Annotated in this window: 53 protein-coding genes and 1 tRNA gene (2 of these 54 running past the window's edge); 31 read left to right on the top strand and 23 right to left on the bottom strand. The window is 66.3% G+C overall.

Annotated elements, in window-relative coordinates; translation table 11 throughout:
* Together G3545_RS08450 and G3545_RS08445 are read right to left on the bottom strand one after the other, a co-directional pair.
* On the bottom strand, positions 1-200 hold the 5' portion of the coding sequence (locus G3545_RS08450) for a DUF4291 family protein (RefSeq protein ID WP_206151403.1). It extends 214 nt beyond the left edge of the window; only the first 200 of its 414 coding nucleotides appear in the window; the start codon lies at positions 198-200; the stop codon falls past the left edge of the window.
* Positions 201-305: 105 nt separating this feature from the next.
* A complete protein-coding gene (locus G3545_RS08445) occupies positions 306-1118 on the bottom strand; it encodes a class I SAM-dependent methyltransferase (RefSeq protein WP_170011586.1) in 813 nt (270 codons plus the stop codon).
* Between the two features lie 217 nt (positions 1119-1335).
* On the opposite strand from G3545_RS08445, the gene G3545_RS08440 reads away from it, so the two are divergent.
* From G3545_RS08440 to G3545_RS08410, 7 genes are all read left to right on the top strand, one after another.
* The gene (locus G3545_RS08440; protein ID WP_170011584.1) at positions 1336-2325 is read left to right on the top strand and encodes a hypothetical protein; all 990 of its coding nucleotides are present in this window, start codon (positions 1336-1338) and stop codon (positions 2323-2325) included.
* A gap of 8 nt (positions 2326-2333) precedes the next feature.
* Positions 2334-2690: a hypothetical protein gene (locus G3545_RS08435; protein WP_170011582.1), complete on the top strand. Its 357-nt coding sequence runs from the start codon at positions 2334-2336 to the stop codon at positions 2688-2690.
* Positions 2687-3994 carry a hypothetical protein gene (locus tag G3545_RS08430; RefSeq protein ID WP_170008849.1) on the top strand — a complete coding sequence of 436 codons (1308 nt, stop codon included), beginning with the start codon at positions 2687-2689 and terminating at the stop codon, positions 3992-3994. The genes G3545_RS08435 and G3545_RS08430 overlap by 4 nt, the downstream gene beginning before the upstream one ends.
* A complete protein-coding gene (locus G3545_RS08425; protein ID WP_170011581.1) occupies positions 3994-4662 on the top strand; it encodes a hypothetical protein in 669 nt (222 codons plus the stop codon). The genes G3545_RS08430 and G3545_RS08425 overlap by 1 nt, the downstream gene beginning before the upstream one ends.
* 293 nt (positions 4663-4955) lie before the next feature.
* Positions 4956-5657 (top strand): hypothetical protein, encoded by a 702-nt coding sequence (locus G3545_RS08420; RefSeq protein WP_170011580.1) that lies wholly within the window; start codon positions 4956-4958, stop codon positions 5655-5657.
* A 28-nt stretch (positions 5658-5685) separates the two neighbouring features.
* Entirely contained in the window at positions 5686-6024 is a 339-nt protein-coding gene (locus tag G3545_RS08415) for a hypothetical protein (protein WP_170011579.1), read from the top strand.
* A 92-nt stretch (positions 6025-6116) separates the two neighbouring features.
* Entirely contained in the window at positions 6117-8588 is a 2472-nt protein-coding gene (locus G3545_RS08410) for a hypothetical protein (RefSeq protein WP_170011578.1), read from the top strand.
* 86 nt (positions 8589-8674) lie between these two features.
* Here G3545_RS08410 and G3545_RS08405 read toward each other — a convergent pair whose 3' ends face one another.
* Both G3545_RS08405 and G3545_RS08400 read right to left on the bottom strand, forming a co-directional pair.
* Positions 8675-8884, bottom strand: a complete 210-nt coding sequence (locus G3545_RS08405; RefSeq protein WP_170011577.1) for a hypothetical protein — start codon at positions 8882-8884, stop codon at positions 8675-8677.
* 174 nt (positions 8885-9058) lie between these two features.
* Positions 9059-9241 carry a hypothetical protein gene (locus G3545_RS08400; RefSeq protein ID WP_170011576.1) on the bottom strand — a complete coding sequence of 61 codons (183 nt, stop codon included), beginning with the start codon at positions 9239-9241 and terminating at the stop codon, positions 9059-9061.
* A 315-nt stretch (positions 9242-9556) separates the two neighbouring features.
* Between G3545_RS08400 and G3545_RS08395 the strand changes: the two genes are divergently transcribed.
* The 3 genes from G3545_RS08395 (at position 9557) to G3545_RS08385 (ending at position 11273) form a co-directional block, all read left to right on the top strand.
* Complete coding sequence (locus G3545_RS08395) at positions 9557-10504, top strand: peptidoglycan-binding protein (protein ID WP_170011575.1); 948 nt, start codon at positions 9557-9559, stop codon at positions 10502-10504.
* Entirely contained in the window at positions 10501-10830 is a 330-nt protein-coding gene (locus tag G3545_RS08390) for a hypothetical protein (RefSeq protein WP_170011574.1), read from the top strand. Before G3545_RS08395 ends, G3545_RS08390 begins: the two co-directional genes overlap by 4 nt.
* Positions 10831-10946: 116 nt before the next feature.
* Positions 10947-11273 (top strand): hypothetical protein, encoded by a 327-nt coding sequence (locus G3545_RS08385; RefSeq protein WP_170011572.1) that lies wholly within the window; start codon positions 10947-10949, stop codon positions 11271-11273.
* Here the strand turns inward: G3545_RS08385 and G3545_RS08380 are convergent.
* Positions 11270-11728 (bottom strand): hypothetical protein, encoded by a 459-nt coding sequence (locus G3545_RS08380; RefSeq protein ID WP_170011570.1) that lies wholly within the window; start codon positions 11726-11728, stop codon positions 11270-11272. The two genes, G3545_RS08385 and G3545_RS08380, sit on opposite strands and share 4 nt — an antisense overlap.
* 128 nt (positions 11729-11856) lie before the next feature.
* Here G3545_RS08380 and G3545_RS08375 point away from each other — a divergent pair, with 128 nt between their 5' ends.
* Positions 11857-12522 (top strand): hypothetical protein, encoded by a 666-nt coding sequence (locus tag G3545_RS08375; protein WP_206151401.1) that lies wholly within the window; start codon positions 11857-11859, stop codon positions 12520-12522.
* 667 nt (positions 12523-13189) lie between these two features.
* On the opposite strand, the gene ppk2 is transcribed toward G3545_RS08375, so the two are convergent.
* Together ppk2 and G3545_RS08365 are read right to left on the bottom strand one after the other, a co-directional pair.
* Positions 13190-14104, bottom strand: coding sequence for a polyphosphate kinase 2 (gene ppk2, locus G3545_RS08370; protein ID WP_170011568.1), 915 nt, complete (start codon positions 14102-14104; stop codon positions 13190-13192).
* Positions 14105-14237: 133 nt separating this feature from the next.
* Complete coding sequence (locus G3545_RS08365) at positions 14238-15632, bottom strand: FAD-binding oxidoreductase (RefSeq protein ID WP_170011566.1); 1395 nt, start codon at positions 15630-15632, stop codon at positions 14238-14240.
* Between the two features lie 174 nt (positions 15633-15806).
* Here G3545_RS08365 and G3545_RS08360 point away from each other — a divergent pair, with 174 nt between their 5' ends.
* Entirely contained in the window at positions 15807-16259 is a 453-nt protein-coding gene (locus G3545_RS08360) for a hypothetical protein (protein WP_170011564.1), read from the top strand.
* A gap of 137 nt (positions 16260-16396) precedes the next feature.
* Here the strand turns inward: G3545_RS08360 and G3545_RS08355 are convergent, their stop codons facing one another.
* Together G3545_RS08355 and G3545_RS08350 are read right to left on the bottom strand one after the other, a co-directional pair.
* Complete coding sequence (locus G3545_RS08355; RefSeq protein WP_170017968.1) at positions 16397-18607, bottom strand: amylo-alpha-1,6-glucosidase; 2211 nt, start codon at positions 18605-18607, stop codon at positions 16397-16399.
* A 77-nt stretch (positions 18608-18684) separates the two neighbouring features.
* Entirely contained in the window at positions 18685-19779 is a 1095-nt protein-coding gene (locus G3545_RS08350; RefSeq protein ID WP_170011562.1) for a glycosyltransferase family 4 protein, read from the bottom strand.
* A gap of 769 nt (positions 19780-20548) precedes the next feature.
* Between G3545_RS08350 and G3545_RS08345 the strand changes: the two genes are divergently transcribed.
* Both G3545_RS08345 and G3545_RS08340 read left to right on the top strand, forming a co-directional pair.
* Positions 20549-21598 carry a DUF2278 family protein gene (locus tag G3545_RS08345; RefSeq protein ID WP_170011560.1) on the top strand — a complete coding sequence of 350 codons (1050 nt, stop codon included), beginning with the start codon at positions 20549-20551 and terminating at the stop codon, positions 21596-21598.
* A 646-nt stretch (positions 21599-22244) separates the two neighbouring features.
* Positions 22245-23795, top strand: coding sequence for an arylsulfatase (locus G3545_RS08340; protein ID WP_246702874.1), 1551 nt, complete (start codon positions 22245-22247; stop codon positions 23793-23795).
* Between the two features lie 85 nt (positions 23796-23880).
* Here G3545_RS08340 and G3545_RS08335 read toward each other — a convergent pair whose 3' ends face one another.
* Together G3545_RS08335 and G3545_RS08330 are read right to left on the bottom strand one after the other, a co-directional pair.
* Positions 23881-24168, bottom strand: coding sequence for a GlsB/YeaQ/YmgE family stress response membrane protein (locus G3545_RS08335; RefSeq protein WP_170011558.1), 288 nt, complete (start codon positions 24166-24168; stop codon positions 23881-23883).
* Positions 24169-24281: 113 nt separating this feature from the next.
* Entirely contained in the window at positions 24282-24446 is a 165-nt protein-coding gene (locus G3545_RS08330) for a hypothetical protein (RefSeq protein ID WP_170011557.1), read from the bottom strand.
* Between the two features lie 249 nt (positions 24447-24695).
* On the opposite strand from G3545_RS08330, the gene G3545_RS08325 reads away from it, so the two are divergent.
* Positions 24696-24974, top strand: a complete 279-nt coding sequence (locus tag G3545_RS08325) for a DUF3175 domain-containing protein (protein ID WP_170017966.1) — start codon at positions 24696-24698, stop codon at positions 24972-24974.
* Between the two features lie 45 nt (positions 24975-25019).
* Here the strand turns inward: G3545_RS08325 and G3545_RS08320 are convergent, their stop codons facing one another.
* The 3 genes from G3545_RS08320 to G3545_RS08310 all read right to left on the bottom strand — a co-directional run bounded on the left by G3545_RS08320 (position 25020) and on the right by G3545_RS08310 (position 28310).
* Complete coding sequence (locus G3545_RS08320; RefSeq protein ID WP_170011556.1) at positions 25020-27473, bottom strand: carbohydrate-binding family V/XII; 2454 nt, start codon at positions 27471-27473, stop codon at positions 25020-25022.
* 292 nt (positions 27474-27765) lie between these two features.
* Positions 27766-27957, bottom strand: a complete 192-nt coding sequence (locus tag G3545_RS08315; protein WP_170011555.1) for a hypothetical protein — start codon at positions 27955-27957, stop codon at positions 27766-27768.
* Entirely contained in the window at positions 27954-28310 is a 357-nt protein-coding gene (locus G3545_RS08310) for a hypothetical protein (protein WP_246702742.1), read from the bottom strand. Before G3545_RS08310 ends, G3545_RS08315 begins: the two co-directional genes overlap by 4 nt.
* Before the next feature lie 300 nt (positions 28311-28610).
* Here G3545_RS08310 and G3545_RS08305 point away from each other — a divergent pair, with 300 nt between their 5' ends.
* The 3 genes from G3545_RS08305 (at position 28611) to G3545_RS08295 (ending at position 30676) form a co-directional block, all read left to right on the top strand.
* Positions 28611-29147 carry an RICIN domain-containing protein gene (locus G3545_RS08305; RefSeq protein WP_170011554.1) on the top strand — a complete coding sequence of 179 codons (537 nt, stop codon included), beginning with the start codon at positions 28611-28613 and terminating at the stop codon, positions 29145-29147.
* Positions 29148-29449: 302 nt separating this feature from the next.
* Entirely contained in the window at positions 29450-30085 is a 636-nt protein-coding gene (locus G3545_RS08300; protein WP_170011553.1) for a LysE family transporter, read from the top strand.
* 99 nt (positions 30086-30184) lie between these two features.
* A complete protein-coding gene (locus G3545_RS08295; protein ID WP_170011552.1) occupies positions 30185-30676 on the top strand; it encodes a DUF992 domain-containing protein in 492 nt (163 codons plus the stop codon).
* Between the two features lie 556 nt (positions 30677-31232).
* Here the strand turns inward: G3545_RS08295 and G3545_RS08290 are convergent.
* From G3545_RS08290 to G3545_RS08280, 3 genes are all read right to left on the bottom strand, one after another.
* Complete coding sequence (locus G3545_RS08290) at positions 31233-31499, bottom strand: hypothetical protein (protein WP_170011551.1); 267 nt, start codon at positions 31497-31499, stop codon at positions 31233-31235.
* 502 nt (positions 31500-32001) lie between these two features.
* Positions 32002-32076: transfer RNA gene (locus tag G3545_RS08285), tRNA-Val, on the bottom strand.
* Between the two features lie 396 nt (positions 32077-32472).
* Positions 32473-33183, bottom strand: coding sequence for an HAD-IA family hydrolase (locus G3545_RS08280; protein ID WP_170011550.1), 711 nt, complete (start codon positions 33181-33183; stop codon positions 32473-32475).
* 169 nt (positions 33184-33352) lie between these two features.
* Here G3545_RS08280 and G3545_RS08275 point away from each other — a divergent pair, with 169 nt between their 5' ends.
* The 3 genes from G3545_RS08275 to G3545_RS08265 all read left to right on the top strand — a co-directional run bounded on the left by G3545_RS08275 (position 33353) and on the right by G3545_RS08265 (position 35345).
* Positions 33353-33811 (top strand): hypothetical protein, encoded by a 459-nt coding sequence (locus G3545_RS08275; RefSeq protein ID WP_206151400.1) that lies wholly within the window; start codon positions 33353-33355, stop codon positions 33809-33811.
* A gap of 246 nt (positions 33812-34057) precedes the next feature.
* Positions 34058-34759: a ribose-5-phosphate isomerase RpiA gene (gene rpiA, locus G3545_RS08270; protein WP_170011548.1), complete on the top strand. Its 702-nt coding sequence runs from the start codon at positions 34058-34060 to the stop codon at positions 34757-34759.
* Between the two features lie 22 nt (positions 34760-34781).
* Positions 34782-35345, top strand: coding sequence for a DUF2059 domain-containing protein (locus G3545_RS08265; RefSeq protein ID WP_170011546.1), 564 nt, complete (start codon positions 34782-34784; stop codon positions 35343-35345).
* A gap of 193 nt (positions 35346-35538) precedes the next feature.
* On the opposite strand, the gene G3545_RS08260 is transcribed toward G3545_RS08265, so the two are convergent.
* From G3545_RS08260 to G3545_RS08250, 3 genes are all read right to left on the bottom strand, one after another.
* The gene (locus tag G3545_RS08260) at positions 35539-37050 is read right to left on the bottom strand and encodes a tripartite tricarboxylate transporter permease (protein ID WP_170011544.1); all 1512 of its coding nucleotides are present in this window, start codon (positions 37048-37050) and stop codon (positions 35539-35541) included.
* Between the two features lie 12 nt (positions 37051-37062).
* A complete protein-coding gene (locus tag G3545_RS08255; RefSeq protein WP_170011542.1) occupies positions 37063-37548 on the bottom strand; it encodes a tripartite tricarboxylate transporter TctB family protein in 486 nt (161 codons plus the stop codon).
* A 293-nt stretch (positions 37549-37841) separates the two neighbouring features.
* Positions 37842-38813, bottom strand: coding sequence for a tripartite tricarboxylate transporter substrate binding protein (locus tag G3545_RS08250; RefSeq protein ID WP_170011540.1), 972 nt, complete (start codon positions 38811-38813; stop codon positions 37842-37844).
* A 212-nt stretch (positions 38814-39025) separates the two neighbouring features.
* Here G3545_RS08250 and gor point away from each other — a divergent pair, with 212 nt between their 5' ends.
* The 3 genes from gor (at position 39026) to G3545_RS08235 (ending at position 44148) form a co-directional block, all read left to right on the top strand.
* Positions 39026-40504 (top strand): glutathione-disulfide reductase, encoded by a 1479-nt coding sequence (gene gor, locus G3545_RS08245; RefSeq protein ID WP_170011538.1) that lies wholly within the window; start codon positions 39026-39028, stop codon positions 40502-40504.
* Between the two features lie 325 nt (positions 40505-40829).
* Positions 40830-42215, top strand: coding sequence for a 3-deoxy-7-phosphoheptulonate synthase class II (locus tag G3545_RS08240; protein ID WP_170011536.1), 1386 nt, complete (start codon positions 40830-40832; stop codon positions 42213-42215).
* Between the two features lie 334 nt (positions 42216-42549).
* Entirely contained in the window at positions 42550-44148 is a 1599-nt protein-coding gene (locus G3545_RS08235) for an FAD-dependent monooxygenase (protein ID WP_170011534.1), read from the top strand.
* 124 nt (positions 44149-44272) lie between these two features.
* On the opposite strand, the gene G3545_RS08230 is transcribed toward G3545_RS08235, so the two are convergent.
* Entirely contained in the window at positions 44273-45277 is a 1005-nt protein-coding gene (locus G3545_RS08230) for a zinc-binding alcohol dehydrogenase family protein (RefSeq protein WP_170011532.1), read from the bottom strand.
* A 311-nt stretch (positions 45278-45588) separates the two neighbouring features.
* Between G3545_RS08230 and G3545_RS08225 the strand changes: the two genes are divergently transcribed.
* The 4 genes from G3545_RS08225 to G3545_RS08210 all read left to right on the top strand — a co-directional run bounded on the left by G3545_RS08225 (position 45589) and on the right by G3545_RS08210 (position 50173).
* Complete coding sequence (locus tag G3545_RS08225; RefSeq protein ID WP_170011530.1) at positions 45589-45969, top strand: helix-turn-helix domain-containing protein; 381 nt, start codon at positions 45589-45591, stop codon at positions 45967-45969.
* Between the two features lie 77 nt (positions 45970-46046).
* Positions 46047-47720 carry an NAD+ synthase gene (locus G3545_RS08220; RefSeq protein WP_170011528.1) on the top strand — a complete coding sequence of 558 codons (1674 nt, stop codon included), beginning with the start codon at positions 46047-46049 and terminating at the stop codon, positions 47718-47720.
* A gap of 165 nt (positions 47721-47885) precedes the next feature.
* Entirely contained in the window at positions 47886-48752 is an 867-nt protein-coding gene (locus G3545_RS08215; RefSeq protein WP_246702741.1) for a pentapeptide repeat-containing protein, read from the top strand.
* Positions 48753-48820: 68 nt separating this feature from the next.
* Positions 48821-50173 (top strand): glutamate--tRNA ligase, encoded by a 1353-nt coding sequence (locus tag G3545_RS08210; protein ID WP_170011526.1) that lies wholly within the window; start codon positions 48821-48823, stop codon positions 50171-50173.
* Positions 50174-50289: 116 nt separating this feature from the next.
* On the opposite strand, the gene G3545_RS08205 is transcribed toward G3545_RS08210, so the two are convergent.
* Positions 50290-51396 (bottom strand): DUF2865 domain-containing protein, encoded by a 1107-nt coding sequence (locus G3545_RS08205; protein ID WP_246702740.1) that lies wholly within the window; start codon positions 51394-51396, stop codon positions 50290-50292.
* Positions 51397-51637: 241 nt separating this feature from the next.
* Between G3545_RS08205 and G3545_RS08200 the strand changes: the two genes are divergently transcribed.
* Entirely contained in the window at positions 51638-52171 is a 534-nt protein-coding gene (locus G3545_RS08200) for a CreA family protein (protein WP_170011524.1), read from the top strand.
* 215 nt (positions 52172-52386) lie between these two features.
* On the opposite strand, the gene G3545_RS08195 is transcribed toward G3545_RS08200, so the two are convergent.
* Positions 52387-52704, bottom strand: coding sequence for a hypothetical protein (locus G3545_RS08195; RefSeq protein WP_170011522.1), 318 nt, complete (start codon positions 52702-52704; stop codon positions 52387-52389).
* Positions 52705-53040: 336 nt separating this feature from the next.
* Between G3545_RS08195 and cysS the strand changes: the two genes are divergently transcribed.
* Entirely contained in the window at positions 53041-54435 is a 1395-nt protein-coding gene (gene cysS / locus G3545_RS08190; RefSeq protein WP_170011520.1) for a cysteine--tRNA ligase, read from the top strand.
* A 329-nt stretch (positions 54436-54764) separates the two neighbouring features.
* A protein-coding gene (cimA, locus tag G3545_RS08185; protein ID WP_170011518.1) for a citramalate synthase crosses the window boundary here: on the top strand, positions 54765-55855 show its 5' portion. Its footprint extends 505 nt past the window's final position; 1091 of the gene's 1596 nt are visible here — the first part of the coding sequence; it begins with the start codon at positions 54765-54767; its stop codon lies beyond the right edge, outside the window.

Genomic DNA, 55855 nt, shown 5'->3' with positions numbered 1-55855 from the left:
TTGTAGCCCCATCCGGCACGATACATCATCCAGAGGAAGGACGGCTTGATCCAGGTCATCCGATCGATCTTGAACGGCGGCGAGACGAAGGTGCCGCTGGCCAGCGCCGCGTCGGCGATCTCGTCGCCATAGGCCTGATACACGCGGATGGTGTGCTCGTCATAGACGGCCCGAATCTGGTGCTGTGGAATGTCGATCATGGCGCGGCATTTTCAGGACACCGGACGCGAACGCAAGACGAGGCAGCGATGCCGCGGTGGTTCGTATGCGTCAAATTTTATGCTCTTGGCCGAGCTGGGCAGAACCTAGGCCATCGCCGCGATTACGTGTGCCTGAATCTTGGCAGCGACCTCGCCATTGCCATGTCGGTCTGCGATCGCGGATGCGGCATAGTCGGTTGCAGCTTTCAGTTTTCCCGCGTCCCTGGCCTCGATTTCGTTGCGAAGCAGCGTGCCCTGGCAATAGGCGACGGCGGCAAGGCGCGGCGAAGATGCACGGCTTTGTTCGGCCCTCGTCTCGATCGCCACACGGGAGAAACCTGCGTCCTCCAACTCGCTGCGGATCAATGCCGTATCGTGGTAGCCGTGCGGTGTGCGTGCCAGAAAGCGCGGCGGATCGTTCGGAAAAATCCTTGCGAGAGCATTCGTTACATCATCCGCGAATACATTCTCTTCGATGCGATCCCACACGTTGAATAGAAAATGTCCGCCGAGTTTCAGGACTCGCCTTGCTTCGCGGTAGGCAGACGGGCGGTCGGGAAAGAACATCGCGCCGAACTGGCAACACACGAGATCGAATGCCGCATTTTCGAACGGGAGCGCCAAGGCATCCGCCTGACGCCATTCGATGCGACTGTCGGGAGCTTGTCGCGAAGCGGCGTAGTCGAGCATCGGCTGGTTGAGGTCGGTTACGATATAGCTCGCGCCGGGGGACAGTTTTGGCGCCAATGCGCGGGTAACAACCCCGGTGCCCGCGGCGATTTCCAAAACGGCGCTTGGCGCCAAGGACGCTGCTCGCTGTGCAAGATCTGCGGCGAACGGCTCGAAAATCAACGGGACCATATAGCGGTCGTAGTTTTCCGGAATCGAGCCAGCGAACATCTTGTCAGTTTCCAACATTGCTATCACCCGCGTCCGTTTGATGGCCCGCGAGACTAGCAAATAATTGTCCGCCTTGGGTCCGGTTTCGACCGAGAGGCGTCCAACGGCATGGCCGGCCGTGCCGGCGGCAGCTCAGCGGAATCGATCCGCGCCCTGATCCTTCAACGCCGCATCATCATCCGCAGCAAACCCGCAAGGCCTCGCGAAAGCGGGGCTTTTTTATGGAGCCTTCCGCATGGCCGGACTTTGGCAGCTTTCCCTCACCCAGCGCGTCGACGCCAATGGGCGCCCATTCCCCGGCGCCAAGGCGTTCTTCTATGCCGCGGAGACCAGCGATCCGCTCACCGTCTATGCCGAGTATTCGCTGGCGACGCCGCTGCCCAATCCGGTGATCGCCGACGGCAACGGCATGTTTCCGCCGGTGTATCTCGATGACGGCGCCAGCCACTTCTACCGGGTGCGGGCCACCGATGCCGACGGCGTCTCGCTGCTCGACCTCACCACGCTGCCGATCCTCGGCATTGGCGGCGGGGAGGGCGGGGGCGAGCCGTCCGAGCCGGTGGAGGGCACCGCACTGTTCAGCACCGGCGACATCAAGCTCCGCTATGACAGCTCCGAGATCAGCGGCTGGCGCATCTGCAACGGCAGGACCATCGGCTCCGCCACGTCCGGCGCCAGCTACGCCAATGACGACGCGCAGGCGCTGTTCGAATTCCTGTGGAACGAGGATGCCTCGCTCGCCATCATCGGCGGGCGCGGCGCCAACCCGGCGGCGGACTGGGCGGCAAACAAGCGCCTGACGCTGCCGGACTATCGCGGCTATGCGCTGGTGGGCTGCGACGGCATGGGCAACACCGCGGCGAACCGCGTGGCGGCGCTGGTCAATCTCGGCGACCGGACGGGCGCGGCGACGATCGCGCTGACCGAGGCGCAGTTGCCCAGCGTGTCCAAGACCGTGACATCCACATCGGCGGGCCTTCACGGTCATCCCGCCTTCACCAGCAGCAGCACCGGCGGCTCCGCGAACACGGCCGGCGGCCTGATGCTGAACGGCGCCACCACCAGCGTGCTGCCGGCCTACACCGGCACGGCGGATGCCACGCCCGGCCACCAGATCGGCGGCGCCGGGGCACACACCCATGACAGCACCGTCACGTTCGGTTCGGGGAGCGCGCACGACAACGTGCAGCCCTCCGCCGGCATCACCGTATACATCAAGCTCTGAGGCGCGCCATGTGGACCGGAAATCTTCCCCCGGCAAGTAATCGCGAGGCCTGGAGCGAGACCGTCTCCTATCGGCCGACTGATGCCAGCCCCGCCCCAGTACCGGACGAGATCGTGGTGGCGATCGCCGCGCCCAAAGCCTTCCCCGGCGCGCCGGCCGGCTCCTGCCTGCTCGCCAAGAGGCTGAGCGCCGGCGAAATCGTCAATGACGCGGCGGCGGCCAGCTTCACCTTCGTGTTCTCCGCCGAGGAGATGCGCCGGCTGCGGCCGGGCTCGCACAGCGTCGGCATGGTGCTGACGCTCGCCGGCGCGCCGGTGCAGCTCTTCACCGGCTCCATCGAAATCCTGGACGGGATCATCCCATGATGCTCATGCCTTTGACCAACCGCCCGCTCTTGAAGATGGGCCTGGTGCCCGGCGCCGCCGCCGCTGCCGCCGGCGTGTTGCTGGCGCGGGCAAGCGCGGATGCGGCGGCGGCTTCCGCCATCGCCGCCCAGCAGGCTGCCGACAGCATCGGCGTCGGCCCGCCCGGCCCTTTCGGCCCGCAAGGGCCCGTCGGCCCGGAGGGGCCGGAAGGCCCAAAAGGCCCGGCCGGCCCGAGCGGCACCGGCACCGGCGACATGCTGGCTTCGCTCTATGATCCGCAGGGCATCGTCGCCAATGCCTTCGCCCGCGCCAACCACACCGGCACCCAGGCGATCGCCACGGTGAGCGGGCTGCAAAGCGCGCTGGACGCCAAGGCGCCCGCCGCCAATCCGGTGTTCACCGGCAGCGTGACGCTGGGCGGCGATCCCTCCGCCGCGCTGCACGCCGCCACACGGCAATATGTCGACGGCATCGCCGCCAATCTCGGCAAGCGCTCGCGGGTGCGGGCGGCGACCACCGCCAACATCACTATTGCCAGTGCCCTGAACAATGGCGACGCGCTCGACGGCGTGACGCTGGCCACCGGCGACCTGGTGCTGGTGAAGGACCAGACCACGGGCGCGCAGAACGGCGTCTATGTGGTGGGCGCCACGCCGGTGCGCGCCAGCGAGTTCGACAGCTGGGACGAGTTCCCCGGCTCGCTGGTCGCGGTGGCGGAAGGCGCGCTGAACCAGGACACGCTGTGGCTCTGCACCTCCAACGCCGGCGGCGTGCTGGGCACCACTGCGCTGGTGTTCGCCAAGCTGAACCTCGCCGGCACGCTGCTGGCGGCGAACAACCTTTCCGACCTCGCCAATGCCGCCACCGCGTTTGCCGCCATCAAGCAGGCGGCGACGACGGCGGCGAGCGGCGTAGTGCAACTCGCCGACGGCGCCGCCTATCGCGCGCTCACCGCCGGCCGCGCCATCACCACCGATGCGGTGGCGGCGGGGCTTGCCGAAGCGAGCCTGACGGATGCGGCGACGATTGCCTGGGACCTCGCGGCGGGCATCGATTTCACCGTGACGCTCGCCGGCAACCGCACGCTCGGCAACCCGACCAACACCGTGGTGGGCAAGCGCGGACGCATCCGCGTGGTGCAGGACGCCACCGGCGGGCGCACTCTGGCAAAATCCGGCAACTGCAAGACTGCGGGCGGGGTAACGCTGGCGCTCTCCACCGCCGCGGGTGCGGTGGACTACATCGACTATGACGTGGTCTCGGCGACCAATATCCGCCTGTCTCTGTCGAAGGGGTGGTCGTGATGCTGCCGGGGTTCGCGGGTTCACAGATGATGGCGGCGGCGGGGGTGGTGGGCCTTTCCTTCATCGAGGGTGCGAACAGTTTTGCGGCTCCAGGTGGCACGATAGCAGTGCCCGCGTCGGCGCTGGCTGGTGATCTCTGTGTCTTCATCCAGCGCTCGCAACTCAGCAGCACCACGGCGCCGGCGGCGACCATACCCTCGGGATTCACATTGGCGGGCACTACATCCGCATCGTCCAGTCCGGCGCAACGCGCTACGATCAGCCATAAGGTGCTCGTTTCCGGTGATCTCGGAACCACTCTGAGTGGCGTGACGTCTGGGCAGACGGCCTCGACAACGGTTCTTCTCTTCAGGCCCGCTTGGCCGATTGCCGGCGTCACGGCTGTTTCCGTCAACGGTCAAGGTGCGGGCTCTCTGCCCGCCACGCAGACGATCAGCATATCCGGCCAGACGCCGCCCATTGTCGCCATCGCGCACGCAGGATCTTCCAGTAGTGGAACCCTGCTCGGTGGGTCGATCACGGCAACGGGTACGCGGCAAGTCGGGTCTTCCGATCGTCAGGATGTCTGGTTCCAGATGTTCAACACGGCTCCCGTCAATCTGACGGCAAGCATGAACGATGGCGGCACCAATGTGCTGCAGTCGTTGGGGCTGGTTGTCGCATTCTAGACGTCGATGCTTGCCTCGCGCTGGCCAGCGGGGCACGAATACCATCTGGCAGACCGACACCACCTCGCAGATATCCGGCCTGTTCGTCTGAAACCGGGCGCTCTCGAGCGCAGATTTCACCGCGGTCTACAACGCTATCAAGGCGTCGCGGCTGGCGCTGCCGTGAGGCGGGGAATGAGGCGGTTTCTTCTCTAGCGCGACCTCATCCTGAGGCGCCTGGCGAAAGCCGGGCCTCGAAGGATGCTGAAGCAGAACGCGGCCTGCCCTGCACCGCACATCCAAAGAAAGCTCCCATGACCTTCCCGATCCCACCGCAGATCTGGGCCAAACGCCCAATTACTTCGCTTTGGACCGATTTTACCAATGCCTACAATGGCAAGACGCTGATCGGGAGCTATCCGGTGGGGGTCTCGCCAAGCGGTTGGACAAGCAGCGGCACGACCGGATTTACAACCGATATCGTGGCGCTCGGCGACACCACCTCAGGGCAGGCGCTGAGGGTGCGAGGGGCAGCCACAACTGGCAATTCGGGCTCGCTTATCTGGGATCACATTGTCCCAGCTTTCGATGTCGAAGTCCTGATGGGCGTTTATGTCGATGCAACCGGAGGAACTGTCGCCTCGCGGCAGATTGGTTCGGTTATAAGGCGCTCTTCCGCAACCGATTCCGTAATATTCGCTCTGTTCGACAGCACCGATCGCGATCAAATAGAAATAAATATTGGGCCGATCAGCCCTTCATATGCGGTGTTCTCATGGCAATTGGGCACTTGGTACTGGATGCGCATGCGCTCGCAGGGCGACGACTATGTCGCGAGGGTGTGGAGGAAGGTTGATCCGGAACCGTCGGCTTGGACGGCCACACTGACGGATTCCTCCCTCACACTGCCCGGCCAGATTGGCGTGTCAGGTTCTAGCCGCACCCCGGCACTCATCTATTGCGACTTCTTCTCCGTCTCTCTTGACGGCACCCCTGCTTATGGGCCGGGACTTTAACTCAATCTGACAACATGGAGGGCCAGCGATGGCAAAGGCAAAGCTCGCTTATTACAGCGTGGGCCTGAAGGACAATAGTGGCTCGAACGTCCTCGGCGAGTGCGTGTATTCGCAAGTATTGGACTTTTCCGGCGGCGCGGCTACCACGACATCCGCGCTCGGCGAGGCGATGGCGGCCAATCGCGACATGGTCGCCCGCATCACCGCCATCGATGCCGCCTGCAACTACGCAATCGGCACCACTCCCGATCCCGACCGCACGACGGGCGACAACACCTCCTCGGCCGGCGACATCATTTTGCCCGGCGCCACCCTCGAAGTCGCTCTCCCGCTCGGCGCGAAGGTCGCCGTCAAGGCGGTGCCGTGATGCTGGGGGTGGGATTGGGACTGTCGAGGGGTGCGGGAAGCCTTCTTGTTCCCAGCTTCGCCGAGGTGCCGAGCTTCGCATGGGACGGAACGGTGGTCGCCACCATCGCCGCTTCGGGCGCCACGCTGACATTGTTGGACGATGCAGCCGGACGCTTTGCGCTCGACGGCTCCAGCATCGTTGCCGCCGGTAGCGCCGGATTGAACTATCTTGACGCCGCCACGCACGACGTCGTCGTCGGCGTCGATGGTGATCCGCGCACCATGCGCGTCACCGTCCTGCCGCCCTGGATGGCGGCGGGAACCGGGCTGTTTCCCCCGCAATTTGAAACGCCAGCCGCCACGGCAACGACGAAGTCCGTCGCCACCAGGGTGCCGATCTGGATCAATGGCCATGGCGCACGCAAGCTCCGCGTGTTTTATCCCAACTTCATCGCCTGGAATGACGGGCGAGCCGAGCCGGAAGAGCCGGGCTCATCGGACCTCACCATCGATGGCGCCGCCCTCCTGGTCGAAGGGGTGCATTACCCGATCCTGTTCGGCGGCCAGCCAGGCGTGCTTGTCCCCGCCGGCACGGTCGGCGTGTGGGGCGAAGTGTCGGTAAAGATCCGGCCCCGCAGCAAGATATTCGCGATCACGCTGTGCTCGGTGGCGCAGGGCGCGACCCGGCCCGGCCCGTACCGGCCGGATCAGCTGGGCAGCGATTATGGCGGCGCCTATAGCGCCGCACCCAATCCCGGTTATCTCACCGGCGCCTCGGTGCTGCCATCGGGCGGCGTCAGCGGCGCCGGCGGCCAGGCGCTGAATTGCTACGGCCCGTCGGCGATCGTGGAGCAAGGCTGCTGGGACGGCCGCGACGCCTTCGAACTGCTTGGCGACAGCATCGCCACCGCTGGGTGGCCGGTGCTCATGGCGCGGGAGAGCGAGCGGTCCGCCGCCATGGGCATCATCAACCTGTCGCTGTCGGGCTCAAACGCGGCCAACACGACTTCAATCGAGCCGATCGGTTCCTCGCATTACTGGCGCTACCAGATGGTGCGCAGCCTGCCGAACCGGCCTTATACGCGGGTGCTCTCGGAGATGGGCACGAGCGACAAGCACCCGGATCTCGCCATATGGCAGGCGCGCATGGCGGCATGGTGGGCGATGCTGAAGGCGGAGGAGGGGTTCGCCCGTGATGTGCCGCTTGATCAAAGTACATGGGGCCCGCGATCGCAGAGCGCCGGCAACTGGCGTTGGACAAACTACGATCAGATGACCTTCAACGAGGTGCAGGACGGTCCCGGCCTGACGGCTGTGCGCTGGCAGATGGTCGATTATCTGCGCACCGTTCCAGAGCCCGTCGACCACCTGCTGGACGTGACGCCGAGCTTTGTCGGCCCGGATCCCTATGGTGACCGCTGGATCATCCCGCTCGCCACGACGCTGCTCGCCGACGCCGCCATTGGCGCCACGACCGTCAAGCTCGCTGCGCCGGTTCCACTCCCCAGAGGGGCTACTGCGGCCACCGTCGTCTTCGAGGGCGGCGCGGCCAATTGGGAACAGCGCAACGCCTCGCTGTCCGTCGCCGACGGCAGCGGCGGCTATGACGTGACGCTCACCTCCGCCCTTACCAAGGCTCATCTCGCGGGAACGACAATGCACATGGTCCCAACCACGGACGGTACCCACCCGGTCGGCAATCTCGCCATTTCCATTGCTGGCGATCAGGTCGATGCGGTGAAGCGCGATCCCAACGGCATCTACATGCCCGAGCGTCTGGGCCTCGCTTTCAAGACGCCTGCGCTGCTCGACGCCATGGATCCCGGCGGCGTGTATCTGCCGGGCGTCGGGCGAATATCCGGCCGCACCTCCGACCTGGTCGACCTGATGCAGGCGGCAGGCGAGGCGCCGACCGACGAGCGCATCGAGACTGTCGACGTCGCCATGCGCGCGCTGTTTGCCAAGGGCATCCTTGATCGCCTCGACGCCCTGCATTTCCTGTTCGCCCATGGCCGCAACTCGTCGCTGCTGAACTGGTGCGACCCGAGCAGATTCAATCTCGCGGTTGTTGGCGTCCCGGTTTTCACGGTCGATGCCGGCTGGACCCAAAGCGTGACCGGCGACCGGCTGAACGGGCTCAACCCAAGCGATCCCGCCGTGCAGCGCTACTCCCGCGACGACGCCTCGGTATTCATCGCACCAACCGTATCGGGCCTCGGCAGCAACGTCGTCGAGGCTACGGCGTCGCCCTCTTTGGTCGTCTACCGCCATAATGGGAATAAGATCTTCCGGCTCAATGACGGTGGGGCCGATCAAGCGACCGGGACCGCTGGAACCGCTGGCTTCTATAGCCTTGAACGCAACGGTGACCGAAAGCGAATTTACCGCGAGCTCGCGATAAACCGAGAACTCACCACGCCGTCCACCGGGCTTCCCGCTGTCCCCATTAGCCTTGTTGCCATGCAGGGCATTATCCCAAGCTTCCTCGCCATTGGCGCGTCGTTCGGCGATAACGACACCATGCGAGCCGAGCTTAAGGGTGTACTCACGACATACCTCGCGGCCATCGCAGCGGAGGCCTGATCCGGCACCGGCGTGCCGTCTCCTCTGGCGGCACGCCGGTCCGCCTCAGAATACGTCAGCATGTTGCAGCATGCCGAAGCTGGACTCTAGCGTGCCTCGTGCCGTGGGGTCTCGATGTCGGGCCGCCCATAAGCTGCGGGCAGTGCGGTCTGCCGCATGACCCACGCAAGGATCGTGTCGACATCGGCGCGCTCCTGCGCGTTCGCCGTGCTCGGATTCAGCCGAAATGCCTCGCGCAGGCGCGCGGCGGCTTCATGAACGGCTTCGTCCGTCAGTATGTCGTTCGCGATGTGCATACCGTTAGGGAGCACACGCCTGGCGATCAGTCAATATCGTAATGTTTTCGAACTAATCGGGCGGCGATCTGCCAGAATGCGTCCGCCCTCATGGCTCGACAAGCCGAGGGCGGTCCGCCGGCGCGGCAGTGCGAGACAGCTTGTCCGCTACCGCGCGGCCGTGCCGTTTCTTCCCTATTCTTTGCTGTGCTCTGGAATCATCCCGGCGATCAGGCTGAGGCGAGCGCTTGCGCTGAGCAGACTGCTTTCGTCGGTAACGATGAGGCTGCGCATACAGCCATAGCTCCCCGCAGCCTCGCCCTTTGCGGATGTGATTCTCGGATCACCACTGCCGTCCTTCCGAATCGTCGGGATCATTTTTGTCCCGTGGGATATCGGGAAAGACCCGGTACCAAACAGCACGAACCGCAGCCATTTGCGCGCGCGCCCATCGGAGCACGCGGTTGAGCGGATAGACGATCAGGGTGAAGCCGGCGGCAAATGTGCGGTGCATGCCGCACCGGACCACGCGGCATGCGTTCAGTCAATATCATACCGTTTTTGAAGTAACTTTCTGAGAAAGTCGGCGCATCCCGGTCACGTCGGGCCGGGCGCCAGGCGCGCCTTCCTTGCACTGCAAGCCGCCTCATCGGGCGGCTTTTTCATTTCATCCCCCACATCCCGGAGATTCCCATGGTCACCCTTGCGGCCGGCCGGTTGCGCGCATTTGCGCCTCATGGTCGGCCCGATATCCTTGACGCCCTCGCCGCCGACGCCCCGGTACTCGACGCCTACGCCATCACCACGCCAAGCCGCGTCTGCCATTTCCTGGCGCAACTGGCCCATGAGAGCGACGGTTTCCGCACCACCGAGGAATACGCCTCCGGCGCCGCCTATGAGGGCCGGCGCGATCTCGGCAATACGCGCGCGGGCGACGGCAAGCGCTACAAGGGCAGGGGGCTGATCCAGCTCACCGGCCGCGCCAATTACCGCGCCTATGGCACGCGCCTGGGGCTCGATCTCGAGGCCGATCCGGCCCGTGCCGCCGAGCCCGAACTCTCGCTGCGCATCGCCTGCGAATACTGGCAGGCCAAGGGACTGAACGCGCTCGCCGACCGCGACGACATTGCCGCCATTACCCGCAAGATCAATGGGGGCACCAATGGACTTGCCGGCCGCAAGGCCTGGCTCGCCAAGGCACGCACGCTGTGGGGCAAGCTGCCGGTCGAAGCGCCGACATCCTCGGACGAGGTGCGCGAACTGCAGCGCGACCTCGTCGCGCTCGGCTATGACGTGCCGGTCGATGGCCTCGATGGGCCGAAGACCAGGGCGGCGGTCGAGGGCGTGCAGCGCCAGGCGAAGATCCTCGTCGACGGCGTTGCTGGCCCGGCGACCCGCGCCGCCATGCGGGAGCGCCTGGAGCGCCGCACTGCGGCCGGCGCGCCGCCGGCGGACAAGACGCTGATCGATGCGCTGAAGACGCCGGAAGGCCTCGCCACCGGCGGCGGCATCCTCACCACCATACTCAGCGCCGCCTCCGGCCCCGGCCCGCTGCAATGGGCGATCGCCGCGGTGGTGGTGGCGGCTCTCGCCATCGGCATCGGCTTCCTCGCCCGGCGGCTGCGGAGTGCGGAAGCATGAACCTCGTCTTGAGCCTCATCGCCCTCATCCCCTGGGAGGCGCAGCTGGTGTTCGCCCTCGTCGCGCTCGCCGGGCTCGTCTTCCTCGTCTTCACCTGGTTCGGCCTCGCCGCCGCCCGCACGCTCGCCGTGTGGGGCGCCGGCGGGGCCTTCGCCCTCGCGCTGCTTGCGCGCGCTTTCCAGAAAGGTCAGTCCCATGAAATCGACCGTGCCGAGAAGGCTGCCGACAGGGCCATTGGCAAGGCCAATGAGGCTCGGGCTCGCGCTGAGCGCAGCGCTCTTGACGGGCGCCTGCGCGACGACGACGGCTTCCAGCGGCGCGACTAGGACCGCCTGCGGATCGTTCCGCGCCATCAGCTGGTCCGCGCGCGATACCGATGACACCGTCCGCGGAGTGAAGGCGCACAATGCCGCCGGCAAGGCGCTGTGCGGGTGGCGCTGAGATGATGATCGACTGGCAGATCAATGGCAGCCTGGTCATCATCGTCGGCGCTCATCTCATCGGCATGGTGGTGTTCCTGGTGCGGGCGGCGGATCGCTCCGCCCGCGCCGAGATCGCCGCCCGCGACATAGAGGCCAAGCTGAAGCACGCCGAGGAGCGCATCGTGCTGGAGGCGGCGGCGCTCGCCCAGTTCCGCGAGCAGGTGGCGCGCGAATATGTCTCGCGCGAAGCCATGCGCGAACTGGAGGAGCGGGTGGTGAAGGCGATCGACCGGGTGGGCGACCGGCTCGACCGCATCATCGCGCCGGTGGCGAAGGGCGTGGTCTAGCTCTCCGCCGCGCCCACCCCGCGCACGCGGTCGATCCAGGCGAAGGCGAGGCAGCGCCGATAGTCCTCGATGAGCGCCAGCTCTGCACCATTGTCGTGCGCGCCGATCTCCGGCTTCGCCGCGCACCAGGGCGTCGGCGGCGGCTCGCCCGTGCCGCCGACGATACCCCACAGCCGCGCGGCATTGGCGGAGGGCTGGGTGGCGACGCCGAAGCTCAGCAGCGGCACCGGGCCGTCGGCGCGGTCGAGATAGACCGTCACCAGCAGGTCCGGCCCCTCTGCGGTCATCAGGGCGGCAAGCCCGGGATAAGGCGGGATCGGGTCGCGCCCGATCATCACGGCGCGGTGCAGATGGCCGGCCATGGCGTCGATGACGGGCTCGTCGCTCGCCAGGCGAGTTGTGAGGGCTGCGTGCCCATCGACGGTGACATGCCAGATTGCGTCTTCGGAACTCATGGCACCCATTTGTCCCTGATCTCTGAAGCTAATCAAGATTCTCTTACGAAGATAGAACCACGGTAGAGGGACCGTTACTACGAGGGAACCCGCATGATCTTGAGCTTTTGGCTCCGGACGGCGACTGGATGCTTATCGATTCGACCATAGATATGGCACAGAATTCCCGTCGTCGTGTGGTGGAACGATATCGGACGTTTCACAGGAGAAAAATCACCCGAGGTACGCGCATTTATGCTGGACGCCGACAATTATTTTCTGCAACCCAGTTCCGTCAATCGGCCAGAAGGCCCGCGCTTGCAACAGACTTATCTGGAGCCACGCGCGCCGGAGCCCGTGAGGATAAGGGAAAACTAGTAATGCCGACCGGAAAAGAATTGGACGATACTGTATATGAACAGATCAAGGCATTTTGCGCCAATGGCGATGCTCTCGCAAAGGCGGGCGCCTTCAAGAACGCTGTAGGCGCATACGGCAAGGCTTGGGAGTTGGTGCCAATTCCAAAAAATGAATGGAACGCATCGACATGGATACTTGCAGCAATCGCCGACGCCTGCTTTCTTGGTGGCAACATGAAGTCTGCGTATGACACGTTGGCTTACGCGATGACGTGTCCTGGTGCGATCGGCAATCCGTTTCTGCATTTGAGATTTGGTCAAGTTCTCCATGGTCGCGGAGAGCTTGATCGTGCCGCCGACGAACTCATCCGCGCCTATGCTCTGGAGGGAGCGGAAATCTTCGCCAATGAGCATCCGCGCTATCTGGCATTCCTGAAGACCCGCGCGATCCTGTAGATCGCAAAGCAGCAACGTCCGGGATTAGGCTGGGCAGATGGCGCCCGGCTTGAGCATCCTTCGAGGCGCGCTTTGCGGCGCCTCGAAGTCTGACTCGTAATTGCAGGAACGACCGTCATCCCCGGCCTTGTGCCAGGGGTCTCGATTCAGGGCAGCGCGTCAGAGACCGAGATGGCCGGTACAACAAAGCCGGGGATGACGGGGGAACTGGCGCATTTCATCTGCCATGGTCGAATTGCGGATCAGACACTCAGGATGACCTGGTCATTTTGAGTCAAACTCGTGGAGACTGCCCGCGCGCGGTGCCCAGGGTCGGGCCGCGCACATTATTTCAATATATGAAGTAATTTACCTGCGTTAATTCTTGTGTCGAGAAGTCGGCAAATGTCTTTCCCAGCGTAATCGGCCGCATTATGCTTGGCGCAGCTCGGGAGAAGGCTCAATGCTGGCAGACTATATTGCCTATGGTGTGGTGTTTGCGATGCTGGCGGCCGCCATCCTGATGGCCCGCTCGATGCGGAGCTGAGGCGGCACCGCCACGCCCGCCGGACCCCTTCGCAACGCCGAGGGGAAATCTCGCCACCGATGACTACGCAAGTATCCGCGCGCAACGACCGCCGCCGGGCCCCGGCAGCGGTCGCGTGCGATCCATGCGGCCAGAAGGCGCTCAGTAGACTTCCGGCACATACATTTCCGCCGGCACCGGGGTGCGGCTGTAGTCGGCGTGCCGGATCCGTTCCGGCAGCTCGAATTCGGGCTTGGGCACATCCTCATAGGGGATCTGCGCCAGCAGATGCGCGATGCAGTTGAGCCGCGCCCGCTTCTTGTCGACCGCCTGCACCACCCACCACGGCGCGACATCGGTGTGGGTGCGCTCCAGCATCTCTTCCTTGGCCTTGGTGTAGTCTTCCCAGTGCACCCGGCTTTCCAGGTCCATGGGCGAGAGCTTCCACTGCTTCAGCGGATCCTCGATCCGCATCCGGAAGCGGAATTCCTGCTCTTCATCGGTGATGGAGAACCAGTACTTCAGCAGCACGATGCCGGAGCGCACCAGCATGTGCTCGAACTCCGGCACCGAGCGGAAGAACTCCTCGAGTTCGTCCGGCGTGCAGAAGCCCATCACGCGCTCGACGCCGGCGCGGTTGTACCAGCTGCGGTCGAACAGCACCATTTCGCCGCCGGTCGGCAGATGCGGGACATAGCGCTGGAAGTACCATTGGCCGCGCTCCCGCTCGGTCGGGGCGGGCAAGGCGACGGTGCGGCAGACCCGCGGATTGAGCCGCTGGGTGACGCGCTTGATGGCGCCGCCCTTGCCGGCGGAATCGCGGCCCTCGAACAGCACCACCACCTTCAGCTTCTTGTGCTGCACCCAGTCCTGCAGCCGCACCAGCTCGTGCTGCAGGCGGAACAGCTCGCGGAAATACACTTTGCGGTCGAGGGTTTTCTCGCCCGACGGGGACATGCCCTCGGCGACCAGCTCGTCGAGCCGGTCTTCCTCCATCTGGAGCTCCAACTCCTCGTCGAAGCTGTCCGAGATCTCTTCCTTGATACGGCTCAGCTCGTCATCGGTTCGGTTGGCCATTGGCAGCTTCCTGTTGCACCGGCGCGAAGGGAACAGGTGGTTGCTACAATTGCGTGACAGCCGGTCCGGCAATCGCGCCAGGGGGAGGCCGGCCGGCCCTCCCGGGGTCAGGCGCCGGGGTCATGCGCCGGGGTCAGGCCAGGCCTTGCGGATCGATGTTCTGGTTGAGCCTGAAGAAATTTTCCGGGTCGTACTTGCGCTTGAGCGCCACCAGGCGCGCATGATTGGCGCCGAAGGCATCGCGTATGGCTTCCGGGCCTTCATCGCTCAGGAAGTTCAGCATATAGGCCCGGCTGGAATAGCGCTCCAGCGCCCGCGCGAAATTCCGCGCCCAATCGACATGCCCGGCATTCTCCGTGGCATCGATCCAGCGCGCTTCGATGCCGATATTGTAGAGCTCGCGCCGCGGCGCATAGGCCGTGTCGTCCCCGGCCGGCAGGCTCGCGGCGCCGCCGAGGACCTGCACGATGGTGCCGGTCAGCGGCGAGGCGGCCATGTTGGCGTGCTCGACGATGAGATCGATCGCCGCATCGCTCAGCTCCTTCAGGAAGGTGGAGCGCCAGTAATTGCGGGTCTCCAGCTCGCCTTGCTGATAGGCGAGCTTCTGCATCTCCACGAACGGCAGCGGCTGCACCATGTCCAGCATCGGCGGGCCGAAGCTGCGCAGCGGATGCAGGACGCGCTCGCCCTCTTCCAGCTCCCCGCAATAACACACCATGATGCCGGTCACCGGCGTGCCGTCAGGGGTGCAGATCAGCCCGGCATAGGCCGTCAGCTCGTTCGGCGCCGATGCCATGGCATCGCGATAATGCCTGAGCACCGCCGCCGCCTGGTCCCGCGGATAGAGGAGCAGTCCGCCCAGCACGGTCGCGACCGGATGGGCGCGGAACAGCAGGCTGGTGACGATGCCGAAATTGCCGCCGCCGCCGCGCAGGCCCCAGAACAGGTCGGGGTTGCTCGCCGCGCTGGCGGTCACCACCCCGCCGGTGGCGGTGACGACCTCGCAGGACAGCAGGCTGTCGCAGGTCATGCCGTATTTGCGCGTCAGCCAGCCGACGCCGCCGCCCAAGGTGAGCCCGGCTATGCCGGTCGGCGGGGCGACGCCGGTGGGAACGGCGAGGCCGTGCACGGCGGTCTCGCGGTCGAGCTGGCCGAGCGTCACCCCGGCCTGGACGCACACCGTCCCCGCCTGCGGGTCGACGATGATGCCCTTCATGGCGGAGAGGTCGATGACGATGCCGTCGTCGCACAAGGCGCGCCCGGCGACATTGTGGCCGCCGCTCCGCACCGCGACCAGCACATCGTTCGAGCGCGCAAAATCGACGGCGTGGATGACATCGGCGGTTCCCGAGCACATGGCGATCAGGCCGGGATTCTTGTCGATGCTGGCGTTCCAGATGCGCCGCGCGGAATCATAGCCGGGGTCGTGCGGGTGGATGAGGATTCCGGCAAATCGCTCGCGCAAGCCATCGATCGCGGCCTGCTCCACCGCGGCGCCGGTTCGGTTCTTCAAGAATCCCTGTTGCATAAGACCCTCGTCGAGATTGCAGGAGCGGCATCCATCGCGGGCGCCGGTCATTCATCGATGTGCAGATGAGGGATCCGTGTTGCAACCGTAGCCCGGGCACAGTGCGGCAACAGGGCGCGGGGTAGGAAAAGGCTTCCGTAACGGCTTGTTTCCGCTGCGGTACTCGGCAAACCGATGAGATTCGTCTTCGGTGCCGCGCTCGCCCTGGCGGCGGGCGGCGCGCTGGCGCAGACCTCCGCCGCGCCGGCTCCGGCCGCCCCGGCGAGCGTGGCGAGCGAGCCGCCCGCGCTACCCCAGCCGCTCGACTGCACGTTCGAGAAGGCCTTCGTCTGCGAGGCGGGCAAGGGCTGCGCGTCGGTCAATGCGCTCGGCGAACTGCCGCTGCCGAGCCGCATGCTGGTGCATTTCGGCAAGCAGATCCTCGCCAGCACCAGCAAGGCCGGGCTGCCGCACATCTCCTCCATCGCCTCGGTGGCAAGCGCCGGCGACGCGCTGGTCCTGCAGGGCGTCGACGGCCACACCGGCTGGGTGATGCAGGCCTCGCGCAGCAATCCGGGGGTGACGTTCACCGTGGTGGATCACGACACGGTGCTGACTGCTTTCGGCGCTTGCAAGCCGGCGCCGTAAGGGGCGCTCTGTGTGAGCATCCTTCGAGGCCGGCCTTTGGCCGGCGCCTCAGGATGAGGTTGTTCTTTAGACGAACCTCATCCTGAGGCGCCGCCGCAGGCGGCCTCGAAGGATGCTGAAGCAGAAGACGCCCACCCTCACGCGTGCGTCACCACCCCGACGCCGCCGCTGCGGCGGAGCACGCTGACCACCACTTCCTCACCCGACTGGCGCAGCAGCACGTCGATCTCGCCCTCGGCGCAGCTGAGGCCGCGCAGCGTCACCTCATGGAGGAAGTCCGGCAGCACCGGGCGGTCGAACACCACCTCGCAGCTCCCCGGCCGGAAGCTCACGCCGATGCAGCTCTGCAGCAGCGAGAGCGGCGTGGCCGCCGCCCAGGCCTGCGGCGAGCAGGCGACGGGGTAGAAGGTCGGCCCGTTGCTGCGCTGCTTGGGAAAGCCGCAGAACAGCTCCGGCAGGCGCCTCAGCTCGATATAGGTCGAGGCGGCGAACAGCCCCTGGAAGATGCGCGCCGCCTGCCGGCGGAAGCCGTAGCGGGCGAAGCCGGCGGCGATCAGCGCATTGTCGTGCGGCCACACCGAGCCATTGTGATAGCTCATCGGATTGTAGCGCTTCTCCACATTGGCGATGGTGCGCACCCCCCAGCCGGAGAACGAGGTGGGGTCCATCAGCGTGCTCACCACGCCGAGCGCGCGCTCCGGCAAGGCAAGGCCGGTGTACAGCACATGGCCGGCATTGGAGGCGCGCACCCGGCAGGGCCGCTTGTCGCCGTCGAGCGCCAGCACATAGGTGTCGAGCTTGCGGTCGAAGAACGCCTCGTCGAAGCGGGTGCGCAGCGCCGCGGCCTTGGCGGCGAACTCGGCGGCCCGCTGCTCCTCGCCGAGCACGTGGGCGATCTGCGAGCCAGCAACCAGCGCGCCATAGCCATAGGCCTGCACCTCGGCGAGCGCGATGGGCCCGCGCGCCAGCGTGCCGTCGGCGTGGAAGATGGAATCATGGCTGTCCTTCCAGCCCTGATTGACCAGCCCCTCGCTGGTGCGCCGGCCATATTCGATGAAGCCGTCGCCGTCGCGGTCGCCCTCGCTCTCCTGCCAGGCTAGCGCCGCCAGCACATGCGGCCACAGCGTGCGGGTGGTGGCGAGGTCGCCGGTGCGCTCGAGGTAGGCGCCGGCCAGCATCACGAACAGCGGGGTGGAATCGATGCTGCCGTAATAGCGGCGGAACGGCACCTCGCCGAGCTCGGCCATCTCGCCATGGCGCACCTCGTGCAGGATCTTGCCGGGCTCGGCATCGGCCGGGCCGTCGAAGGTTGTCGCCTGGTTGGCGGCGAGGTGGCGCAGCACGCCCTTGGCGATCTTCGGATCGATCCACAGCATCTGCAGCGCGGTGACGATGGCGTCGCGGCCGAACACCGTGCTGAACCAGGGAATGCCGGCATAGGGGTAGGGCCCCTCCGGCTTCTCGGTGATCAGCGTGTAGATGTCGGAGATGCTGCGCCGTGCCGCCTCGTTGAACACGTCGTTCGAGGTGGCGACCGAGGCGGCCCGCGAGGAGGCGTAGCGCAGCGCCCGCCGCGCATCGCGCAGCCCGACGAAGAAGCGCCGGCGGGTGTCGCCGCTAGCCGCCACCACGCCGCAACTGATCTCGATGAAGATGAGGTGGGTCTCGCGCGGCGGCAGCTCCACCTCATAGACCGCGCGCCGGGCGGTGAGGGCCTGCGGCTTCGGGTCGAAGCTCAGCGTCGTGGTGCGCGTCACCTTGTCGAGCCCGGTATAGGAGAGCGCGACGCTCGCCGGATCCACCCGCGCCGGATTCTGCGTGCCGCGCCGCTCGCGATGCGTGCCGCGCACCTCGAACAGGTCGGCGAAATCGGCGCTGAAATCGAGCAGCAGGCGCACCGTGCGCTTCTCCTCGTCGAAGCTGCGCAGCGAGATGCGCTCGAAGCACTTGCCCTGCCACAGGAAGCGCGAGCGGCGCAGATGCACCAGGTCGTGCGGCAGGATCAATTGCTCCTGGCCGTCGAACAGGTCCGGATTGGTGAGGTCGCAGGTCAGCGTCGCATTGTCGTCGCGCAGCGTGGACGACAGCAGCATCGGCCGCGCGCCGTCCAGCGTCAGGAAGAAATGCGAGAGATAGCGGGTGTCGCGATGGTACAGCCCATCCGGGCTGCCCGGTCCGGCGATGATGTCGCCATTGCGGTCGAACACCCCGAAGGTGTCGCCATGCTTGAGGGTGAGCGGACGGCGCTCCTGCAAGGAGGTGGTGCCGGGGACGAGGTATTGATCGAGGCCGCTGGCCTCGGCGCCGGCGGGAGCGGGCGCATGCGCGACGGCGTCGGCACTGGACATCGGCATCGGCTCTCCTGGACTCTGACGGGCGCCCTCTCCCCGTCGGGGAGAGGGATCGAACGATCCGCCTTCCGAGTTCAGGCGACAACGTGCAGGTCGTGCCCGCCCTGGAGGCGACGAATCCGCGAGGGCTCGACGCGTACGCCTTCGAGCCCCTGATAGAGGCTGACATAGTCCGCGGCCATCCGCGCGCAAGTGAAGCGCGCGTCGAAACGCGCCCGCACCTTGGCGCGGTCGAGCGCGAGCACGGATCGCACCGCCTGCACCGCCTCGTCGACGGTATCGACGATGGCACCGGTTACGCCGTGATCGATGATCTCCGGCACCGAGCCATTGCGGAAGGCGAGCACCGGCGTACCGCAGGACATTGCCTCGATCATCACCAGGCCGAACGGCTCCGGCCAGTCGATGGGGAACAGCAGGGCGCCGGCATTGCCGAGGAATTCGGCCTTCTGCTCCTCATTGATCTCGCCAATATATTCGACGTTCCGATTGGCGCGGACCAGGGGCTCGATCTTCTCGTGCCAATAGTCGCGGTCCACCTTGTCGATCTTGGCGGCGATGACCAGCGGCAGGCCGGCGCGCGCGGCGATCTCGATGGCGCGGTCGGGGCGCTTTTCCGGCGAGATGCGGCCGAGAAAGGCGAGGTAGCCGCCTTTTCCCGCTGCGCTGAACGGCAGCAGATGCGGGGGCAGGCCGTGATAGATATTGCCCGCCCAGTTCAGCCCGGGCGGCATCGGCTTGCGCTGGAATTGCGAGATCGATGCCAGCGGCACATGGCGATAGGCCGCGAACAGCGGGTGGACATCCGGCATGTCCAGCCTTCCGTGCAGCGTGGTCACGGTGCGATTGACGAAGTCACGACTCATCTGGAAGTGAAGATAGTCGATGTGGAAATGCAACACGTCGAATTCGTGTGCGCGCCGACGAACCTCTTCCAGCATCGAGAAATGATAGGCGAGGGGATCGCGCACGCCGGGGTCGAGCCGCAGCGCCTTCGGCGCGCACGGCACGAGCTTGGCGGAGGTGACGGAATCGCCGCTGGCGAACAGCGTTACCTCATGTCCCTGTGCGACCAGTTCTTCGGTGAGGAAGGAAACGATGCGTTCGGTGCCGCCATAGAAAAGCGGCGGGCAACGTTCGGCGAGCGGGGCAATCTGGGCTATGCGCATGGGCGGGCTGGCTCCGGTTGGGGGCGTCGCGGCCGGCCTCTTGCCGGGCCTGCTGCCGAACGACGCACCTCGCTCAACGCGCCGGGGCGCGAGTGGTTGCGCACAAAGATTGTGCATCGCGAAATGTGAGGCTTCGTAGAGCGAGGGGGGTGGTTGAGGTGGTGTGGGTCTGCCTGTCAGACTGGCGCGGGCGTTCCGCGCGATTTCGTCAGGTCCAATGTCATCGGCAAGATCAGTCTCGTCATCCTTGAATACCTTTTTCAGATGGGAGTGTGTGTTCTTGCGCGACGCGATTACCGCGTCGCCACTGCGTGATCGCCTTTTCGCGGAACTTCAGCAGTTATAGTATCATTTCCGAAGTGAATAATATCATATATATCATCGGACCTGTTTTGAGCTGCAGTCTACTGTCTATGAGTCGCTTACGTCGATATTGTGGTAATGAATGCGGCGATGAGGTGTTGCTTGCATGCGCTATTCTTCAGCGTGCGATTTGAGTTGATCAATTGGTCGCGGATCGCGCGCCTGTCGCGGCCTTGGCTTGTCGACCCGCACGGTGATGCGAGGTGGTGGGTCGATTTGTTTGCCGGGTAGCATTTTTTATTGATGTATTCTCAGGTTGTACGTGCCGCCCGCCACCTCTATTGTTCGTGTGGGGTCGGGGGGCCCCGCAACGGCATGGAAGGCGCGGCAGGGCATGCTGCGCCTCGGTCGCGGGCGTTTGCTCATCCCCTGAGTTCCAGTTGTAGCGCTTGCGGAGGATGCGACCATGCCGCTCAAGAATTATGCCGTGCTGAAGGGCCGGCCGATCAATAACCGTCTCGCCACCGGCGCCAGCCCGCATTACCAGGTGCTGGTCTCGGAGAACGGCACGCTGCACCGCATCGCCATCAATGTGCGCTCGCAGGATGGCAGCGAGGTGCAGTTCCTGGTGCGCTCCAGCTTCGAGCATCCGATCACCGACCAGTTGGCCGATCTGGAGGAGGGGTTGCACCCCACTGAGAGCCGGCCGGGCGGCGTTGCGCTGGATTTCATCCGCGCCAATCTCATGCAGCCCTGGGAATTGAAGCCGCTGCCGCTCTCCGCCGCGGGGCCGGACAACGACCTCAACGAGAAGATCGACGCCTATGTGCAGCGTGCGATGTCCGATGAGGACTCGATGATCTATGCCTTCGGCGAGACCTGGGGGCCGGAGAACAACAAGGCCGACAAGTATTTCGGCTTCAAGCCGGGCCGCGGCATCCATGACATCCATTTCAACCAGGGCAACCCGCCCGGCAGGTTCGCCGACCAGAACGGCCCCTGGCAGGATGGCGGGCTGATCTTCCAGTTCCCCACCGAGAAGCAGTGGGTCGCGGTGTTCCTGAAGTTCCAGAGCCAGACCTGGCACTCCGACGACCAGGCCGGCACCGCCATCACCCCCACTGACGGCGCCCCCGTGGGCGGCCCGGCGACGCCGATCGACCGCGACCGTATCCCGCCCTTCGACGTGCCGGACGGCCTGATCCGCGTCATCGCCGCCTATGTGAACGACGTGCGCACCCCGGAGCGCGAGACGGTGACGCTGCTTAACACCGCCGACGTCGCCATCGACCTCACCGGCTGGCAGATCAAGGACAAGCAGAAGAACATGATGCTGCTGTCCGGCTCGATCCCCGCCGGGGCGACGCTGGTGGTCGAGATGAAGCCGCCGGTGGCGCTCTCCAACAAGGGCGGCATCATCACGCTCCTGAACGCCCAGGGCATCAAGGTGCACGGCGTGTCCTACACCAAGGAACAGGCCAAGCAGCCCGGACGGACGATCCCGTTCCAGGGTTGAGGGTTGAGCGGCGAGGGAAACGCCTCCGGGCCCGGCCCGCAGTCCGACAATCGACCCGCGCCACCCCGTCCTCCCCGGGCTTGTCCCGGGGATCCACGGGCGCGACGAGGGCGCAACCGTGGATGGCCGGTACACGCCGGCCATGACGGTGGAAACGGTCCATTTTACCCGACTGCCGACCCCGGCACGATACCCCGCGCAGCTCCCAAGCCGGGAACCGTCTTTTTCTTCCCCCGCCGCTGGCTCTTCTCGCGCGATAAGATTACCATAATCACTGGTTGATCAGCTCATAGACTAAGTTGCGTTCCGTAAACTTGAGAGCTGCGACCATCTGGGCCGCTCGAGCTTGAATAGCCAAGCTCGAGCGAGGCGAATACGTTTTCGGCCAATTGGTCAACAATACGTACGCATTCGAAAGCCTGATACTGACCTGCCTTGCTCTGGATACTCCTACGGTGCGTCAGGAGAACGTACCGGGGCGACCGAATTCTCACGTTTCCCCCGGCAGGGCGAGACGGTTCCTGCCGGCGCAAACAATCAGATCCATAGGATCCCGGGAGGCTCGACCATGACGACAAGGTCCAGATTCACGCGCGCATTCGGCAGCATGGCCGGCGGGCTCCTGCTCGCGACGGCGTTGACCGGGATGGCCTCGGCCCAGGCGCCGGCAAGCGCTCCACCGAACATCGTCGTCATCATGGGCGATGATGTCGGCTGGTCGAACATCGGCGTCTATAATCAGGGCATCATGGCGGGGCGCACGCCCAACCTCGATCGGCTCGCCAATGAGGGTATTCGCTTCACCGATTACTATGCGGAGGCGAGCTGCACGGCGGGCCGGTGCAACTTCATCACCGGCGAACTGCCGATCCGCACCGGCCTGACGACGGTCGGCCAGGCCGGCTCCACCATCGGCATTCCCGCCGAAGCCATCACCATCGCCCAGGCGCTCAAGCCGCTCGGCTACAGCACCGGGCAGTTCGGCAAGAACCATCTCGGCGACCTGAACGAGTTCCTGCCGACGGTGCACGGCTTCGACGAGTTCTTCGGCTATCTCTACCATCTCGACGCGATGGAAGACCCATCGCATCGCAACTACCCGCCGGCGCTGAAGGACACCGTCGGCCCGCGCAACATGGTGCATTCATGGGCGACGGCCGATGACGATGCGACCGTGCAGCCGCGCTGGGGCAAGATCGGCAGGCAGCGCATCGAGGACGCCGGCACGCTCTATCCCGAGCGGATGAAGACGGTGGACGACGAGATCCTCGATAACACCCTGAAATTCATGGACAAGGCGCGGACGGACAAGAAGCCGTTCTTCGTCTGGCTGAACCCCACCCGCATGCATGTCGTGACCCATCTGTCCGACAAGTATGAAGCCATGCGCACGCCGGAAAACGGCTGGAGCATCGAGGAAGCCGGCATGGCCCAGCTCGACGATATCGTCGGCTCCGTCATGAAGTACCTGAAGGACAATGGCGTCGACGACAACACCATCGTGGTGTTCACCACCGACAATGGCGCCGAGAACTTCACCTGGCCCGATGGCGGGCAGACCCCGTTTGCCGGCGGCAAGGGCACTGCGCTTGAAGGCGGCTTCCGGGTCCCGGCGATCATCCGCTGGCCCGGCAAGGTTCCCGCCGGCAAGGTCGAGAACGGCATCTTTTCCGGCCTCGACTGGTTCCCGACCCTCGTGGCTGCGGCCGGCAATCCCGACGTGACCAGCGAATTGCTCAAGGGCAAGACGATCGGCGACCGGACCTTCAAGGTGCATCTGGACGGCTACAACCAGATGGACGTGATTACAGGAAAGGGTCCGTCGAAGCGGCACGAGATCTTCTATTTCACCGAGGGCACGCTGAGCGCGGTCCGCATCGACGACTTCAAGTATCGCTTCACCGACCAGCCCGGCGGCTGGCTCGGCGCGACCGTGAAGGTCGACTGGCCGATCCTGGTCAATCTTCGGCTCGATCCTTATGAGCGCACCGGCATGCCCAGCGGCGCCGTCGGCTCGCTCGCCTATTACAACTGGTTTGCCTATGAGTTCTGGCGCTTCGTCTTCGTGCAGCAGGAGGTGGCGAAGGCTGCGCAGACCTTCATCGAATTCCCGCCGATGCAGAAGGGCGCGAGCTTCAATATGGGAGCCGTAAAGGAGCAGATCGAAGCCGCTATCGCCGCGCAGGCCGGTAAATAGGCTGGGACAGGCGGCATGACCGCCGCGGTGCGGCGGCTTTGCTGAACCTAAGGTGACCCGTTCAGATCCGGACGGGTCACTCTGGCTAGGCCGTGCGCCCCCAGCGCTGCCAGGCCCAGAGCGCGCCGAGCACGATGAGCGAGCCGAGGAAGGCGGAGACCACGTCGCGCAGCGAGATCGAGATCTGGTCGAGCCCCGGCCACAGGCCGAGCAGCCGGAACAGCAAGCCGCCAATGACCGCGCCGATCAGCCCGATCACGAGATTGCGGCCCATGCCGTAGCCTTTGGTGGTCCAGGTGGTGGCGAGGCCGGCAAGGGTGCCGCCAACCAGGCCGACGATGATCCATACGACAAGCTGGGCGATGGTCGGCATGGTGCGGTTCCTGGAATCGGTCGCACGCGACGGTTCGCGACCACCACCATCGTGGCGCAACCACCAGAAAATGCAACGCAATTCCGGCATTGCCGCCGGCGAGCCAGCAGGCCTCAGGCGCCGAACAGCGTGGCGTGACCATGCCGCGCCGCCGCAGGCGCCTTGCGGTGGTCGCCGGCGCCGTAGGCGCGGGCATTCATCTCGGCCGCATCGGCCACTTCCTCGTCAATGATCTGCATGAAGCGCTTGACGCAGAGCGTGATCCTGTGAAGCGACATCTCCCAACTCCATCCCGCATCGGCCCCAGCCACGGTGGGTGAAGTATATGTGGCGCACCCCGTATCAGCTTGCGATTGGCATTTGCCACTGCGCGCATAAGGGACGCGTAAATGCCGGCCGCGCCCGACCGCGCCGCCGTCCTGGCAGGGCCACGGCCCCAGTCGCACCGCAGTGATCGCACCGCGGAGGAACGCCCGACCTGCGAGCGCGTTAGTATCCCGTGGCTTGGAAGTGATGAGAGAATGAGTATGAGCCATTCTAACGAGCAATGGTCCGCCGACGTCACCCGATACAGCGACGCGATGGACCTGCAAGAACACATATTCGAAGCCGACGATCCCGAGAAGATCGCCAAATCCCTCAAGAAATCAGCGGAGGAAAGCGAGCGGAGGAAGTCCTCCCCGTTTCGATCCGCCATGTCGATGCTGAGCTTCTACATCAACAGGGCCGGACGCCATCTTTCCTCGTCGAAACGCGAGACGCTGGAAGCGGCGAAGGGCGAGCTGCGCAAACAGTTCGGCCACTGAGCCGGCGACCCGGAGGTCGCCGGCGCCAGAGCGAACGTATGAGGTTCAGCGCCGGCCGCGGCCGCCGCCACCGCCACCACGAGGGAACCCCCCTCCGCCGCCACCACTGAACCCGCCGCGCGGACCGCCGCCGCCGCGATATCCGCCGCCGCCACCATAGCCGCCCCCGCTGAAGTGTGAGCGCTCCATCTGGCCGCCATTGAAGCGCGCGCCCTCGCTGCGGTTGAGGTTGCGAAGCTCGTCGGCTCCCGGCGGGCGGCCCTGCGGACCTTCCCAGCCCTGCGCGCCGCGCTTGTAGACATTGCCGTCGCGGCCGGCATAGCGGTCATTCGCGGCCGGCTTCGGCTTTGACGGCGCGCGATTGGCGGAACCTTGCTTGGCGCGGTCGCCAGCACCCTTGCCCTTGCTCGCGGCGCGGTCGGCGCCGGGGCGGTCGCCCTTGCCGGCGCGGTCGCCCTGGCCGGGTTTGTTGCGATCGCCCTGACCCGGGCGGTCCCACTGGGCCGGCCGGTTGCGATCGCCCTGGCCCGGACGATCGCCCTGGCCCGGACGATCGCCCTGGCCCGGGCGATCTCCCGGCCGGTTGCGCGCGTCATTGGCGCGGTCGGCGAGGTTGTTGCGCCCGTCCGGGCCGCGCCGGTCGGAGCCACGTCCGTCCGGCCCGAAATTGCGGTCGATGCGGTTGTCGACGCGGCTATGGACGGCGTTGTTGTTCCACCGGTTGTAGACATTGTTCCGGTTGAAATCGACGTTCCGGTTGATGTTGATATCGACATCGCCGCGCCAGCGATTCCAGCCCCAGGCGCCGCCATACCAGGCCGCGCCGGCGATGGCGCCGAGCGTGAAGCCCGCCACCGCGCCCCAGGCGAAGGCGGCGCCATAGCCATAGGTCGCGGGGTAGGGGTACCAGTAGCTGCCGGTCCACGAGGGATAATAATAGCCGGTGCCATAGACCACGACCCCGGTCGGCGACACCACGGTGCCGTAATAGCCGGGCGTGTAGCCGACATAGACGATGTCGCCGCTCGAACCATAGACCCTGACATAGGTGACATAGTGCAAGGGCGAGCTCGCCGGGATGGTGTAGATCACCGCCGGCACCTCGGCCGCCACGCTCCACGGACCATTGACGCTGGTGGCGACGAACCACACGCCATTTTCCACCGCGTAATAGCTGTTGGCGTCGACCTTGATCACCGGGACCGGCGAGTTCACCACATATTCCAGCGCGGTGCCCTCGATCGGCTGCAGCTTCGGCGCGCCGTCATAGCGCACATTCGCCTTGGCCTTCTTGCGGTCCACCGAGGCGGTCTGCGGAATCTGGTTGTCGATCAGCGCTGCCTGCGCCTGCGGGGTGCCGCTGACCGAGGCGAGCACGTCGGCCTTGGGATGGTTCTCCGGGATTTTGGCAAAGTCGGCCGGCAGCTTGTCGTTGGCGATATAGTCCCAGGGGCCGCTAGCGAGCGACTTGGTGCGGAACCAGCGCCCGGCGATCAGCACATAATAGTCCTGCGAGCCCACATCGACGACGATCTGGCTCTGCGTGTTGTTCACATAGAGCAGCTGGGTGCCGGGGATCGGCGCGAGTTCCGGCTTGCCTTCGGTCTGCACCAGCTCGGTCGGCACCTGGCTGACATACATGGTCGGCACTTCGCCGGCCGCGACCGCATCGGCGATCTCCGGCGCCGGCGTGTCCATCGGATCGACCTGGCTGCCGGCCGCCTTCAGCGCGGTGGCGAGCGAAGCGGGCGGCTTGGCCGCGACCTGCCACGGCCCGTCGAGGCTCGCCGCCTCGCGCCAGCCCTTCAGCGCGCGCAGATAATATTTGCCGCTCAGCTGGTCGAGCACGATCAGCGCCCGGGTGTTGATGATGCGCAGCAGCTTGGTGCCGGCCACGTCGCGCAGGTCCGGCTTGCCGTCGACCAGCACCAGCATCGCCGGACCTTCGCTGTAGATGATGCGTGGCACCGCGTTCTTCACCGGCACCGCCTTGGCGGCGTCCTGCGTGTCGTCCGCCACTGCGAGGCTGGCCTGCAGGCGAGCCAGCGAGATGGTGCGCACGCCGGTCGGCGCCTCGTCGCGCACCGCGGCGAGATAGGTCTCGGTATTGCCGGCGTCGGTCGGGAAGGCGGCCTTGGTGATGGTGATGTCGTCCAGCGCGACGAGGCCGTTGGCGCGATCGACCTGGGTGCGGGCGGTGAGCCAGATCACGCCGAGCGCCGGTTCGGGAGTCGCCTCGCGCGACACCGACACCGCGGCGCGCGCCTCCAGCAGGTCGCCCGCCCATTTGTCGACCTGCGGCTGGTAGATGGTGATCTCGAAGCCCTCGCCATCGACCACGCGCGGCCAGGGTGCGGGAGTTGGGGCGGGGGCGGGCGTCGCCGCCTTCTGCGTCGCCGCGGCCGGTCGGGCCGACTGCGCGAAGCCCGGCCCGATCTGGCCGAAGATCACCAGTGCGGCGGATGTCAGGGTGATCAGGCGATGTCCGCGATACCGCATGGAAACTCCCCCCAGCACTGGCACGATGGTGTCAGCTTCCGCCAGCTTGAGCCGTTCCTAGCGTTCGTTCAATATAAAAGCGTGTTCGGCTCACGCCGTGCGCGAAATATCGGCAGACCAGAATATAGCCTAAAAATCGGCGCCGCGCGTGCTTCGCTCGGCCAAGTTAACCATGCCGGCCGCCTTTCGTGGCGACTTGGCCGGTTCGCCGAATAGCGCGAGATTTTCGCAGGAATAGGCGGCGCGCTGGCCCCGACCTTCCGGCCAGCCGCCCATCGGGTGCGACGATGCTTCAGGGCTGGCGCGAACGCCGCCGCATCAGGATGAACACCCCCACCAGTATCAGGAAGATGCCGGGCAGCGCGGGCATCAGAATGTCCTCCATCGGGCGGATGGAGCGCGAGACCATTTGCGCGGCCATGGTGACGAACCAGGTCCAGCCGCCGCCGAGCACGATCAGCACACCTGCGATGAGGTACCTCATGGCTGCGGCGCGATCACCGGGATCGCCGCCTTGTACGGCTCGACCCGGAGCGATTCGTGCGGCAGCAGCGCGACGCGGTCCAGCGGCGCATATTCGAGCCCGCCCGCCGCGTTCTTGCGCACCGCGAAGCGCCACACGGTGAGCCCGCCGGGCGTGCTGAGGCCGGCGGCGATGGCGCCGGCATCCTCGGCTCCGAGGCGGGCGGCATCGGTCGGGGTCAGCCCGACGATGATCTCGTCCTTTACCGTGACGATCTTGAACAGGCGGACAGCGGTCTCGCCCATCGCCGGTGCAGCGGCAAAGGCGCCGAGCACGAGGGCGGCGGCGAGCGGAAGCAAGGCGGCACGGAGCATAATGGTCCCCACGATTGGTTCATGCCGGCAGGCGGCATCGCGGCCTTCTAGGGGCCGGCGGTGCAATCGCACCTGAACGCGCCTGTCAGCGCGCGTTCATCCGGGCAGGCGGTGCGCCCCGGAAATCGCAGGGATCGGCCTGTGCAAATCAAACCCTACGTCATTTCAACAGCTTGGATTAGATACATCAGCTTTGCTACGAATTGTTCAGGCAAGATGCGCCGCGTGAAATCAATATTCACTTGTGATACTAAGAACATCAGTTGCCGGTTGCTGTAGCCATGTCCTGGGAGAGGGATCATGCGTGCACTTTTACGGGCTTTCCGATTCATTGCATCCAGTCTTCTGGCGGCCGGGTTGCTGCTGGTAGCCGCCCCGCGCGATGCATCGGCGGCAGATCAGTGGATGCTGATCAACGTGCAGACCCGCAAATGCCTCACCATTGCCGGGGGAGTGAGCACCGCGAACAATCTGGGAACGGTGCAGTATATCTGCGACAGCCATCCTTCGCGCCGCTGGCGACTGATTGGCTCGAACGGTGTCTACAAGATCGCCAACCTGCAGACCGGCAAGTGCCTGACCATTGCCGGCGGACGAAGCACCGAAAACAACGTGCGCGCCCTCCAGTATAATTGCGACGATGATCGCTCGCGCCGCTGGACGTTGCAGCAGGTGGCAAGCGGCGGCATCTACAAGCTCGTGAACCTGCAGACCGGCAAATGCCTGACCATTGCCGGTGGCGTGAGCACGGCCAACAATGTCGAGGGCCTCCAGTACAATTGCGACAATCATCCATCGCGCACCTGGGAAGTCAGGCGGGTGAACATCATCGATTGAGCGGTCGGCCGCCGGCGGAAGGAACAGCGGGCTCCCGAGCAGGGCCCATGCCCCGCCCGTCAGCTTGCAGGCCAGGGCGTCGGGCTCGTGCGGCGCCAGCAGCCGGCCGCCGGGATCGTCTGCGAGATCTGGGCCGCCGCGCGATGTGGGGCGCGTCGAACCAGACGACGCGCCGGTCTCTCTGTGACCAGTTCCGTCAAGTAAATCGCCATTCGAAGTCCAACGCCGCTTCGAGACAGTTCACGCTGGACTCACGGTGAGAGGATTTGCCTCGCCCCATGACCAATTCGTGGGGGCCTGCGATGACGTTCGAGACTGAGATCAATGCATTCTGGGTTGGCATCGCAATTGGTGCGGCGTCAATAGTATCCCTCGGGCCGAACAGTGCCATGATCCTGCGCGAAGGGCTGGCGCGAGGGCGCGTTACACTCGTAGCCACCACGACGTGCTTGAGCTTTCTGGTGCTGTTGAGCTCATCCCAGATCCTGACCGGAATGCTGGGTTCGGCAGGTGGCAGCGTCCGCACGGCGTTGTCCTGGGCCGGCGTTGCCCTGATCGCCTATCAGGCTTGCCGAAAGCTGAGACTGTCACTGACGCTGGAGAGGTGCGCCGGCGCGGCCTTCGAACCCGACGCGGTACAATGCATCCGTCGCGTGCTGACGTTCGTGTGGACCAATCCGCTTACCTATCTGGAGCGCCTGTTGATCCCCGCGTTCGTCGGCCAGTCCTTTGCGAGCGTCGGTGCTCGCGAGGACTTCGTGCTCGGCCTCATGATCATGAGTTCCGCCGGGTGTCTCGGATACGCGTGCGTCGGCAAGTTCATGGGCGTCGTCATTCAGCATGAGCAGCGCCTGAGGGTCTTCGATATCGCCTCGGGGATCATCATGCTGTTTCTCGCGCTCGCTGCGAGCGCCAAACTTGTGACAGGGGGCATTTAGTTGCCCCGCGTGACGCTCAGGAACGCCATTTTACCGATTGCGCATCCCGCGCCGGGGTGGCTCTGATGCCTTGGGCAAAGACCCCAAGGAGATTGGATGATGATACGGACTTCCCTCACGCGCGCCATTCTGTGCGTCGCCCTGCTCGCCGGCGCCGCCGGCATCATGGCGACCCCCGCGAGCGCCCAGATCCGCCGCGTCGCCGCCGGCAACCTTGAGTGCCATGCCGGGCCCTCGGTCAGCTTTGTCATCGGCTCGCGCCGTACGCTGGAATGCACCTTCCGCTCCAGGCGCGGCTACCGCACGCACTATGAAGGCACGATGAGCCGCTGGGGCGTCGATCTCGGCGTGACGACCCGCAGCGTGCTGCTCTGGGGCGTGCTCGCTCCGACCGCCAATCCCGCTCCGGGCGCGCTGGCCGGAAACTATGTCGGCGCATCGGCGGCGGCGGCCTGGGGTCTCGGCGCCGGCGCCAACGCCCTTGTGGGCGGCTCCGGCAACACCATCGCGTTGCAGCCGGTCAGCGTCGAGGGCAAGACCGGCGTCAATCTCGCGGTCGGCATCGGCGACCTTCGCCTGCGCGCCAGGTAGCGCGCGGTGAGGGGAATCCCGATCCCGCCTGGAGCGTGAGCCGCAACACAGGCATGTGCTGAAACCGGGCCTGTGACGGTGCGTTGATCCGGGCTCCGGTTCTTCCCGTCCGGGGCCCATACGCAAGCACTTGCGCCACCCGGCCTGAAGGTTGGGTGGCGCTTTTTCCGAAGCAGGACTTCGCTGCGAACGAAGACGACGACCGGCGCGAAGAATAGCCAGCCGAAAAGGAAGCCACGGAGAGCGGTGGTGATGCGAATGATCGCCTACGGATTCGTGGCGAGGCTGTAGACGTTGCATATCCCTCCAGCCTGGCGGCGCAACCGGTGCCATGCCAGGCGGGGCCGTGAAAGCCGCTCACCCGGCGCGTGGCCGGGTGAGCGGTTCAATCGTCACTGGATCGGCTTCGCCTTCTTCCCGGAGAAGTTGGCGCCGGCGGTGACAGAGGAAAGCGTGCCGGACTTGATCAGGCGAGGTGCGGTATACGGCTTCATAGGTAGGCCCCCAAATCGCTACAATCTTAGCCAGCGAAGGTTGCGAGCGGTTTCGATGCCCGTCAATGAAGATCAGCTGCCGCTTGAGCACAACCTTCCCTAAGTGTTGCGCAATAGCAGCTATCCCCAAGCTTCCGATACCATTGCAATGTTCCTTGCAGGTGATTTTGTTCGATCATCGGACTGTTCTTCCGGCGTGACCGGGCGGAAATCCCTGGCGTCCGCTTCGGCCAGAAGTGCCCGCCATATACCCAGCAGCCGCCCTCCACCTGCGTCACGTCGATGTTGAACACCGTGATGCGGCGGGTGACGATCTCATAGGGCTTCACGCCATCGGTACGCCAAGTCGCAGGCGGGCGCCTGGCGCTTCCGCCGGCGTTTCCACGGCCCATCGAGCCGTTCGTCACTCGGCGCCGCTGGTCTTACCGGTGGCTGCTGTTTGCGTCTCATGCTTTGTGGACGGACGAGATCCGGAACGCGACACTGGTGCCGCGGTTACGGACGACAATACCGTCGACTTCTTGAGCGTCGGAGGCGTGTACCGCCTCTTCCCCAGAATTCCCATCGGCCTATCGCTCTTATAGAACGTCGCTCGATGGTTGCTTCATTGGGCATGCGCCCGCAATTTACATTTCCGTAAAGCTAGTGCCTTCGAAGCTTCCGCTTCGCCCAGGTTCAACGCCGAAGCGGCCAGGGGGTCGGAACGGTCCATGAACGCAGTCCACGGATTTTCCACGGATTTGCCTGCCGAGTTGCGCATATGTTCGCACGTCTGTGCAAACCGACCTCTCGGGGTGATGGTCGCGCCTCATTGAAAATGAAGGCAAATGATGGTGGGCGATGCAGGGATTGAACCTGCGACCCCTCCCGTGTGAAGGGAGTGCTCTCCCGCTGAGCTAATCGCCCGTCTGGTTCATGCGAACCGACACGTCGCCATCGAGGCGGCAGGATTTAGAGTGTCGGCCCGGAGGCGTCAAGCGCGGTGGTGGGTTGTGCCTGTCGATAACCAGCCACGTCATCCTGAGAGCCTGACCGAAAACTCCAATTGGCCCTCACCCCCGGACTTGATCCGGGGATCCAGCCCCTCCGCATGCACCCGGTTGAAGTCTGGATCCCCGGATCAAGTCCGGGGATGAGGGTGGAAAGGTGGCTCCCTCAACGGATAAGTCGAATTTTGAATCAGGCTCTGAGGTGCGAGCGGAGCGAGCCTCGAAGGATGCTCACGCAGAGCGCGGCCATCGGGGACGGCCATCCTTCGAGGCCGGCCTCTGGCCGGCACCTCAGGATGAGGTGGCTGTTTGATCAAGCCCGCGCCGCGCGCCATCCGGCCGGGGAGAGCAGGCGCTCCACGGTCTGCGGCAGCAGGTCGAAATGCTCGATCAGCACGTCGCCACCCAGCTCGGCGGCCGGGGTGTCGGTGTAGCCGAATGGCACCACGATCACCGGCACCCGGGCGTTGCGGGCGGTGAGCACGTCGGTGACGCTGTCGCCCACCATGACGGCGCGCTCCACATGGCCGCCGGCGCGCTCGATGGTTCCGATCAGGTGGCCGGCGTCCGGCTTGTGCACCTTGAAGGTATCGGCGCCGGCGATCACCGCGAAGCGCTCGGTGAGGCCGAGACGATCCAGCAGCAGGCGCGAGAGATATTCCAGCTTGTTGGTGCACACCGCCAGCACATGGCCCTGCGCGGTGAGCGCATCGAGCGCCGGGATCAGCCCGGGGAAGGGCGCGGAACTGTCGGCGATGTGGGCGGCGTAATGCTCCAGGAAGCGCTCATAGAGCTGGTCGGCTTCCGGCTTGTCGAGACGGATGCCGGCGGCATCGAGGCCGCGCTGCACCAGCGCGCGGGCGCCGGCGCCGATCATCTTGCGGGTGTCCTCGCGCGCCAGGCGGGGTGCGCCGGCCTCGTCCAGCACCACGTCGAGCGTGTCGAGCAGATCGGGTGCAGTGTCGACCAGGGTGCCATCGAGATCGAAGGCGATGACGGCAGGCGCGGTGGCACGATCGACCATGAACAATCTCCTCGGCGAAAATCCTTGGCGCGGCTTTGGCGCCCCGCCTCTTGCCTACAATCCTGCCGCTTTTGCTGTCCAGCGTGCCGCGTCCATCCGACACGCGTCGCTGCAAATCTCGCACGGCCGTGACAGGATGGGAATCGGCGGCGCTCTCAGGAGAAGATCGATGAACTGCAACATCCGGCCCCTCGCCAAAAAGTTGCCCGCTTTACTGCCGGGCCTGGTCGTGGGGTCCATGGTCGCGGGGGGGCTGGCGGTGGCGCCGGCGCAGGCCCAGCAATCGCCTGCCCAGCAATTGCCGGCCTACGGCTTCCGGTCGCCGCCCTCGGCGCAGGCCAATCGCATCTATTCGGTGAACAGCGCCACCGGCGAGATGTCGGCCTGCCAGTTCGAGCGGCCGGAAGGCAGCCTGGTCGGCGTCACCAAGTGCTTTGCCAAGGATGCCAGCGCCGGGCCGCAGAAGGCGGGCTCGTATGAGCTGATCTCCACCCTCTATTCCGGCGAGACCGGCGTGTTCCGGGTCAATCGCGACACCGGCGAGATGAGCGTGTGCTATGTGCGCGACATGCCGAAGGCCGGCGGCGGCACCGAGGCCAGCGTGGTGTGCACCCCGCCGGCGAAGTAAGGGGCGCTCTGCTTCAGCATCCTTCGAGGCCCGGCTTTGCCGGGCACCTCAGGATGACGTGGCTTTTTAGATGAACGTCATCCTGAGGTGCGAGCGCAGCGAGCCTCGAAGGATGCTCGCCCGCAACGCCCCGCCCATAGCAACCATAAGGCCACAAGGTCGCCCCGTCGCACCTCTAAAACCATTCGCGCGCTTGTCCTCGCGCCCGTTCGGCGCTAGGCAGCGCGTCGATATTGGGAACATGAGATGTCTGACGCCGAACTGCTGAAACGCGAGGCCGCCGCGCGCGCGCTCGATCTGGTCCGCTCCGGCATGAAGCTGGGGCTCGGCACCGGCTCGACCGCGCGCCATCTGGTCGAGCTGCTCGGCGCCCGTGTCGCCGAGGGGCTCGACGTGGTCGGCGTGCCGACCTCGGAGGCGACCCGCAAGCAGGCGGAAGCGCTCGGCATCCCGCTCGGCACGCTCGACGAATATCCGGCGCTGGACCTGTGCATCGACGGCGCCGACGAGGTCGGGCCGGATCTCGCGCTGATCAAGGGCGGCGGCGGCGCGCTGCTGCGCGAGAAGATCGTGGCTTCCGCGGCACAGCAGATGATCGTCATCGCCGATGCCAGCAAGAAGGTCGACACGCTCGGCAAGTTCCCGCTGCCGATCGAGGTGGTGGATTTCGGCGTCGCGGCCATCCGCCGCGGCATCGACAAGGCGGCGCGCGCGGCGGGCTGTCACGGGCTGCTCACGCTGCGTCGCGGCGCCGACGGCCATGTTTTCGTCACGGATCAGGGACACCTGATCCTCGACGCCGCTTATGGCGCCATTGCCGACCCCGCTCTGCTGGCGGCGCGTCTGGCGGAGGTGCCCGGCGTTGTGGAACATGGGCTTTTCATCGGGCTTGCGAGCCGTGTCATGCTCGCAGGCCCCGGCGGCGTCACCGTGCTGGAACGCGGCTGAGCATTTGGCGAGGGAGATTTTCATGCGCGTATCATTGGGCGGAAAGGCCGGCCTGCGCGGCCTGATCGGCATCGGCCTCACCGCTCTCACCGTGGTCGCGGCGGCGCCTGCCTTCGCCCAGACCGCACCCGCGCCCGGCGCGGCGGCCGCGCCCAAGGCGCCGGAGCCGAGCGCGGCGCAGATCGCGCTCGCCCGGCAACTGCTCGACGTCAATGGCGAGGGCAAGAGCTTCGACTCCCTGATCCCGGGCGTCATCGAACAGACCGCGGGCGGCTTCGTGCAGGCCAATCCGGACCTGATCCGCGACCTGCGCGAGGTCGCGACCCAGCTGATCCCGCAATATGAGGGCCGCCGCGGCGAGATCACCGACGTGCTGGCCCGCACTTACGCCGCCCAGTTCAGCGAGGCCGAGCTGAAGGAACTGATCGCCTTCTACGGCACGCCGGTCGGCAAGAAGCTGGTGGAACGCCGCCAGGTCATCCTCGATGGCGGCATGCGCGGCGTCCAGACCTGGAGCGCCAAGCTCGCCCGCGAGGTCGAGACCAAGGTGCGCGAAGAGATGAAGAAGCGCGGCTACACGATCTGACGTGTTCTGCGCTTCACACCAAAAAGGCCCGGCACGCTGTGCCGGGCCTTTTTTTGCGTTCTGGGGTCGCCCGCGTGAGCATCCTTCGAGGCCCGGCTTTGCCGGGCACCTCAGGATGACGTCGCGTATGAGAACCACGTCATCCTGAGGTGCGAGCGTAGCGAGCCTCGAAGGATGCCCACGCAGGACGCCCTCAATCCTCGTCCCCGCCCACCGGCGCCTTGTGGCCGGTGATCAGCTTGAACAGCAGCGGGCCGAACAAGGCGAGCGCCGAGAGTGACAGCAGGGTCAGCGCGATCGGGCTCTGGAACAGCACCATCGGATCGCCGACGCTGATGGCGAGCGCCCGGCGCAATTGCTGCTCGGCCAGCGGGCCGAGGATCAGCCCGACCACGACGGGGGCGATCGGATAGCCGTAGCGGCGCAGCACGTAGCCGAGCAGGCCGAAGATCACCAGCATGCCGAGTTCGACCAGCGAGGGGTTGGCGCCCAGCGTGCCGAGCGTGGCGAACACCAGGATGCCGGCATAGAGCCAAGGCCGGGGAATGGCGAGCAGCCGCACCCACAGCCCCACCAGCGGCAGGTTCAGCACCAGCAGCATTGCGTTGGCGATGAACAGGCTGGCGATCAGGCCCCACACCAGGTCCGGATTGTTGGTGAACAGCAGCGGTCCGGGGTTCAGCCCATATTGCTGGAAGCCGGCCAGCATGATCGCCGCGGTGGCCGAGGTCGGCAGGCCCAAGGTGAGGAGGGGCACCAGCACGCCGGCCGCCGCCGCATTGTTGGCGGCCTCCGGCCCGGCGACGCCCTCGATGGCGCCATTGCCGAACTCGTCCTTGCGCCGGCACAGCTTCTTCTCCAGCGCATAAGAGAGGAAGGTCGGGATCTCGGCGCCGCCCGCCGGCATGGCGCCGATCGGGAAGCCGAGCAGCGTGCCGCGGATCCACGGCCACCAGGAGCGCTTCCAATCCTCGCGAGTCATGAACACCGAGCCCTTCACCGGCTCGATGATCTCGTCCGCGCGCGCACCCGCGGCGGCCACCGACAGCGTCTCGCCGATGGCGAACAGCGCCACCGCCAGCGTCGTCACCTCGACGCCGTCGAGCAGGTCCGGCACGCCGAAGGAGAGCCGTGCCTGCCCGCTCTGCAGGTCGATGCCGATCAGGCCGAGGGTGAGGCCGATGAACAGGCTGGTGAGGCCCTTGGTGACCGAGGCGCCGAAGGCGGCGGAGACGGTGGTGAAGGCCAGCACCATCAGCGCGAAATAGTCTTCCGGCCCGAACGAGATGGCGATGTCGACCACGGTCGGCGCGATCAGCGCGAGGCCGGCGGTGGCGATGCAGCCGGCAACGAAGGAGCCGATGGCGGCGGTGGCGAGCGCCGGCCCGCCGCGCCCAGCGCGGGCCATCTTGTTGCCCTCCAGCGCCGTGACGATGGAGGAGCTTTCACCCGGCGTGTTGAGCAGGATGGAGGCGGTGGAGCCGCCATACATGCCGCCATAATAGATACCGGCGAACATGATGAGCGAGCCCGCCGGATCGAGCTTGAAGGTGATCGGCAGCAGCAGCGCCACGGTGAGCGCCGGGCCGATGCCCGGCAGCACGCCGACCGCGGTGCCGAGCATGACGCCGACAAAGGCGAACAGCAGGTTCATCGGCTGCAGCGCAACCGTGAGGCCGGAGGCGAGGGCGGAGAACGTATCCATTGCGCGGCGCCCTCAGATCAGCTTTTCGAGCGGGCCGGCCGGCAGCGACAGCTGCAGGCCCTTGGCGAAGATGACGTAGATCACGAAGCAGATGATGGTGCCGGCGAGGAAATGCGCCCACACCGGCCCGCGCCCGAAGCCCTTGGAGGTGGCGGCGAACAGCCAGCCGGTGGCGATGGAGAAGCCGAGGAACGGCAACAGCGCGATCTGCCCGAGCAGGCCGGCCAGCACCCAGGCCATGGGCATGACCTCGTCATGCGGGCGCTCTTCCTCCACGCCCTTCATCGCTTCCACCGCGTTCGCCACGGCGAGCAAGGCGAGGCCGGCGGCGATGATGGTGGGGAAGGCCGCGGGGCCTACCGACGAATGCGCCGCCACCGAGGACAGCCGCCAGGCGTCCCATCCCACCACCAAGGCGAGGATGGCGAGGCCGAAAGCGATGACGAAGCCGGCCTTGTCGGGGGCGGGCTTGGATGAAGGGGAGGGCAGGTCGCTCATGATGGGGTTCCCGGAAGGGCAGGCGGGATCGGAGCTTAGGGTGCGCGCCATCCTCTACGGAAGGGGCTCCCGCAGGGTAAGGATGCGTTCTTCTGTGGGTTGTTGCGGAAGGAACCGCTTTGCGTGGGCATCCTTCGAGGCCGGCCGGTGGCCGGCACCTCAGGATGAGGTCGTATGTGAAAACAACCTCATCCTGAGGTGCGAGCGCAGCGAGCCTCGAAGGATGCTGAAGCAGATGAAAGCACGGACGGCCGGGACCCGCCCGGCCGTCACATCTCAAGCCGTCAGCGCCCTCAGTTCGCCAGGCCGACGTCCTTCAGGATGGTCTGCGTCGAGGCGATGTCCTTGGCGAGCTGGGCCTCGAAGGCGGGGCCGGCGAGATAGGTGTCGGCCCAGCCCTTGGCCTTCAGCGTGTCGATCCAGGTCTTGGACTTCGCCATCTTCTCGACGATGCCGGACAGCGTCGCCTTCTGCTCGGCGGTGATGCCCGGAGCCGCGGCGACCATGCGCCAGTTCTGGATCTCGACGTCGACGCCGCTCTCCTTCAAGGTCGGGATGTCCTTGGCGTCCGGCAGGCGCTCGGCGCTCGACACGGCGAGGATGCGCAGCTTGCCGGCCTTGGCCTGGGCGTCGAATTCCGAGAGGCTGGAAATGCCGACCGTCACCTTGCCGCCGAGGATGGAGGCGAGGGATTCGCCGCCGCCGGAGAAGGCGATGTAGTTCACCTTGGTCGGGTCGACGCCGATGGCTTTGGCGATCAGGCCCGCCGCGATGTGGTCGGTGCCGCCGGCCGAGCCGCCGGCCCAGGACACCTTCTGCGGATCCGCCTTCAGCGCCTTGACCAGGTCGGCCATCGACTTCAGCGGCGAATTGGCCGGCACCGCGATGGCTTCGAACTCGCCGGTGAGGCGGGCGATCGGCGTCACCTGGGAAAGGTTCACCGGCGACTTGTTGGTGATGATGGCGCCCACCATCACATAGCCGCCGACGATCAGCTGGTTCGGATCGCCCTTGGCGCTGTTGACGAACTGCGCGAGGCCGATGGTGCCGCCGGCGCCGGGCACGTTCTGCACCTGCACGTTCGGCACGATCTTCTCGCCCTGCAGCGTCTGCTGCATGGCGCGCGCGGTCTGGTCCCAGCCGCCGCCCGGCGCCGCCGGGGCCATGATCTTGAGTTCGCTGACCTGCGCGAGCGCGGAGCCCGGGGCGAGCGCACCGGCCGCCAGCGTGATGGCGAGCAGCGGGGCGCGGAATGAATGCAACATGTGGTCCTCCCGATTGGGGACAGTCCGCGCCGCTTTGACCGCGCGGCGGGCCGCCTTCCCGATGGAGAGGCAAGCTAGTGCGCGCAGCGTAAGGTGTCGAGCACTTGGCTGGCGTGACTTAAGGATGAGAAAACCCCGCATCAGCCATGCGTCGGCTTGACGATGCGATCGGCCGCGCAGACATGGAAGCGGCTAATCCGAGGGGTGATCTCATGTCCGCGTCCGACTCCATCCATGATGTCGACCTGTTCGTCATCGGCGCCGGTTCCGGCGGGGTGCGCGCCGCGCGCATCGCCGCCAATCACGGCGCGCGGGTGAAGATCGCCGAGGAGTACCGCGTCGGCGGCACCTGCGTGATCCGCGGCTGCGTGCCGAAGAAGCTGCTGGTCTATGCCGGCCGCTATGCCCACGAGTTCGAGGACGCCGCCGGCTTTGGCTGGATCGTGGAAGGCGCGCGCTTCGACTGGAAGACGCTGATCGCCAACAAGGACCGGGAGATCGCCCGGCTGGAGGCGGCCTATGGCACCAATCTCGCGCGCAGCCATGTCGAGATCATCAAGCAGCGCGCGGCGATCGAGGACCCGCACACCGTGCGCCTTGCCGACGGCACGCGGATCACGGCGGCCACCATCCTCATCGCCACCGGCGGGCGCCCCAATCGCGGGCTGGATTTCCCCGGCTGCCATCTCGGCATCACCTCCAACGAGATGTTCCATCTGGAGACGCAGCCGGAAAGCATTATCATCCAGGGCGGCGGCTACATCGCGCTGGAATTCGCCAGCCTGCTCGCCGATCTCGGCACCAGGGTCACCGTGGTGCATCGCGGCGACAAGGTGCTGCGCGGCTTCGACGAGGAGATCCGCGAGCGCATCGCCGGCGAGCTGGCGGCGAACGGCGTCACCTTCGAGTTCGGCGTCACCATCGATGCCATCGAGGAGACCCCGCACGGCCGCCGCGTGCTGCTGAATGACGGCCGCGCGCTCGAGGCCGAGCAGGTGATGCTGGCCATCGGCCGGGTCCCGAACACCATCGGGCTGGGGCTGGACGCGGTCGGCGTCGAGCTGGACATGAAGGGCGCGGTGGCGGTGGATGCGCGCTCGCGCTCCAGCGTGCCCTCCATCTATGCGGTCGGCGATGTCACCGACCGCGTGGCGCTGACCCCGGTGGCGATCCGCGAGGGCCACGCCTTCGCCGACACCGTGTTCGGCACCCATCCCTGGACCGTCGACCATTCGCTGATCCCGACCGCGGTGTTCACCGAGCCGGAAATCGGCGTGGTCGGGCTGACGGAGGCTGACGCGCGGGCCAAGGGATACCGGCTCGACATCTACAAGACCGATTTTCGCCCGCTGAAGGCGACGCTGTCGGGCCGCACGTCGCGGGTGTTCATGAAGCTCGTGGTCGACCAGCGCACCGACAAGGTGCTGGGCGTGCACATCATCGGCGAAGGCGCCGGCGAGATGATCCAGCTGGTCGGCGTCGCGCTCACCGCCAACGCCACCAAGGCCGATTTCGACCGCACCATGGCGCTGCACCCGAGCACGGCGGAAGAGCTGGTGACGCTGCGCACCAAGGACCCGTCAAGCGACATGCCGGCGCCCGACACGCTGCCGATGCACGGCGAGGAGCCGATGGTCGACGAGGACGCGGTGGAGTCGCAGATGCGCGAAGGCGTGCCGGCGGCGAAGTAGCGGGCGTACTGCTTGGACATCCTTCGAGGCTCGCTGACGCTCGCACCTCAGGATGACGTGGTTCTTTTAAACACGACGTCATCCTGAGGTGCCCGGCGACGCCGGGCCTCGAAGGATGTTCAAGCAGAGCGTCTTCTTCCTTCCCTCGGCCTCACCGCATCGCCAAAGGTGGGTACGCCAAACGCGCAACACCTTCTCACAAATGCAACATCCACCCTGCATCCGTGGTCTGGTATTGTTCTTGCCCTTAGGTGTATAAGGCCCGCCTTTCCCGCCCGGGCTCATATCAGCTCGCCCCGGCGGCAATAATCGTGAGGAGGCGAAGATGGCTGAGCGCTGGACGCCGGATAGCTGGAGGGCCAAGCCCATTCAGCAGGTGCCGGAATATCCCGACATGGAGGCCCTGGCTTCCGTGGAGCGTCAGCTTGCCAGCTTTCCGCCGCTCGTTTTTGCAGGTGAGGCCCGCCGCCTGAAGCGTGACCTCGCCAAGGTGGCCAAAGGGGAAGCCTTCCTGCTGCAGGGCGGTGACTGCGCCGAGAGCTTCGCCGAGCATTCGGCCGACAATATCCGCGACTTCTTCCGCGTCTTCCTGCAGATGGCGGTGGTGCTGACCTATGCCGGCGCCTCCCCGGTGGTGAAGATCGGCCGCGTCGCCGGCCAGTTCGCCAAGCCGCGCTCGGCGCCGATGGAGAAGATCGGCGATGTCGAGCTGCCGTCGTACCGCGGCGACATCGTCAACGACATCGACTTCACCCCGGAAGCGCGCATCCCCGATCCGCGCCGCCAGCTCGAAGCGTACCGCCAGTCGGCGGCGACGCTGAACCTGCTGCGCGCCTTCGCGAACGGTGGCTATGCCAGCCTCGGCAACGCCCACCAGTGGATGCTCGGCTTCATCAAGGATTCGCCGCAGTCCGGCCGCTACCAGGCGCTCGCTGATCGCATCACCGAGGCGCTCGACTTCATGCGCGCCATCGGCATCGATCCGGAGAACCATCCGGAGATGCGCACCACCGACCTGTTCACCAGCCACGAGGCGCTGCTTCTCGGCTTCGAGCAGGCGATGACGCGCGTGGATTCGACCAGCGGTGACTGGTACGCCACTTCCGGCCACATGATCTGGATCGGCGATCGCACCCGCCAGTTCGACCACGCCCACGTGGAATACTGCCGCGGCGTGAAGAACCCGATCGGCCTGAAGTGCGGCCCGTCGCTGAAGCCGGACGATCTGCTCCGCCTCATCGACGCGCTGAACCCGGACAACGAGGCCGGCCGCCTGACCCTGATCGGCCGCTTCGGCGCCGACAAGGTGGGCGACAGCCTGCCGGCGCTGGTGCGTGCGGTGAAGCGGGAAGGCCGCACGGTGGTGTGGTCGTCCGACCCGATGCACGGCAACACCATCAAGGCGGCGTCCGGCTACAAGACCCGGCCGTTCGACCAGATCCTGCGCGAGGTGAAGGACTTCTTCGCCGTGCATCAGGCCGAGGGCACCTATGCCGGCGGCGTGCATCTTGAGATGACCGGCAAGAACGTCACCGAATGCACCGGCGGCGCGCGGGCGATCTCGGACGCGGACCTGAAGGACCGCTACCACACCTATTGCGACCCGCGGCTCAATGCCGAGCAGGCCATCGAGATGGCCTTCCTCGTCGCTGAGTTGCTGAAGCAGGAACGCGCCGGCAAGGCCCGTCCGGTCATCGCCGCTGCGGAGTGAACCAAGCTCCCTCTCCCCGCACTGAACTCGGCTGTTGCCGAGTTCAGCACTCTAGAAAGTCAAAGTCGGATATATCCGACTTTGACGGAGAGGGTTGGGGTGAGGGGGATCGCGCGTCGAAGCCCCTCACCGACCCGCTCCGCGGGCCACCTCTCCCCAACGGGGAGAGGGAAAGTCAGGCGTCGCCTTGCTTCAATATCCGGGGGTGCGAACGCAGTGAGCCTCGAAGGATGCTCACGCCGGGCGCCTCCCTCGACATGATTCAAATCTCGTAACTTCCCCTTCCATCCCGGCAGCATTCCCACTACCAAGATCCCGAAAACGGGAGGTGGGGATGGCGTCCGACATACTCGTGATAGGTGCCGGCCCAGTCGGGCTGACACTGGCCTGCGAACTGGCGCGCCATGGCGTGCGCCCGCGCATCATCGACCAGCTCGACGCCCCATCGCCTTACTGCCGCGCCATCGGCGTCACGCCGCGCACGCTCGAAGTCATGGAGGACATGGGCGTCGTCCGCGAGTTGGTCGATGCCGGCCTCTGGCTCACCGGCATGCGGCTGATCCTGCCCGGCGCTCCGGTGAAGGAGCTGACGCTCGACCTCAGCGACCTGCCGTTCGCCGCACTGGGCGTGCCGCAATACGCCACCGAGGCGGTGCTGACCGCCCATCTCGCCAGCTACGGCATAACCGTCGAGCGCGGCATCGCGCTGGCCGGCCTCAGCCAGGACGCCGATGGCGTCGATGTCGAACTCGACACTTCGGGCGGCCGGATGAACGCGCGCTTCCGCCATGTCGTCGGCTGCGATGGCGCCCACAGCGCGGTGCGCAAGGCGCTCGGCATCGGTTTCGAAGGCGACGCCTTCCCGTCCGAGTTCATGCTCGGCGATGTCCATATCGACTGGGATCTCGCTCGCGGCATGACATTGCGGGCTATCGTGCCGGTGGAAGATGCCGCGCCGGATTTCCTGGTCGCCGTCCCGCTGCCCGAGCGCGGCCGCTACCGCGTCTCCATGCCGGCGCCGGAGCGGCTCGCCGCGCCGTCCGGCAGCGGCACCGACCATGGCATCCAGGCCGATCGCCCCGGCGCCACGCTCGACGATCTGCAGGCGGTGGCCGACCGGCTGCTGCCGACGCACGCGACATTCTCCGACCTGCGCTGGTCGTCCATCTTCCGCATCAGCATGCGGCTCGCCGACAAGTATCGGGTCGGCAAGGTCTTCATTGCCGGCGATGCCTGCCACATCCATCCGCCGACCGGCGGGCAGGGCATGAACACCGGCATCCAGGACGCCTATAACCTCGCCTGGAAGCTCGCTTTGGTGACGCGAGGGCATGCCGCCGAGGCGCTGCTCGACAGCTATGAGGCCGAGCGCCGCCCGGTCGCCGCCGATGTCGTCGCCCGCACCACCGAGGCCACCGTCAATCTCGGCCATGAGGGCCGCAAGGCCCCGCCCGACCGGCTGGCCGACACGCAAGTGCTGGTCTCCTATGCCGGCGGCCCGCTCAGCGCCGGGCCGGGCAGTGCGAATCTCCGCCCGGGCGACCGCGTGCCGGATGTGCCGGGCCTGCGCCGCTCCGGCTTCGGCTTCCCGCTGCGGCTGTTCGAGCTGCTGCGCGGCACCCGCCACGTGCTGCTGGCGCCGCTCGTCGATGGCGACACCTGGAAGGTCGAGGCCGGCGCCAACACCTTGCGCACCATGTTCCCGGACCTGGTCCGCGTCATCGCCATCGCGCCCGGTGACGCAGTGGTCGAGGAGCCGCCGGGGGTGGAACTCATCCACGATGCCGCCGGCGCGTTCCGCACCGTGTTCGGCGAGCCCGGCGGGCTCTGGCTGGTACGGCCGGACGGCTATCTCGGCCTCCACCGCGCCGATTGGTCGGAATGCGCGGTGGTCGGATATCTGCGCGATGTGGTGGGGCTGAAGACGGGGTGACGCTTTGCTTCAGCATCCTTCGAGGCCGCCTGCGGCGGCACCTCAGGATGACGTGGTTATAAAAGCGACGTCATCCTGATGTTCGAGCGCAGCGAGCCTCGAAGGATGCCCGCCCAGCGACCCCTCAAAACCCCTCCAGCACGACCTTCCCGATCGACGTGCCGCTCTCCAGCGCCGCGTGCGCGCGCTTGAGGTTCGCGGCGTTGATCGTGCCGAAATTGGCGCCGATCGTGGTCTTCACAGTCCCCGCGTCGACCAGCTTCGACACCTCGTTCAGCATGCGGTGCTGGGCGTCCATGTCCGGCGTCTCGAACATCGAGCGGGTGAACATCAGCTCCCAGTGCAGCGACAGGCTCTTGCCCTTCAGCGGCAGCGCGTCGAGCGTCTTCGGGTCGTCGATCAGCGCGATCTTGCCCTGCGGGCGCATCGCCTTGACGATCTCGGCCCAATGCTGGTCGGTATTGGTGAGGCTGAACGCATAATCCACCTCGCCAAGGCCGGCCGCCGCCAGCCCCTCGGTCAGCGGCTTCGAGTGATCGATCACCGCATGGGCGCCGAGCTCGGTCACCCATTTCGCGCTTTCCGGGCGCGAGGCGGTGCCGATCACGGTGAGGTCGGTGAGCTGGCGGGCAAACTGCACCGCAAGCGAGCCGACCCCGCCCGCGGCGCCGATGATCAGCAGCTTGCCGCCGCCGGTCTTCGGCACTTCGAGCCGGTCGAACAGCGCTTCCCACGCGGTGACCGCGGTGAGCGGCAGCGCCGCGGCGTCCGCGAACCCAAGGCTTTTCGGCTTCAGGCCGACGATGCGCTCGTCCACCAGGTGATATTCGGCATTGGTGCCCGGCCGCATCAGCGTGCCGGCATAGAACACCTCGTCGCCGGGCTTGAAGAACGTGACGCCTGAGCCCACCGCCTCGACCACGCCGGTGGCGTCCCAGCCGAGGATAACCGGCGCATCCGGCGTACCCTGCCGGCGCATCCGCACCTTGGTATCGACCGGATTGACCGAGACCGCCTTCACATTGACCAACAGGTCGCGCGGGCCGGGTGTGGGCTTGGCGGTTTCGAAGTCGAACAGTGACTTCTCCGCGGTGATGGGCAGCGATTCGCTATAGCCGACGGCTTTCATGGCACGGGTCTCCGGCGCCCGATGGCGCGTGTTGCAGTTTCCCGCCCAATGTCGCCACGGCGCGGGATTGCGCAAGACGGCACGATTTTGTCGGGTGGTATCAGGAATGGAACCGGGTTTTTCTGCTTCAGCATCCTTCGAGGCCCGTCTTCGCCGGGCACCTCAGGATGACGGGGTTACAAAAGCGACGTCATCCTGAGGTGCTCGCGCAGCGAGCCTCGAAGGATGTTGAAGCCGAGCGCCACCCGAGGCCGCTCCCATATTTCGCACGCAGCCCCTAATATCAGCCGGCTTGCGAGACGGAGACCACCATGGCCAAGCGTCACGAGGATTATAGCTGCGGCACCGGCTGCCCGGTCGAGGCGAGCCTTGAGATCATCGGCGCCAAATGGAAGGGCGGCACCATCTTCCATCTGCTCAATGGCGAACTGCGTTTCAGCGAGTTGCGCCGGCGCATGCCGAACGTCACCCAGCGCATCCTCGCCAAGGCCCTGCGCGAGCTGGAGGCCGACGGCATCATCGCCCGCCGCGTCTATCCCACCGTGCCGCCGCAGGTCGGCTATCGCCTGACCGAGGAGGGCGAGAAGCTCCGCCCCATGGTGCTCGGCCTCGCCCAATGGGGCCGTGATCGGCTCGGCACCCGGCAGCCCGCTGCCGAAAGCGGGGGCCCCGAACTGGTGGCCGCGGAATAGCGGATCTGCCCCGCGCGTCGCGCATTGCGGCGCCGGAGCGCGTTGCGGTAGCCCGTTCGCGGCGCTACATCTCACTCATGTCCAGCGCCCCTGTCGATCAGCTTTTCATCGCCTTTGCGCAGCTCAATCCGGTGGTCGGCGATGTCGCCGGCAACCTTGCGAAAGCGCGCGACGCCCGTGCCGACGCCGCCTCGCAGGGCGCCGAGCTCATCATGTTCACCGAGCTGTTCATCGCTGGCTATCCCCCGGAAGACCTGGTGCTGAAGCCGGCCTTCCAGCGCGCCTGCCGCGAGGCGATCGAGGCCTTCGCCGCGGACACCGCCGATGGCGGCCCGGCGGTGCTGATCGGCGCCCCATGGGTCGATGGCGGCAAGCTTTATAATGCCGCCGTGCTGCTGGAGGATGGCCGCGTCGCCGCGGTGCGCTTCAAGGTCGACCTGCCGAATTACGGCCCGTTCGACGAGAAGCGGGTGTTCGCCGCCGGCCCGATGCCGGGGCCGATCCCGTTCAAGGGCGTGCGCATCGGCGTGCCGGTGTGCGAGGACATCTGGTCGGCCGACGTCATCGAGTGCCTGTCGGAAACCGGCGCCGAGATGCTGCTCATCCCCAATGGCTCGCCCTATCGCCGCACCGTCTATGAGGAGCGGACCAATGTCGCGGTGGCCCGCGTGGTCGAGAGCGGCCTGCCGCTCGCTTACATCAACCAGGTGAGCGGCCAGGACGAGCTGGTGTTCGACGGCGGCTCCTTCGTGCTGAACGCCGACCGCACGCTGGCCGTGCAACTCCCCAATTTTCAGGAGCGCGTGCGCCTCACCCGCTGGGAGCGCTGGGCCGATGGCTGGCGCTGCGAGGAGGGCGCGCGCGCCCCGCTGCTCGAGGGCGACGAGGCGGATTACGCCGCCTGCGTGCTGGGCCTGCGCGATTATGTCGAGAAGAACCGTTTCCCCGGCGTGGTGCTGGGCCTGTCTGGCGGCATCGATTCCGCGCTGGCCGCCACCATGGCGGTCGATGCGCTGGGCAAGGACCGCGTGCATTGCGTGATGCTGCCCTATCGCTTCACCTCGAACGAATCGCTGTCCGATGCCGCCGGCGTCGCCGAGGCACTGGGCTGCCGCTATGACATCGTGCCGATCGTCGATGCGGTGGAGGGGCTGGAGCAGGTGATGGCGCCGCTGTTCGCCGGGCGCGCGCGCGATGTCACCGAGGAGAACCTGCAGTCCCGCGCCCGCGGCACCATACTGATGTCGATCTCCAACAAGTTCGGCGCCATGGTGGTGACCACCGGCAACAAGTCGGAGATGTCGACCGGCTATGCCACGCTCTATGGCGACATGAATGGCGGCTACAACCCGCTGAAGGATCTCTACAAGACCGAGGTGTTTCGGCTCTGCACGCTGCGCAATGGCTGGAAGCCGGCCAATGCTTTGGGCCCGGACGGCGTGGTGATCCCCGAGAACATCATCACCAAGCCGCCGACCGCGGAACTGCGCGAGAACCAGAAGGATCAGGACAGCCTGCCGCCCTACGAGGTGCTGGACGCGATCTTGGAGCGGCTGGTGGAGCAGGAACTGCCGGTCTCGGCGATCGTGTCGGAGGGCTTCGACGCCGCCTTGGTGGCGCGGGTCGAGCGCATGCTGAACCTTGCCGAATACAAGCGCCGCCAGGCCGCGCCCGGTGTGAAGGTGACGACGCGCAATTTCGGGCGGGATCGCCGGTATCCGATCACGAACCGGTTCCGGGAGTCGGTGTAGGGGCGCGCTGCTTGGGCATCCTTCGAGGCTCGCTGCGCTCGCGCCTCAGGATGACGTTGCTTTTGAAAGAACCACGTCATCCTGAGGTGCCCGGCAAAGCCGGGCCTCGAAGGATGTCCAAGCCGAGCCACGGCATTGCTTGAGCCACCGCATCCCGCAGTCGTGATGCGCCCATCCCACACCCCGATGTTATCACTCGTCTTTCCTGTGGTTCCGCGAGGGCGCGCCGTGAAGACGCCGCTGGCAATCGGGATTGCGACGCTGCTCGCCGGATGCCTGGCGCTCGCGCCCGCCGGCGCGCAGGACATGCTGCGCCACCTCGATCTGAACTCGCCGCAGATGACGACGGCCGAGCTGAGCCGCGCCGATGTCGTGGCGTTGATCGCCGCGGCGAAGCCGGGCCAGCCGGTCGATCTCGCCGGGCGCCGGCTCAATGGCCTCGATCTGTCCGGCCTCGATCTCACCGGGGCGAACTTCCGTGTCGCGCTGCTCAACGGCACGAAGCTCGCGGGGGCGGAGCTCGATGGCGCGCAGTTCGATCAGGCCTGGATGATGAAGATCGATCTTTCCGGCGCCAGCCTGAGGAAGGCGAGCCTGTTCGGTACGCAGGCGCAGGATGGCCGGTTCAATGGTGCCGATCTCGCCGGCGCACGCATCGCCGGGGATTTCTCCCGCGCCGATTTCAGCGGGGCCAGGCTCGCCGGCGTGAATTTCAGCGCCGACATGCGCAACCAGTCGATGGGCCTGATGCGCGGCGTGCTGAACTCGGCCAATCTCGACGGCGCCGATCTCGAAGCCGCCAATCTCTCCCGTGCCCAGCTCAACTTTGCGACCCTTCGCGGCGCCAATCTGACGAGCGCCTCGCTCGTCGGCATGGAGGCCGCCGGGGCCGACTTCACCGGCGCTGATGTGGCCGGCGCCGACTTCAAGGGCGCCGATGTCGATTCGGCCAGGCTGATCGGACTGGTCGGGCTGGAAGCCGCGAAGAATCTGGAAGCCGCGAAGAATCTCGGCCTTTCGATCCGCAAGTGACGGATGGGCGCGCAAGTGACGCGCGAGCGCGGTTGTAAGCCGGCCCGGCCTCGGCGATAAGGCGGACCATGTCGAACCCTGCGCCCGTCCTCCGCTTCGCCCCGTCGCCGACCGGCTTGCTGCATGTCGGCAATGCCCGCACCGCGCTCTACAACGCGCTGTTCGCGCGGCAGCAGGGCGGCATCTTCATCCTGCGCTATGACGACACCGACCTCGCGCGCTCGACAGCTGAATTCGCCGACGCCATCGCCGAGGATCTCGACTGGCTCGGCATTCCGCCGGATCGTGTCGAGCATCAGTCGAAGCGCACCGATCGCTACGACGCCGCGATGGAGAAGCTGAAGGCCATCGGCCGGCTCTATCCGGCCTATGAGACCGAGGAGGAACTGGAGACGAAGCGCCTCAGCCGGCGCCGGCGCAACCTGCCGCCGCTCTATGACCGCGCCGCCCTCGCGCTTACCGACACCGAGCGCGCGCAGCTGGAAGCCGAGGGGCGCCGCCCGCACTGGCGCTTCAAGCTGGATGGCCGGCATGTGGTCTGGGACGACATGGTGCGCGGGCGCTGCGACGTTGACACCGCCACGCTGTCCGATCCGGTGCTGGTGCGCGAGGACGGCTCCTATCTCTACACGCCGACCTCGGTGGTCGACGATATCGAGATGGGGGTGACGCATGTCGTCCGCGGCGAGGACCACGTCACCAATACCGGCGTGCAGATCGAGATCATCGAGGCGCTGGGCGCGGTGCCGCCGACCTTTGCCCACCACAATCTGCTGACCCTGCCGAGCGGTGAGGGGCTGTCGAAGCGGCTCGGCCATCTCTCGCTGCGTGCGCTGCGCGAGGCCGGGGAAGAGGCGCTGGCGGTGGCGTCGCTTGCCGTGCTCACCGGCACCTCGCTGGCGGTGGAGCCGGTGGCCGATCTCGATGCGCTGGCCGCCAGGCTCGACTTCGCCAAGGTCTCCCGCGCCCCGGCGCGCTTCGATCCGACCGAGCTCTCCGCGCTGACCGCGGCGACGCTGCACCATCTGCCCTATGCGGCGGTGGCGGCGCGGCTTGCGGCGTCGGGTATCGGCGGCGGGGAGCCGTTCTGGCTGGCGGTGCGCGGCAATCTGGCGACGCTGGCTGACGCCGCCAAATGGTGGTGCGTAGTCGAAGGCCCGCTGGCGCCCGTGGTGGCGCCGGAGGATGCGGATTTCCTCAACCTCGCCGCCGGTCTGCTGCCGGAGGAGCCGTGGGACAATGAGGTCTATCCGCGCTGGATCGCCGCCGTGAAGCCGGCCGCCGGGCGAAGCGGGCGCGCGCTGTTCCACCCGCTGCGCCTGGCGCTGACCGGCGAGGAAAGCGGCCCGGAGCTGAAGGCGCTGCTGCCGCTGATCGGGCGGGCGAAGGCTGGGGTGAGGTTGCGCGGCCGATCTGCTTGAACATCCTTCGAGGCCGCTGCGCGGCACCTCAGGATGAGGTTGCACTTATAAAATCAACTTCATCCTGAGGTGCCCGGCATCGCCGGGCCTCGAAGGATGCTCACGCAGGACGACCCCTACTGCACCGTTCCCGGCGGCGCGAAGCCCGGAGCGGGTGCGGCGGGACGGGGTGCAGCCGGCTTCGGCGCGGCGGGCTTCGGCGCCGCAGCGGCCGGCGGCGGGGTCGCGGGACGCGGCTGCGCCATTTCGCGCGCCTTGTCCTCGGTCACTACGATGTCGCCCTTGCGCAGCGTCGGGTCGGCGGCGCCTTCGGCGCCGGAGAGCGCCTGCGCCCAGCTCTGGCCGGCACCCCGGCATGAACAGGACGGCACGAATTCCTTCTTGAACAGCAGCGCGTTCGGCAGCGACGAATAAGGCTGGCCGTTCACCGCCACCGCCTGCTCGATATCGCCGCCCGGATTGCGATAGGCGAACAGCCGCGCCTCGGTGCCCGGGCACTGGCGCTGGCACATCTGCTCGTCGGTCGGGAAGCGCGCCGGCGTCGCCGCGAACGAGATCGGGAAGAAGAAGCCATCGCAGGTGCGCACGCACACCGTGCGGTAGGTCGAGACCTGGGGGATGTCGAGCGGGGCCTGGTCGATCGGCCCGGCCTCTTCCTCGCCGCCGCTGCGCGGCACGCCGAACAGCTGCTCGAAGAAATTGCGCGGCCGGCGGTCGCCGCCATTGGCGCTCTGGCCGCCACCGCCGGTGCCGAGCGCGGCACGGTATTGCGGGCCGCAATCATTCTGCGCCAGCGCATAGACCAGCTGCCGGCGCTGGTCGTCATTGGCGCCCTGGTCGCCGCGCGCCTGCATCATGGTGCGGTCGAGCGCGGTGCGGGCCTGCGTCAGCTGGTTGTTGAGCGCCTCGCACTGCGGCGGCAATTGCGGCTGGAAGATCAGGAAGCCGCGCTTGTCGCAGCCCATCTGCCGCACCTGGGCGGAAAGGTTGTCCACCGTGGAGCGCTGCTTGGCGATGGTCGCATCGAGGTTCGGCCGCGCCCCGCCGCCGCGATTGAGCTGGGCGAGTTGGCCTTCGAGCCGGATGCAGGCGGACGAGCGGTCATTGCCGCCCTGGTCCGGATAGCCCGGCTGTTGCTGCTGCGGCGGCTGGCCGGGATAGGACTGCTGGGCGATCGCAGGGGCGCCCGCCAGGCACAACGCCAGCGCTGCGAGAGCACGCAACGAGCCATGCCGGAACGGTTCGGGTCTCATCATCATGCGCGCGTCGTCTCAAAGCTCGAATCGTGACCGCCTTGGCCCGCGGCTCTCCGCAAGGTGAGGCAATGAGCGCGGCAAGCTTGGCCAAAGTGTGGATGTTTCGAAGTGTGGGGCTTTGTCGCCACGCCTCGATCGCGCCCGGCCTTTCCGCCGCGCCGCCGACCTACCATATGCGCAGCGCCGCCGGAACCGGAGACAACGCAAGATGATCGCCCGCCTGAATTTTGCCCGCGCCGCTTTTGCCGGCATAGCCCTCGCGCTCGGCGTCGGCTGTGCCACGGCGCCCGCCTTCGCGGACGGACCGGACCTGATCTTCAGGAAGTCGACGGTGTGGAAATTCCTGACCCCGGACGACAAGCTCGCGGTCTATGGCATCGACGATCCGGTGGTGAACGGCGTCGCCTGTCACTACACCGTGCCGGAGAAGGGCGGGGTGAAGGGCATGCTCGGCGTCGCCGAGGAGGTGTCCGACATCTCCATCGCCTGCCGGCAGATCGGCCCGATCAGCTTCACCGGAAAGTTCGAGCAGGGCGACGTGGTCTATCGCGAGAGCCGCTCGCTGATCTTCAAGAAGATGCAGATCGTGCGCGGCTGCGACGTGAAGCGCAACGTGCTGGTGTATCTGGTTTATTCCGACAAGCTAATCGAAGGCAGCCCGAAGAACTCGACCTCCGCGGTGCCGATCATGCCCTGGGGCGCCGGCACCGACGCGCCGAAATGCGGGGACTTTGTGAGGTAGGGCAGGGCGCTCTGCTTCAGCATCCTTCAAGGCTCGCTGCGCGAGCACCTCAGGATGACGTGGTTCTAAAAGCGACGTCATCCTGAGGCGCCCGGCAGAGCCGGGCCTCGAAGGATGCTGAAGCAGGACACCGCACCACGAATCAAAATCCCCGACACAAGGCCGGGGATTTCGGAATTCTCTGGACGATCGAGACCGGGAAAACCCCGACCGCACTACTCGCAGGTGATCGCCACCATCTCGGCGCACGAATTGCCGTAGCAGGCGGGGCGGCTCGAAGCGGTGGAGCCGGTGGAGATCGGGGTGGCGACCGCGTCGCTCTGCACCCGGCCGAAGCTCACCGCGGCCTTGAAGTCGTGCGCCCGGCACCAGGCGCCAGCCATGGCCGCGCCGCAGGGGGCGCCGCTGGCGACACAGGTGTCGATGCCGTACCCGTCCGACGAATCGATCAGGAAGATCTTGGACCCGCCCGCCAAGGCCATGCTCGGGGCGAGGAAAAGGGTGGCGACGAGAAGCGCGCGACGGATCGACATGACGGGTTCGGATGTTTCGAGTGGGTTGCGGTTCAGCTTCGCTTTTGGCGACGGTGTGGCAGGAACATGGCTTAACAGGTTTGAATAGATGATGAACAACCTCGGTGGCGTTCGTTCATCTCTCCCCCTTCGTCAGGCTTGGTTAACTGCGTCGGCCGGAAAGGGTCAATCCGGCGGGGCACGGACTTTGCCGATTTGCCCGTCCTGTGGCAGCGGAAGCGCACTGCATCCCGGTAGGGTTGTGCCCACAAAGCCTTGACCGCCCTTGACGCGGGCGGCCAAAGGGACGACAGACGCCGGCCGACCAAGGTGGGCCGGCAGGCATAGAGGCGATAAATGGCGGGCGGGTCAAAGCCGGGTCTTCCGGAGCTCAAGCTGTACAACACGCTCACCCGGACGAAGGAGGAGTTCACTCCGTTCGATCCGGCGCATGTGCGCATGTATGTCTGCGGACCGACCGTTTATGACTTCGCCCATATCGGCAATGCCCGGCCGGTCATCGTCTTCGACCTGCTCTACCGGGTGCTGCGCCATCTCTATGGCGACGGCCATGTCAAATACGTCCGCAACATCACGGACGTCGACGACAAGATCAACAACCGCGCCTGCGCGGAATATCCCGATCTGCCGCTGAACGAGGCCATCGCGAAGGTGACGGCGCAGACCGAGGCGCAGTTCCACGACGATATCGAGGCGCTCGGCGTGCTGCACCCCGATGTCGAGCCGCGCGCCACCGAGCATATCGGCGAGATGCGCGAGCTGATCGAGCGGCTCGTCGTCTCCGGCCACGCTTATGTCGCCGAGGGCCATGTGCTGTTCTCGGTGCCCTCGATGCCGGAGTATGGCCAGCTCTCGCGCCGCCCGCTCGACGAGATGATCGCCGGCGCCCGCGTCGATGTCGCGCCCTACAAGCGCGACGCCATGGACTTCGTGCTGTGGAAACCGTCCAAGGACGGCGAGCCGGGCTGGGCCTCGCCCGCCGGTATCGCGGTGCCCGGCCGTCCCGGCTGGCACATCGAGTGCTCCGCCATGAGCTGGAAGCACCTCGGCGAGACCTTCGACATCCATGGCGGCGGCATCGACCTGGTCTTCCCGCACCATGAGAACGAGGTGGCGCAGTCGCGCTGCGCCTTCCACACCGGCGTCATGGCCAAGGTGTGGATGCATAACGGCTTCCTGCAGGTGGAAGGCGAGAAGATGTCGAAGTCGCTCGGCAACTTCGTCACCATCCGCGACCTCTTGAATGACTGGCCCGGCGAGGTGCTGCGCCTCAACATGCTGCGCTCCCATTATCGCCAGCCGATCGACTGGACGCTGAAGGGGCTGGAAGAGAGCGCAAAGACGCTGGAACAGTGGTTCGACGCCGCGGCCGACGACGCCTATCCCCGCCCGGCGCCGGCGGTGCTGGAAGCGCTGGCCGACGACCTCAACACCCCCAAGGCGATCGCCGAGATGCACGCCTTGAAGGACCATGCCGGCAAGAAGGCGCTGGCCGGCACGCTGGCCTTCCTCGGCTTCGAGCCCGGCGCGTTCCGCATGTGGGCCACTGAACGCGCCCCGGCGCTGGCGATCGACGAGGCCGCCATCGAGGCCCGCATCGCCGAGCGCATCGCCGCCCGCCAGGCCCGCGACTGGGCCGCCTCCGACCGCATCCGCGACGAGCTCCTCGCGCTCGGCGTGGCGCTGAAGGACAACAAGGACGGCACCACGACGTGGGAGCCGAAGCGGTAGGGGCGGGGCCTTCTGCTTCAACATCCTTCGAGGCTCGCTGCGCTCGCACCTCAGCGATGACGTTCCTTTAACAGAGCTACGTCATCCTGAGGTGCCGGCCCTCGGCCGGCCTCGAAGGATGCTCACGCCGAGCACCCCCGGATCTCCACATCAACCCCCGCGCCTAACCGATTCCCCCGACTCGGCTTTCCCCGCGCACTTGAATCAAACTCTCAGCGCCCGCAGGCCCCGCCGCGGAATCGGATTGCGAGCCGGCTGAATCGGAATCATAAGCTCGGCCGAATGGCCTATGCTTCGCCCCGGCCCGGCTTTTTCCGTGGAACAGGCGCATGACCCGCGAGCGGCTCTATCTGTTCGACACCACGCTGCGCGACGGCCAGCAGATGAACGGCGTCGACTTCACGCTGGCCGATAAGCTGCGCCTGATCGAACTCTCCGGCCGGCTCGGGCTGGATTATGTCGAGGCCGGCTATCCCGGCGCCAACCCCACCGACACCGCTTTGTTCGCCGAGGCGCGCGAGAGCCCGGCGCGGCTCACCGCCTTCGGCATGACCCGCCGTCCGGGGCGCTCAGCCGCGAACGATCCCGGCCTCAACGCGACGCTCGATGCCAAGGCCGACGCGGTCTGCCTCGTCGCCAAGGCCTCGGCCTATCAGGTCCGCGTCGCGCTGCAGGCGGAGGAGGGCGAGAACCTCGCCGCCATTCGCGACAGCGTCACGGCTGCGAAAGCGGCGGGGCGCGAGGTGCTGGTCGATTGCGAGCATTTCTTCGACGGCTTCAAGGAGAAGCCCGACTACGCGCTGGCCTGCGCCCAGGCCGCCTATGAGGCCGGCGCCCGCTGGGTGGTGCTGTGCGACACCAATGGTGGCACGCTGCCCCACGAGATCGAGGCCATCATCACCGAGGTTGCGCAATCCGTGCCCGGCGAGCATCTCGGCATCCATGCCCATGACGACACCGGCCAGGCGGTGGCGAATTCGCTGGCCGCGGTGCGCGCCGGCGCCCGGCAGATCCAGGGCACGCTGAACGGCCTCGGCGAGCGCTGCGGCAATGCGAACCTGTGCACGCTGATCCCGACGCTGCTGCTGAAACCGGATTTCGCCGATCGTTTCGAGACCGGCGTGCCCACCGCCCGCCTCGAAGAGCTGACCCATCTCTCCCGCACGCTGGACGAGATGCTGAACCGCGCGCCGGATCCGCACGCGCCCTATGTCGGCGCCAGCGCCTTCGCCACCAAGGCCGGCATCCATGCCTCGGCGATCATGAAGGACCCGGCGACCTATGAGCACGTACCGCCGGAGCGCGTCGGCAATCGCCGCCGGGTGATGGTGTCCGACCAGGCCGGCCGCTCCAACGTGCTGGCCGAGCTCGACCGCCTCGGCATCCCGGTCAAGAAGGACGATCCGCGCCTCTCCCGCCT

Source organism: Starkeya sp. ORNL1 (assembly GCF_012971745.1).
Classification (GTDB): domain Bacteria; phylum Pseudomonadota; class Alphaproteobacteria; order Rhizobiales; family Xanthobacteraceae; genus Ancylobacter.
Note: the sequence above shows the minus strand (reverse complement) of the source record. Positions and strands in the feature narration are given on the sequence as shown.

Bases quoted from the DNA above. Each gene is read 5' to 3' on its own strand.
- ppk2 (WP_170011568.1), bottom strand. From the start codon at position 14,104: ATGGCCAACCGAACCGATGACGAGCTGAGCCGTATCAAGGAAGAGATC.
- G3545_RS08320 (WP_170011556.1), bottom strand. From the start codon at position 27,473: ATGCGGTATCGCGGACATCGCCTGATCACCCTGACATCCGCCGCACTG.
- G3545_RS08345 (WP_170011560.1), top strand. From the start codon at position 20,549: ATGCCGCTCAAGAATTATGCCGTGCTGAAGGGCCGGCCGATCAATAAC.
- G3545_RS08325 (WP_170017966.1), top strand. From the start codon at position 24,696: ATGAGCCATTCTAACGAGCAATGGTCCGCCGACGTCACCCGATACAGC.
- G3545_RS08400 (WP_170011576.1), bottom strand. From the start codon at position 9,241: ATGATCCCGACGATTCGGAAGGACGGCAGTGGTGATCCGAGAATCACA.
- G3545_RS08280 (WP_170011550.1), bottom strand. From the start codon at position 33,183: ATGGTCGATCGTGCCACCGCGCCTGCCGTCATCGCCTTCGATCTCGAT.
- G3545_RS08350 (WP_170011562.1), bottom strand. From the start codon at position 19,779: ATGCGCATAGCCCAGATTGCCCCGCTCGCCGAACGTTGCCCGCCGCTT.
- G3545_RS08225 (WP_170011530.1), top strand. From the start codon at position 45,589: ATGGCCAAGCGTCACGAGGATTATAGCTGCGGCACCGGCTGCCCGGTC.
- G3545_RS08365 (WP_170011566.1), bottom strand. From the start codon at position 15,632: ATGCAACAGGGATTCTTGAAGAACCGAACCGGCGCCGCGGTGGAGCAG.
- G3545_RS08420 (WP_170011580.1), top strand. From the start codon at position 4,956: ATGACCTTCCCGATCCCACCGCAGATCTGGGCCAAACGCCCAATTACT.
- G3545_RS08240 (WP_170011536.1), top strand. From the start codon at position 40,830: ATGGCTGAGCGCTGGACGCCGGATAGCTGGAGGGCCAAGCCCATTCAG.
- G3545_RS08235 (WP_170011534.1), top strand. From the start codon at position 42,550: ATGGCGTCCGACATACTCGTGATAGGTGCCGGCCCAGTCGGGCTGACA.
- G3545_RS08250 (WP_170011540.1), bottom strand. From the start codon at position 38,813: ATGTTGCATTCATTCCGCGCCCCGCTGCTCGCCATCACGCTGGCGGCC.
- G3545_RS08255 (WP_170011542.1), bottom strand. From the start codon at position 37,548: ATGAGCGACCTGCCCTCCCCTTCATCCAAGCCCGCCCCCGACAAGGCC.
- G3545_RS08355 (WP_170017968.1), bottom strand. From the start codon at position 18,607: ATGTCCAGTGCCGACGCCGTCGCGCATGCGCCCGCTCCCGCCGGCGCC.
- G3545_RS08265 (WP_170011546.1), top strand. From the start codon at position 34,782: ATGCGCGTATCATTGGGCGGAAAGGCCGGCCTGCGCGGCCTGATCGGC.
- G3545_RS08390 (WP_170011574.1), top strand. From the start codon at position 10,501: ATGAACCTCGTCTTGAGCCTCATCGCCCTCATCCCCTGGGAGGCGCAG.
- G3545_RS08380 (WP_170011570.1), bottom strand. From the start codon at position 11,728: ATGAGTTCCGAAGACGCAATCTGGCATGTCACCGTCGATGGGCACGCA.
- cysS (WP_170011520.1), top strand. From the start codon at position 53,041: ATGGCGGGCGGGTCAAAGCCGGGTCTTCCGGAGCTCAAGCTGTACAAC.
- G3545_RS08295 (WP_170011552.1), top strand. From the start codon at position 30,185: ATGATACGGACTTCCCTCACGCGCGCCATTCTGTGCGTCGCCCTGCTC.
- G3545_RS08260 (WP_170011544.1), bottom strand. From the start codon at position 37,050: ATGGATACGTTCTCCGCCCTCGCCTCCGGCCTCACGGTTGCGCTGCAG.
- G3545_RS08445 (WP_170011586.1), bottom strand. From the start codon at position 1,118: ATGTTGGAAACTGACAAGATGTTCGCTGGCTCGATTCCGGAAAACTAC.
- G3545_RS08305 (WP_170011554.1), top strand. From the start codon at position 28,611: ATGCGTGCACTTTTACGGGCTTTCCGATTCATTGCATCCAGTCTTCTG.
- G3545_RS08230 (WP_170011532.1), bottom strand. From the start codon at position 45,277: ATGAAAGCCGTCGGCTATAGCGAATCGCTGCCCATCACCGCGGAGAAG.
- G3545_RS08300 (WP_170011553.1), top strand. From the start codon at position 29,450: ATGACGTTCGAGACTGAGATCAATGCATTCTGGGTTGGCATCGCAATT.
- G3545_RS08415 (WP_170011579.1), top strand. From the start codon at position 5,686: ATGGCAAAGGCAAAGCTCGCTTATTACAGCGTGGGCCTGAAGGACAAT.
- G3545_RS08430 (WP_170008849.1), top strand. From the start codon at position 2,687: ATGATGCTCATGCCTTTGACCAACCGCCCGCTCTTGAAGATGGGCCTG.
- G3545_RS08275 (WP_206151400.1), top strand. From the start codon at position 33,353: ATGAACTGCAACATCCGGCCCCTCGCCAAAAAGTTGCCCGCTTTACTG.
- G3545_RS08330 (WP_170011557.1), bottom strand. From the start codon at position 24,446: ATGTCGCTTCACAGGATCACGCTCTGCGTCAAGCGCTTCATGCAGATC.
- G3545_RS08425 (WP_170011581.1), top strand. From the start codon at position 3,994: ATGCTGCCGGGGTTCGCGGGTTCACAGATGATGGCGGCGGCGGGGGTG.
- G3545_RS08215 (WP_246702741.1), top strand. From the start codon at position 47,886: ATGCGCCCATCCCACACCCCGATGTTATCACTCGTCTTTCCTGTGGTT.
- G3545_RS08195 (WP_170011522.1), bottom strand. From the start codon at position 52,704: ATGTCGATCCGTCGCGCGCTTCTCGTCGCCACCCTTTTCCTCGCCCCG.
- G3545_RS08200 (WP_170011524.1), top strand. From the start codon at position 51,638: ATGATCGCCCGCCTGAATTTTGCCCGCGCCGCTTTTGCCGGCATAGCC.
- G3545_RS08340 (WP_246702874.1), top strand. From the start codon at position 22,245: ATGGCCTCGGCCCAGGCGCCGGCAAGCGCTCCACCGAACATCGTCGTC.
- G3545_RS08405 (WP_170011577.1), bottom strand. From the start codon at position 8,884: ATGCACATCGCGAACGACATACTGACGGACGAAGCCGTTCATGAAGCC.
- G3545_RS08315 (WP_170011555.1), bottom strand. From the start codon at position 27,957: ATGAGGTACCTCATCGCAGGTGTGCTGATCGTGCTCGGCGGCGGCTGG.
- G3545_RS08375 (WP_206151401.1), top strand. From the start codon at position 11,857: ATGCTTATCGATTCGACCATAGATATGGCACAGAATTCCCGTCGTCGT.
- G3545_RS08435 (WP_170011582.1), top strand. From the start codon at position 2,334: ATGTGGACCGGAAATCTTCCCCCGGCAAGTAATCGCGAGGCCTGGAGC.
- G3545_RS08335 (WP_170011558.1), bottom strand. From the start codon at position 24,168: ATGCCGACCATCGCCCAGCTTGTCGTATGGATCATCGTCGGCCTGGTT.
- G3545_RS08210 (WP_170011526.1), top strand. From the start codon at position 48,821: ATGTCGAACCCTGCGCCCGTCCTCCGCTTCGCCCCGTCGCCGACCGGC.
- G3545_RS08395 (WP_170011575.1), top strand. From the start codon at position 9,557: ATGGTCACCCTTGCGGCCGGCCGGTTGCGCGCATTTGCGCCTCATGGT.
- G3545_RS08360 (WP_170011564.1), top strand. From the start codon at position 15,807: ATGAGATTCGTCTTCGGTGCCGCGCTCGCCCTGGCGGCGGGCGGCGCG.
- G3545_RS08220 (WP_170011528.1), top strand. From the start codon at position 46,047: ATGTCCAGCGCCCCTGTCGATCAGCTTTTCATCGCCTTTGCGCAGCTC.
- rpiA (WP_170011548.1), top strand. From the start codon at position 34,058: ATGTCTGACGCCGAACTGCTGAAACGCGAGGCCGCCGCGCGCGCGCTC.
- G3545_RS08310 (WP_246702742.1), bottom strand. From the start codon at position 28,310: ATGCTCCGTGCCGCCTTGCTTCCGCTCGCCGCCGCCCTCGTGCTCGGC.
- gor (WP_170011538.1), top strand. From the start codon at position 39,026: ATGTCCGCGTCCGACTCCATCCATGATGTCGACCTGTTCGTCATCGGC.
- G3545_RS08385 (WP_170011572.1), top strand. From the start codon at position 10,947: ATGATGATCGACTGGCAGATCAATGGCAGCCTGGTCATCATCGTCGGC.
- G3545_RS08440 (WP_170011584.1), top strand. From the start codon at position 1,336: ATGGCCGGACTTTGGCAGCTTTCCCTCACCCAGCGCGTCGACGCCAAT.